The sequence below is a fragment of the Streptomyces sp. NPDC060049 genome (assembly GCF_042736715.1).
Lineage (GTDB): Bacteria > Actinomycetota > Actinomycetes > Streptomycetales > Streptomycetaceae > Streptomyces.
Window position 1 is genome coordinate 1 of sequence record NZ_JBHWVV010000027.1, and the last position, 57671, is coordinate 57671.

At 71.3% G+C, this 57671-nt stretch carries 51 protein-coding genes (1 of these 51 running past the window's edge); 34 read left to right on the forward strand and 17 right to left on the reverse strand.

All coding sequences use genetic code 11. The annotated features are described in order from the left end of the window. Nucleotides 1–62: 62 nt before the first annotated feature. Nucleotides 63–866, reverse strand: coding sequence for an IclR family transcriptional regulator (locus ACFWBY_RS34130; protein ID WP_385341880.1), 804 nt, complete (start codon nt 864–866; stop codon nt 63–65). A 336-nt stretch (nt 867–1202) separates the two neighbouring features. Between ACFWBY_RS34130 and allB the strand changes: the two genes are divergently transcribed. The 3 genes from allB to ACFWBY_RS34145 all read left to right on the forward strand — a co-directional run bounded on the left by allB (nt 1203) and on the right by ACFWBY_RS34145 (nt 4308). Next, entirely contained in the window at nt 1203–2537 is a 1335-nt protein-coding gene (gene allB / locus ACFWBY_RS34135; protein WP_385341884.1) for an allantoinase AllB, read from the forward strand. A gap of 2 nt (nt 2538–2539) precedes the next feature. Then, on the forward strand, nt 2540–3658 hold the full coding sequence (gene alc / locus ACFWBY_RS34140; protein WP_385341878.1) for an allantoicase: 1119 nt from the start codon (nt 2540–2542) through the stop codon (nt 3656–3658). 194 nt (nt 3659–3852) lie between these two features. Next, nucleotides 3853–4308: a pyridoxamine 5'-phosphate oxidase family protein gene (locus ACFWBY_RS34145; RefSeq protein ID WP_385341876.1), complete on the forward strand. Its 456-nt coding sequence runs from the start codon at nt 3853–3855 to the stop codon at nt 4306–4308. Nucleotides 4309–4353: 45 nt separating this feature from the next. On the opposite strand, the gene ACFWBY_RS34150 is transcribed toward ACFWBY_RS34145, so the two are convergent. Next, nucleotides 4354–5088, reverse strand: a complete 735-nt coding sequence (locus tag ACFWBY_RS34150) for an SDR family oxidoreductase (protein ID WP_385341874.1) — start codon at nt 5086–5088, stop codon at nt 4354–4356. Nucleotides 5089–5252: 164 nt separating this feature from the next. Between ACFWBY_RS34150 and ACFWBY_RS34155 the strand changes: the two genes are divergently transcribed. The 3 genes from ACFWBY_RS34155 to ACFWBY_RS34165 all read left to right on the forward strand — a co-directional run bounded on the left by ACFWBY_RS34155 (nt 5253) and on the right by ACFWBY_RS34165 (nt 8222). Beyond that, nucleotides 5253–5870 (forward strand): dihydrofolate reductase family protein, encoded by a 618-nt coding sequence (locus tag ACFWBY_RS34155; RefSeq protein WP_385341872.1) that lies wholly within the window; start codon nt 5253–5255, stop codon nt 5868–5870. A gap of 191 nt (nt 5871–6061) precedes the next feature. Beyond that, nucleotides 6062–6982, forward strand: a complete 921-nt coding sequence (locus ACFWBY_RS34160) for a DMT family transporter (RefSeq protein WP_385341870.1) — start codon at nt 6062–6064, stop codon at nt 6980–6982. A 55-nt stretch (nt 6983–7037) separates the two neighbouring features. Further along, entirely contained in the window at nt 7038–8222 is a 1185-nt protein-coding gene (locus ACFWBY_RS34165; protein ID WP_385341869.1) for a cytochrome P450, read from the forward strand. A gap of 40 nt (nt 8223–8262) precedes the next feature. Here the strand turns inward: ACFWBY_RS34165 and ACFWBY_RS34170 are convergent, their stop codons facing one another. After that, nucleotides 8263–9267 carry a Gfo/Idh/MocA family oxidoreductase gene (locus ACFWBY_RS34170; protein WP_385341867.1) on the reverse strand — a complete coding sequence of 335 codons (1005 nt, stop codon included), beginning with the start codon at nt 9265–9267 and terminating at the stop codon, nt 8263–8265. 229 nt (nt 9268–9496) lie between these two features. Between ACFWBY_RS34170 and ACFWBY_RS34175 the strand changes: the two genes are divergently transcribed. The 12 genes from ACFWBY_RS34175 (at nt 9497) to ACFWBY_RS34230 (ending at nt 19494) form a co-directional block, all read left to right on the forward strand. After that, the gene (locus ACFWBY_RS34175) at nt 9497–10507 is read left to right on the forward strand and encodes a sugar ABC transporter substrate-binding protein (RefSeq protein WP_385341865.1); all 1011 of its coding nucleotides are present in this window, start codon (nt 9497–9499) and stop codon (nt 10505–10507) included. Continuing rightward, nucleotides 10504–11565: an ABC transporter permease gene (locus ACFWBY_RS34180; protein ID WP_385341864.1), complete on the forward strand. Its 1062-nt coding sequence runs from the start codon at nt 10504–10506 to the stop codon at nt 11563–11565. Before ACFWBY_RS34175 ends, ACFWBY_RS34180 begins: the two co-directional genes overlap by 4 nt. Beyond that, nucleotides 11565–12431 (forward strand): ATP-binding cassette domain-containing protein, encoded by an 867-nt coding sequence (locus ACFWBY_RS34185; RefSeq protein WP_385341862.1) that lies wholly within the window; start codon nt 11565–11567, stop codon nt 12429–12431. The genes ACFWBY_RS34180 and ACFWBY_RS34185 overlap by 1 nt, the downstream gene beginning before the upstream one ends. 16 nt (nt 12432–12447) lie before the next feature. Continuing rightward, nucleotides 12448–13608, forward strand: coding sequence for an ROK family glucokinase (locus tag ACFWBY_RS34190; protein WP_385341860.1), 1161 nt, complete (start codon nt 12448–12450; stop codon nt 13606–13608). Then, on the forward strand, nt 13605–14192 hold the full coding sequence (locus ACFWBY_RS34195; RefSeq protein WP_385341859.1) for a hypothetical protein: 588 nt from the start codon (nt 13605–13607) through the stop codon (nt 14190–14192). The genes ACFWBY_RS34190 and ACFWBY_RS34195 overlap by 4 nt, the downstream gene beginning before the upstream one ends. A gap of 24 nt (nt 14193–14216) precedes the next feature. After that, nucleotides 14217–14849, forward strand: coding sequence for an MBL fold metallo-hydrolase (locus ACFWBY_RS34200; protein WP_385341858.1), 633 nt, complete (start codon nt 14217–14219; stop codon nt 14847–14849). A 30-nt stretch (nt 14850–14879) separates the two neighbouring features. Beyond that, nucleotides 14880–15659 carry an exodeoxyribonuclease III gene (locus ACFWBY_RS34205; RefSeq protein ID WP_385341857.1) on the forward strand — a complete coding sequence of 260 codons (780 nt, stop codon included), beginning with the start codon at nt 14880–14882 and terminating at the stop codon, nt 15657–15659. Between the two features lie 71 nt (nt 15660–15730). Beyond that, the gene (locus ACFWBY_RS34210) at nt 15731–16174 is read left to right on the forward strand and encodes a DUF6278 family protein (protein ID WP_385341855.1); all 444 of its coding nucleotides are present in this window, start codon (nt 15731–15733) and stop codon (nt 16172–16174) included. Nucleotides 16175–16280: 106 nt separating this feature from the next. Beyond that, nucleotides 16281–17024: an amino acid ABC transporter ATP-binding protein gene (locus tag ACFWBY_RS34215; RefSeq protein WP_385341853.1), complete on the forward strand. Its 744-nt coding sequence runs from the start codon at nt 16281–16283 to the stop codon at nt 17022–17024. A gap of 9 nt (nt 17025–17033) precedes the next feature. Continuing rightward, nucleotides 17034–17954, forward strand: a complete 921-nt coding sequence (locus ACFWBY_RS34220; protein ID WP_385341851.1) for a glutamate ABC transporter substrate-binding protein — start codon at nt 17034–17036, stop codon at nt 17952–17954. Between the two features lie 17 nt (nt 17955–17971). Continuing rightward, nucleotides 17972–18616, forward strand: a complete 645-nt coding sequence (locus tag ACFWBY_RS34225) for an amino acid ABC transporter permease (protein WP_385341849.1) — start codon at nt 17972–17974, stop codon at nt 18614–18616. Beyond that, the gene (locus ACFWBY_RS34230; RefSeq protein WP_385341847.1) at nt 18613–19494 is read left to right on the forward strand and encodes an amino acid ABC transporter permease; all 882 of its coding nucleotides are present in this window, start codon (nt 18613–18615) and stop codon (nt 19492–19494) included. Before ACFWBY_RS34225 ends, ACFWBY_RS34230 begins: the two co-directional genes overlap by 4 nt. A gap of 52 nt (nt 19495–19546) precedes the next feature. Here the strand turns inward: ACFWBY_RS34230 and ACFWBY_RS34235 are convergent, their stop codons facing one another. Beyond that, nucleotides 19547–21154 (reverse strand): CocE/NonD family hydrolase, encoded by a 1608-nt coding sequence (locus tag ACFWBY_RS34235; RefSeq protein ID WP_385341845.1) that lies wholly within the window; start codon nt 21152–21154, stop codon nt 19547–19549. Nucleotides 21155–21332: 178 nt separating this feature from the next. Continuing rightward, nucleotides 21333–22544 (reverse strand): Ig-like domain-containing protein, encoded by a 1212-nt coding sequence (locus tag ACFWBY_RS34240; protein ID WP_385341844.1) that lies wholly within the window; start codon nt 22542–22544, stop codon nt 21333–21335. 310 nt (nt 22545–22854) lie between these two features. Here ACFWBY_RS34240 and ACFWBY_RS34245 point away from each other — a divergent pair, with 310 nt between their 5' ends. From ACFWBY_RS34245 to ACFWBY_RS34270, 6 genes are all read left to right on the forward strand, one after another. Beyond that, on the forward strand, nt 22855–23955 hold the full coding sequence (locus tag ACFWBY_RS34245; protein WP_385409745.1) for a lipid II:glycine glycyltransferase FemX: 1101 nt from the start codon (nt 22855–22857) through the stop codon (nt 23953–23955). After that, entirely contained in the window at nt 23952–25718 is a 1767-nt protein-coding gene (murJ, locus tag ACFWBY_RS34250; RefSeq protein WP_385341842.1) for a murein biosynthesis integral membrane protein MurJ, read from the forward strand. Before ACFWBY_RS34245 ends, murJ begins: the two co-directional genes overlap by 4 nt. A 65-nt stretch (nt 25719–25783) precedes the next feature. Next, entirely contained in the window at nt 25784–26467 is a 684-nt protein-coding gene (locus ACFWBY_RS34255) for a response regulator (protein WP_385341840.1), read from the forward strand. Between the two features lie 9 nt (nt 26468–26476). Continuing rightward, on the forward strand, nt 26477–27922 hold the full coding sequence (locus ACFWBY_RS34260; protein ID WP_385341838.1) for an ATP-binding protein: 1446 nt from the start codon (nt 26477–26479) through the stop codon (nt 27920–27922). After that, nucleotides 27919–28443, forward strand: coding sequence for a hypothetical protein (locus tag ACFWBY_RS34265; protein WP_385341837.1), 525 nt, complete (start codon nt 27919–27921; stop codon nt 28441–28443). Before ACFWBY_RS34260 ends, ACFWBY_RS34265 begins: the two co-directional genes overlap by 4 nt. A 103-nt stretch (nt 28444–28546) precedes the next feature. Continuing rightward, the gene (locus tag ACFWBY_RS34270) at nt 28547–29836 is read left to right on the forward strand and encodes a cytochrome P450 (protein WP_385341836.1); all 1290 of its coding nucleotides are present in this window, start codon (nt 28547–28549) and stop codon (nt 29834–29836) included. Here ACFWBY_RS34270 and ACFWBY_RS34275 read toward each other — a convergent pair. After that, nucleotides 29796–30521 (reverse strand): hypothetical protein, encoded by a 726-nt coding sequence (locus tag ACFWBY_RS34275; RefSeq protein WP_385341834.1) that lies wholly within the window; start codon nt 30519–30521, stop codon nt 29796–29798. The genes ACFWBY_RS34270 and ACFWBY_RS34275 overlap by 41 nt on opposite strands. Nucleotides 30522–30634: 113 nt before the next feature. Between ACFWBY_RS34275 and ggt the strand changes: the two genes are divergently transcribed. Beyond that, entirely contained in the window at nt 30635–32443 is a 1809-nt protein-coding gene (gene ggt / locus ACFWBY_RS34280; protein WP_385341832.1) for a gamma-glutamyltransferase, read from the forward strand. A 7-nt stretch (nt 32444–32450) separates the two neighbouring features. On the opposite strand, the gene map is transcribed toward ggt, so the two are convergent. Next, the gene (gene map / locus ACFWBY_RS34285) at nt 32451–33218 is read right to left on the reverse strand and encodes a type I methionyl aminopeptidase (RefSeq protein ID WP_385341830.1); all 768 of its coding nucleotides are present in this window, start codon (nt 33216–33218) and stop codon (nt 32451–32453) included. 64 nt (nt 33219–33282) lie between these two features. Here map and ACFWBY_RS34290 point away from each other — a divergent pair, with 64 nt between their 5' ends. From ACFWBY_RS34290 to ACFWBY_RS34325, 8 genes are all read left to right on the forward strand, one after another. Further along, nucleotides 33283–33534, forward strand: a complete 252-nt coding sequence (locus ACFWBY_RS34290) for a helix-turn-helix domain-containing protein (protein WP_385341828.1) — start codon at nt 33283–33285, stop codon at nt 33532–33534. A 125-nt stretch (nt 33535–33659) separates the two neighbouring features. Continuing rightward, a complete protein-coding gene (locus ACFWBY_RS34295; RefSeq protein WP_385341827.1) occupies nt 33660–33911 on the forward strand; it encodes a hypothetical protein in 252 nt (83 codons plus the stop codon). Then, nucleotides 33908–34300, forward strand: a complete 393-nt coding sequence (locus ACFWBY_RS34300) for a PPOX class F420-dependent oxidoreductase (protein ID WP_385341825.1) — start codon at nt 33908–33910, stop codon at nt 34298–34300. The genes ACFWBY_RS34295 and ACFWBY_RS34300 overlap by 4 nt, the downstream gene beginning before the upstream one ends. 45 nt (nt 34301–34345) lie before the next feature. Next, nucleotides 34346–35803, forward strand: coding sequence for a hypothetical protein (locus ACFWBY_RS34305; RefSeq protein WP_385409746.1), 1458 nt, complete (start codon nt 34346–34348; stop codon nt 35801–35803). Nucleotides 35804–35976: 173 nt separating this feature from the next. Next, nucleotides 35977–36819, forward strand: coding sequence for a nitrilase-related carbon-nitrogen hydrolase (locus ACFWBY_RS34310; protein ID WP_385339205.1), 843 nt, complete (start codon nt 35977–35979; stop codon nt 36817–36819). Then, nucleotides 36816–38111 carry an aspartate aminotransferase family protein gene (locus ACFWBY_RS34315; protein ID WP_385339202.1) on the forward strand — a complete coding sequence of 432 codons (1296 nt, stop codon included), beginning with the start codon at nt 36816–36818 and terminating at the stop codon, nt 38109–38111. Before ACFWBY_RS34310 ends, ACFWBY_RS34315 begins: the two co-directional genes overlap by 4 nt. Before the next feature lie 17 nt (nt 38112–38128). Next, the gene (hydA, locus tag ACFWBY_RS34320) at nt 38129–39529 is read left to right on the forward strand and encodes a dihydropyrimidinase (protein ID WP_385339198.1); all 1401 of its coding nucleotides are present in this window, start codon (nt 38129–38131) and stop codon (nt 39527–39529) included. Nucleotides 39530–39556: 27 nt separating this feature from the next. After that, nucleotides 39557–40555, forward strand: coding sequence for a TIGR03842 family LLM class F420-dependent oxidoreductase (locus ACFWBY_RS34325; protein WP_385339195.1), 999 nt, complete (start codon nt 39557–39559; stop codon nt 40553–40555). Nucleotides 40556–40660: 105 nt separating this feature from the next. On the opposite strand, the gene ACFWBY_RS34330 is transcribed toward ACFWBY_RS34325, so the two are convergent. From ACFWBY_RS34330 to ACFWBY_RS34355, 6 genes are all read right to left on the reverse strand, one after another. Continuing rightward, a complete protein-coding gene (locus tag ACFWBY_RS34330) occupies nt 40661–43099 on the reverse strand; it encodes a glycoside hydrolase family 3 C-terminal domain-containing protein (RefSeq protein ID WP_385339192.1) in 2439 nt (812 codons plus the stop codon). 271 nt (nt 43100–43370) lie between these two features. Then, on the reverse strand, nt 43371–45446 hold the full coding sequence (locus ACFWBY_RS34335) for a discoidin domain-containing protein (RefSeq protein ID WP_385339189.1): 2076 nt from the start codon (nt 45444–45446) through the stop codon (nt 43371–43373). A gap of 810 nt (nt 45447–46256) precedes the next feature. Continuing rightward, nucleotides 46257–47612: a GH1 family beta-glucosidase gene (locus tag ACFWBY_RS34340; RefSeq protein ID WP_385339186.1), complete on the reverse strand. Its 1356-nt coding sequence runs from the start codon at nt 47610–47612 to the stop codon at nt 46257–46259. A gap of 33 nt (nt 47613–47645) precedes the next feature. Then, nucleotides 47646–48485 (reverse strand): carbohydrate ABC transporter permease, encoded by an 840-nt coding sequence (locus ACFWBY_RS34345; protein ID WP_385339208.1) that lies wholly within the window; start codon nt 48483–48485, stop codon nt 47646–47648. Nucleotides 48486–48516: 31 nt separating this feature from the next. Then, nucleotides 48517–49512, reverse strand: coding sequence for a carbohydrate ABC transporter permease (locus tag ACFWBY_RS34350; protein ID WP_385339183.1), 996 nt, complete (start codon nt 49510–49512; stop codon nt 48517–48519). Between the two features lie 13 nt (nt 49513–49525). Next, on the reverse strand, nt 49526–50842 hold the full coding sequence (locus ACFWBY_RS34355; RefSeq protein WP_385339180.1) for an ABC transporter substrate-binding protein: 1317 nt from the start codon (nt 50840–50842) through the stop codon (nt 49526–49528). A gap of 183 nt (nt 50843–51025) precedes the next feature. Here ACFWBY_RS34355 and ACFWBY_RS34360 point away from each other — a divergent pair, with 183 nt between their 5' ends. Further along, nucleotides 51026–52345 carry an ROK family protein gene (locus ACFWBY_RS34360; protein WP_385339177.1) on the forward strand — a complete coding sequence of 440 codons (1320 nt, stop codon included), beginning with the start codon at nt 51026–51028 and terminating at the stop codon, nt 52343–52345. Nucleotides 52346–52650: 305 nt separating this feature from the next. On the opposite strand, the gene asnB is transcribed toward ACFWBY_RS34360, so the two are convergent. The 4 genes from asnB to ACFWBY_RS34380 form a co-directional block, all read right to left on the reverse strand. Then, nucleotides 52651–54516, reverse strand: coding sequence for an asparagine synthase (glutamine-hydrolyzing) (asnB, locus tag ACFWBY_RS34365; RefSeq protein ID WP_385339174.1), 1866 nt, complete (start codon nt 54514–54516; stop codon nt 52651–52653). Between the two features lie 130 nt (nt 54517–54646). Further along, nucleotides 54647–55876 (reverse strand): cupin domain-containing protein, encoded by a 1230-nt coding sequence (locus ACFWBY_RS34370; RefSeq protein ID WP_385339171.1) that lies wholly within the window; start codon nt 55874–55876, stop codon nt 54647–54649. An 83-nt stretch (nt 55877–55959) separates the two neighbouring features. Beyond that, nucleotides 55960–57345, reverse strand: a complete 1386-nt coding sequence (locus ACFWBY_RS34375) for a hypothetical protein (RefSeq protein ID WP_385339168.1) — start codon at nt 57343–57345, stop codon at nt 55960–55962. Beyond that, nucleotides 57342–57671: the end of a hypothetical protein gene (locus ACFWBY_RS34380; protein ID WP_385409747.1), read on the reverse strand. It continues 2304 nt past the right edge of the window; only the last 330 of its 2634 coding nucleotides appear in the window; its start codon lies off the right edge, out of view — the gene reads right to left on this strand; its stop codon occupies nt 57342–57344. Before ACFWBY_RS34380 ends, ACFWBY_RS34375 begins: the two co-directional genes overlap by 4 nt.

Below are 57671 nucleotides of genomic sequence, written 5' to 3' on the forward strand. Positions count from 1 at the left end.
GCCCGGCACCCCACCCGCGGGAGGGGTGCCGGGCTCATTGCCCTGCCGTCGTGCGGCCGGACTCAGGCCGGGGTCTGACTCTGCAGGGCCACCGAGAGCTCGGCCGCGACGCCCTGCAGGATCGGCACGAAGGACTCGGCCACCGCTTCGGTCACCCGGCCGGCCGGTCCCGAGATGGAGATCGCGGCGGCGGTCGGCGAGTTCGGGACGGAGACCGCGAGGCAGCGGACTCCTATCTCCTGCTCGTTGTCGTCGACGGCGTAGCCCGCCTTGCGGACCTGCTCCAGGGCGTCCAGGAAGCCCTCGGGCGTGGTGATGGTCTTCTCGGTCGCGGCCGGCATTCCGGTGCGCGCGAGCAGGGCCCGTACCTCGTCCGCGGGCGTGTAGGCCAGGAGGGCCTTGCCCACGCCGGTGGAGTGCGGCAGCACGCGGCGGCCGACCTCGGTGAACATGCGCATGGAGTGCTTCGACGGAACCTGGGCGACGTAGACGATCTCGTCGCCGTCGAGCAGGGCCATGTTCGCGGTCTCGCCGGTCTCCTCGACGAGGCGGGCGAGGTAGGGGCGGGCCCAGGTGCCCAGCAGCCTCGAGGCGGACTCGCCGAGGCGGATCAGCCGGGGGCCGAGGGAGTACCGTCGGTTGGGCTGCTGCCGGACGTAGCCGCACGCCACGAGGGTGCGCATGAGGCGGTGGATGGTGGGCAGCGGCAGACCGCTGGCGGCGGAGAGCTCGCTGAGGCCGACTTCGCCCCCTGCGTCGGCCATACGTTCGAGCAGATCGAAGGCGCGCTCAAGGGACTGGACGCCACCGCTGGCGGCGGTGGGCTTGTTGGAGGCGTCGGTGGTGCTGGCGCTGGACGTCGGCACGGCGCGGTCCTTTCGGTGCTGGCAGGCAAGCAAGCAGCCTACCGGTCGGTCGGCGTCGGCCCTAGAGCCGGGGCAATGCCGTCCCCGCCGGTCAGAGGCGGTTTGTCCGGGTGGCGGACGTGCTCGGGAAGTTACCCGCGCAGAACCGGGCGGCGATAGCTACATTCTGCATAGTGAAATCTTAATTCCATTCTGTGGAAACATCCAATCGCGGCGTGGAAGCGTCGGTGGTCCGTCCGGGGGCTCTTGACTGGCCCCGGATCGAGGTGAAGACTCCGTCAACAGAACGTTGAATTTCGCTCTGTGGAAGTAGATGGGGAGGTTCCGGTGTCCGACCTGGCTGTGGAACTGGTACTGCGCTCGACGCGCGTCGTCACCCCCGAAGGGACGCGTGCCGCCTCGGTGGCCGTCGCCGGCGGGAAGATCGCGGCCGTGCTGCCGTACGGGGCCGGCGTACCGGCCGGAGCCCGGCTGGAGGACTTCGGCGACGACGTGCTCCTCCCCGGACTCGTCGACACCCACGTCCACGTGAACGACCCCGGGCGCACGGAGTGGGAAGGCTTCTGGACGGCCACCCGTGCCGCCGCCGCCGGGGGCATCACCACCCTCCTCGACATGCCGCTGAACTCGCTGCCGCCGACCACCACGACCGCCAACCTGGCGGTCAAGCAGGAGGTCGCCCGGACCAAGGCGCACGTCGACGTCGGCTTCTGGGGCGGCGCGCTGCCCGACAACGTCAAGGACCTGCGTCCGCTGCACGACGCCGGTGTCTTCGGCTTCAAGTGCTTCCTGTCGCCCTCCGGCGTCGAGGAGTTCCCGGAGCTCGACCAGGAACGGCTGGCCGCCTCGCTCGCCGAGATCACCGGCTTCGGCGGCCTGATGATCGTGCACGCCGAGGACCCGCACCACCTGGAGTCGGCCCCGCAGAACCCCGGCCCCAAGTACGCCGACTTCCTGGCCTCCCGCCCCAAGGACGCCGAGAACGCCGCGATCCGGAACCTGATCGACCAGGCGAAGCGCCTCGGCGCCCGCGTGCACGTCCTGCACCTGTCGTCCAGCGACGCGCTGCCGCTGATCGCCGCGGCCAAGGCCGAGGGCGTCCGGATCACCGTCGAGTCCTGCCCGCACTTCCTCACCCTCACGGCCGAGGAAGTCCCCGACGGCGCGACCGAGTTCAAGTGCTGCCCGCCCATCCGCGAGTCCGCCAACCAGGACCTGCTGTGGGACGCGCTCGCCGACGGCACCATCGACTGCGTCGTCTCCGACCACTCGCCCTCCACCGCGGACCTCAAGACCGGCGACTTCGCCACCGCGTGGGGCGGCATCTCCTCCCTCCAGCTGGGCCTCCCGGCGATCTGGACCGAGGCGAAGAAGCGCGGCCGCACCCTCGAGGACGTCGTCCGCTGGATGTCGGCCGCCCCGGCCGCCCTCGCCGGCCTGGCGCAGAAGGGCGCGATCGAGGTCGGTCGCGACGCCGACTTCGCCGTCCTGGCCCCCGAAGAGACCTTCACCGTGGACCCGGCCGAACTCCACCACCGCAACCAGGTCACGGCGTACGCGGGCAAGACCCTGCACGGCGTCGTGAAGTCAACCTGGCTGCGCGGTACGCGGATCGCCGACCACGGCACCCCGACCGAGCCCACGGGCCTCCTCCTCGAAAGGCAGAACTGACAGTGGCGATCCCCGCATTCACCGGTAACGCGAACCCGTACGGAGGCGGCGACCCGTACGCGGACTACCGCACCGCGGACTTCCCCTTCACCCAGTACGCGAACCTCGCCGCCCGTGAGCTGGGCGCCGGTGTCACCTTCGCCAACGACGAGTTCTTCGCCCAGCGCGAGAACCTGCTCATCGCCGAGGCCGCGCACTTCGACCCCGAGCACTTCGGCCACAAGGGCAAGATCATGGACGGCTGGGAAACCCGCCGCCGCCGTGGCGTCAGCGCCACCCAGCCCTGGCCGACGCCCGAGGACCACGACTACGCCCTGGTGCGCCTCGGCGCCCCCGGCGTCATCCGCGGCATCGTCGTCGACACCGCGCACTTCCGCGGCAACATGCCGCAGGCCGTCTCCGTCGAGGGCACCAACTGGGAAGGCGCCCTCGCGCCGACCCCGCAGGAACTCCTCGGCGACGACGTGAAGTGGACCGTGCTCGTCCCGCGCACCGCGGTCGGCGGCCACGCTGCCAACGGCTTCGAGGTGAACGCCGAACAGCGCTTCACGCACCTGCGCGTCAACCAGCACCCCGACGGCGGCATCGCCCGCCTGCGCGTCTACGGCGAGGTCGTCCCGGACCCGAAGTGGCTCGCCACGCTCGGCACCTTCGACGTCGTCGCGCTGGAGAACGGCGGTTCGGTCCAGGACGCGTCCAACCGCTTCTACTCCCCGCCGACCAACACCATCAACCCGGGCCGCTCACGCAAGATGGACGACGGCTGGGAGACCGCCCGCCGCCGTGACAACGGCAACGACTGGATCCGCTACCAGCTCGTCGCCGAGTCCGAGATCCGCGCCGTCGAGATCGACACCGCGTACCTCAAGGGCAACTCGGCCGGCTGGGCCTCGCTGTCCGTCAAAACGGGCGAGGAGGGCGAGTGGACGGAGTTCCTGCCGCGCACCCGCCTGCAGCCCGACACCAACCACCGCTTCGTGCTCGACGCCCCGGCGGTCGGCACGCACGTCCGCATCGACATCTTCCCGGACGGCGGCTTCTCGCGCCTGCGCCTGTACGGCGCCCTGACGGAGGCCGGCGCCGCCGCGCACGCCGCCCGTCACCAGGAGCTGGGCGGCTGAGCCACCCGCCTCCCGCCGCAGCGACCGCCCCGGGGGCCGACACCCCCGGGCGCGTTCAACAGCCCGCAGGGGCGCACCGATTGCCGGTGCGCCCCTGCGGCGTTCCCGCCCGTTTTCCTGTCCGCCGACCCGCCCGTCTGCCCGGCGGATCCGGTTAGCCTTCGGGCAACGGCATACGGCAGGGGAGGCGGACGATGACCACCGAAGCACCGCGCACGAGGGAACAGCGCCGCGAGGACGCGCTGGCCCGGTTCGAGAAGGACGTCGACGTCTGGGTGGCGACGGCGGACGCCGAGGGCGTCCCGTGCCTCGTGCCCCTGTCGTTCCGCTGGGACGGCGAGACGTTCCTGCTGTCGACCGGGCGCACGCTGCCCACCGGCCGCAACCTCGCCGCCGGCGGCCGGGTGCGCCTGGCCTTCGGCCTGACCCGCGACGTGGTCCTCGTGGAGGGCGCCGCGACCCGGCTGGAGGCCGCGGAGCTGGCGCCCGGCGAGGTCGAGGCCTTCGCCGCCCACTCCGGCTTCGACCCGAGCGCCCTCAAGACGCCCTACCCCTACTTCCGGGTCGTTCCGGTGTGGATCCAGGCCTGGCGCGAGGCCGACGAGATCGCGGGACGCGATCTGATGAAGGCCGGCCGCTGGCTCGTCTGACGCCCGTCGGGCGCGGCCGCCCCCGGCGGCTCTCGGTCCTGAGGCCTACGCGGCGTGTCCGCCGTCCACCGAGAACTCGGCGCCCGTGACGTAGGCGGCGTCCGGGCCCGCGAGGAAGGACACCATGGCGGCCACCTCCGTCGGGGCGGCGAAGCGGCCCAGGGCCGTCATGGCGGCCTGCGGCGGCGCGTACGGGCCGTCCGCCGGATTCATGTCGGTGTCCACCGGCCCCGGGTGGACGAGGTTCGCGGTGATCCCGCGGTCGCCCAACTCCCGGGCCAGGGCCTTGGTCAGGCCGATCAGAGCCGTCTTGCTCATCGCGTAGAGCGTGCCGCCCGGACCCGGGACCCGCTGGGTCATGCAGGTGCCGATGGTGATGATGCGGCCGCCCGGGCCCATCAGGCCGGCCGCCGCCTGGGAGGCCAGGAAGGCTCCGCGGACGTTGACCGCGAGGACCCGGTCCACGTCCGCGAGGGCGAGCCCGTCGAGCGGGCCGAGCACGCCGATGCCGGCGTTGTTGACCAGGACGTCGAGCCGCCCCAGTGCCCGTACGCACTCCTGAACCGCGCCGGCGGCCCGCTCCGCGTCGCCCGAGTCGGCCCGCAGCGCCAGGCCGCGCCGCCCGAGCGCCTCGATCTTGCCGACGACGACGGCCGCCGCCTCCGCGTCGTCGACGTAGGTGAGGGCGACGTCGGCGCCGTCCTGCGCCAGACGCAGGGCGGTGGCCGCGCCGATCCCCCGGCTGCCCCCGGTCACCAGTGCCACTGTGTTGCTGTCCACGGTCGTGCCTCCCGTTGTTGGTTGCGAGTTCAATGAAATCGCCGGGAGGCCGATGCCGCTGGCAGGAATCGGACGTGGCGTTTCGCGCGCGCCGCACCGATGAGTTCCGGGCGGCCGGGAAGGCTGAACCGGAGTACGGACGACCGAACAAGGAGCGCGGAGCCATGGGCAAGCTGACCCTCACCACCTTCCTCACCCTCGACGGCGTGATGCAGGCCCCCGGCGGGCCGGACGAGGACCCCAGCGGCGGGTTCGCCTACGGCGGGTGGCTCGTGCCCTTCGCCGACGAGGGGATGGGGGAGTTCATGGCCGAGGTCTTCGACCGGACCGGCGCGTTCCTGCTCGGGCGGCGGACCTACGAGATCTTTGCCTCGTACTGGCCGCACCACGACGACGCCGCCGACCCGATCGCGGGCAGGCTGAACCGGCTGCCGAAGTACGTCGCCTCGACCACCCTCAAAGAGCCGGCCTGGGGTCCGGTCACCGTGCTCGACGGGGAACACCTCCAAGCCGAGGTCGTCCGGGTCAAGGACGCGCTGGAGGGGGACAGCGAGCTACAGGTGCACGGCAGCGGGCAGCTCGCGCAGTGGCTACTGGCCAGGGACCTGGTGGACGAGCTGAACCTGCTGGTCTTCCCCGTGTTCCTGGGCGCGGGCCGCCGGCTGTTCCCGACCGGTGCGCTGCCCACGGCGTACGAGCTGCTCGGCTCCCGCACCACCGGGAGCGGCACCGCCGTCCACACCTACCGGCCGACGGGCCGCGCCGCCTTCGGCACCTTCTGAGGTCGCCTGCCCGGCCGGGCGGTGCGCGGGTGGCCGTCGCGGGTGGCGGGTGGCGGCGGACGGACGACGGCCGGCCCCGGCCCGTGCGAGAGGTGGATAACCCCTCGACCGGGCCGATCATGCTCCGGTAGCGTGAGCGGCCCCCGTGCGAGCCAGTGAAGCCTCCACCTCCTCCTGCCGCTGGAGACCCGGTGTCCACGCTCGCCGCCCCCGCATCCGTCACGGCCCCCGCGCCCCGCCGCGCCTGGCTCGCCGACCTGCCGGTCCTGCTCGTCGCCGTCGTCTGGGGCGGCAGCTACCTCGCAGCCAAGGGCATCACCACCACGCACACGGTGATCGCCGTGCTCGTCCTGCGCTTCGCCCTGGTCCTGCCCGTGCTCGTCGTCACCGGCTGGTCGCGGCTGCGCGCGCTCGGCGCCGCCCAGCTGCGCGGCGCCGGCGTGCTGGGACTCGTACTCGGCGGGATCTTCCTGCTGGAGACTTACGGGGTCGTCCACACCTCGGCCACCAACGCCGGGCTGATCATCAGCCTGACCATGATCTTCACCCCGCTGGCGGAGTCCGCCGTCCGCCGGACGGCCCCCTCTGCCGCCTTCCTCGGCGCCGCCGCCGTCTCCGTCGCCGGGGTCGTGCTCCTCACCCAGGGCGCCGGCTTCACCGCCCCCAGTACCGGCGACCTGCTCATCCTCGGCGCGGCCCTGGCCCGCACCCTGCACGTCCTGCTGATGGCCCGCATCAAGGCCGTCCAGGACGCCGACTCGCTCTCGCTGACCACCGTCCAGCTCGGCGGCGCGGTCGCCGTCTTCGCCGTCCTGGCCGCGCTGCCCGCAACGGGCGCGAGTCCCTGGGCGGCCGCGGCGGACTTCGGGCCCGCCGAGTGGGCCGGGCTCGCCTTCCTGTCCGTCTTGTGCACCCTCTTCGCCTTCTTCGTACAGATGTGGGCCGTGCGCCGCACCTCGCCCTCCCGCGTCAGCCTGCTGCTCGGCACCGAACCCCTGTGGGCGGCCGCCGCGGGCATCGCCATCGGCGGCGAGCACCTCGGCGCTGCGGGCTTCGCGGGAGCCGCCCTGGTCCTCGCGGGCACCGCTTGGGGGCGGCGCGCGGCTGGCTGAGCGATTGGCCGAAACCGGGTCAGTTCCGGGTCAACTCCCGGTCTAGGGTGACCGCATGCCAGTCCTGGACCTCAGTACGATCGCCGAAGACTTCAACGAGAACCCGTACCCCCACTACGCGCGCCTGCGCGAGGACGGGCCCGTCCACCGCGTGAAGGCGGCGGACGGCCAGGAAGTCTGGCTCATCGTCGGCCACCAGGAGGCCCGCCAGGCGCTCACCCACCCCGGGGTGTCCAAGAACTGGCTCACGTCGGGTCTCTACACGGACCGCGAGCAGACCGAGGCCAGCGCCAACATGCTGCGCGCCGACCCGCCCCACCACACCCGGCTGCGCCGACTGGTCTCCCGCTCCTTCGCCCCCGGCCGGATCGAGAGCCTGCGCCCGCGCGTCCAGGAGATCGTCGACGGCCTGCTCGACGCCATGCGGGCCCTCCCCGAGCGCCGCGCGGACCTGATCGAAGCCTTCGCCCAGCCGCTGCCCATGACCGTGATCTGCGACCTCCTCGGGGTACCCGCGGCCGACCGCGACGCCTTCCACGCATGGATCACCGGGGTCGTCTCACCCACCGGCGTCGAGTCCGAGAACGCGGCCCAGCGCGCCATGACCGCCTACATGGCCGAGCTGGTCGACGCCAAGACCGCCGAACCGGGTGACGACCTGCTCAGCGACTGGGTCACGAGCCGGGGGGAGGGCGGGGACCGGCTCTCCCGCCAGGAACTGGTCGCCATGGCCTTCCTGCTGATGGTGGGCGGGCACGAGACCACCGTGCACCTGATCTCCAACGGCATACGGGCCCTCCTGGCCCATCCCGACCAGCTCGCCGCCTTGCGCGCCGACCCGGACGCACTGATCGACGGCGCGGTGGAGGAGATCCTGCGCTACGACGGCCCCGTGGAGACGGCGACGTTCCGCTACGCCAGCACGGACCTGGAGATCGGCGGCACCTTCATCGAGGCGGGATCGCCCGTACTGGTCTCCCTCGCCGCGGCGGACCGGGACCCCGCCCGCTTCGAGAACCCCGACGCCTTCGACATCCGGCGTCCCGGCCGCGGCGGACACATCGCCTTCGGGCACGGCATCCACCACTGCATCGCCGCCCCGCTGGGCCGGCTGGAGGGCCGGATCGCGATCCGCTCCCTGCTGGAACGCTTCCCGGACCTCGCGGACGAGCCGGCCGTCCTCGCATGGGCGCCCGGGACCCTGGTCCGGGGGACGACCCGGCACCCGGTGCGCTGGTAGCGGGCGGGGCGAGGACGGGATGCCGGCAGACCCGGCGGGTTCACAGGTCGGGCAGCTCCTCCAGCCGGACCACGCGCCGCTCGCGCCGCGAGAGCTCGCAAGCCTCCGCCACGCGCAGCGCCGCGAGCGCCTCGGCCCCGTCGCAGGGGTTGGCGCCCTCGCCGCGCACCAGGCGTACGAAGGCCAGCAGCTCGGCCTCGTAGGCCGGGCCGAAGCGCTCCAGGAAACCGGACCACGGCTTGCTCGCGGGGGGCGGGCCGTGCGGCTCCGTCGAGGCGATCGGCGTACGGTCGTCCAGCCCGGTGGAGACCTGGTCCAGCTCCCCGGCCAGCTCCATCCGCACGTCGTAGCCGGCTCCGTTGCAGCGCGTACCGGTACTGGAGACCAGGGTTCCGTCGTCCAGGGTGAGGACGGCCGCGCCGGTGTCGACGTCGTGCGTCTCCCGGAACCGGGGCGGTCCCGCGTCCGAGCCGGTCGCGTACACCTCGGCCACCTCGTGCCCGGTCACCCAGCGCACCATGTCGAAATCGTGCACCAGGCAGTCCCGGAACAGACCGCCCGAGGTGGCCAGGTACGCGGCGGCCGGCGGCGCCTGATCGGCGGTCGTGGTCCGTACGGTGTGCAGCCGGCCCAGCGCCCCCGAGCGGACCAGCTCGCGCGCGGTGCCGTAGCCGGCGTCGAAGCGGCGCATGAACCCCAGCTGGAGCACTCCGCGGGCCGCCGCCACCTCGCGCAGCACCGCCAGGGTGCGGTCCAGGTCGGGGGCGACCGGCTTCTCGCAGAACACCGGCAGGCCGCCGCGGACCGCCCGTACGACGAGCTCGGCGTGGCCCTCGGTGGCGCAGGACACCACCAGCGCGTCCACCCCCCAGGTGAAGACCTGCTGGACGCTGGGCGCGGCCGTGGCGCCGAGCCGGTCGGCGAGGCGCGCCGCCCGGGCGGGGTCGGCGTCGGCGAGCAGGAGCGAGCCCGCGTCCGCCTGGCGGGCCAGTGCCGCCGCGTGGAAGGACCCGATCCGGCCCGTTCCGATGAGCCCGATGCGCATGCACTCAACCTGACCCCGTCCGGGGGACCTGTCAATCTGCCCGGCTGCGTCCCGATGGGTCCGTGATGGCCCCGATGACCTTGCATGGTGCACTGTGACGGATACTGGGCGGTTGCGGCCGCCGGCACACGACAGCCCGGGCGGGCGCGACGCGAGCGGCGCGGACGCGCCGCCGCGGCCGCGGGACGGCGCCGGGACAGTGGTGGGACGAGTGAAAGGCACGGCAGACGTGGCTAGGGTCAGGACAGGGGTACGCGTCGTGGGCGCGGTGCTCGCGGCAGTGCTGGGCGCCTCCCTCGTGGGCTGCAGCAGTACGGGCGGCAAGCGCGCCGAGGACCGGGCGAAGGCCGAGGCCGCGGGCCGGCCGGCGGTATCCACTCCGCGCTGGACCTTCGCGATGGTCACCCACGCGGGCGACGGCGACACCTTCTGGGACATCGTGCAGAAGGGTGCCAAGGAGGCCGCGGCGAAGGACAACATCAACTTCGTCTACGCCCACGACGACCAGGCGCAGCAGCAGGCGCAGTTCGTCCAGAACGCCATCGACCAGAAGGTCGACGGACTGATCGTCTCCCTCGCCAAGCCCGAGGCCCTCAAGGACGTCCTCGCCAAGGCCGCCAAGGCGGGCATCCCGGTGATCACGGTCAATTCCGGCTCGGCTCAGTCCGCCGAGTACGGGGCGCTCACCCACATCGGCCAGGACGAGGAGATCGCGGGCGAGGCGGTCGGCACCGAGCTGACCGCCCGCGGCAGGAAGAAGGCCGTCTGCGTCCTGCACGAGCAGGGCAACGTCGGCCACGAGCAGCGCTGCGCCGGGGCGAAGAAGACCTTCGGCGGCACCATGGAGAACCTGTACGTCGAGGGCACCAACATGCCCTCGGTGCAGGCCGCCCTGCAGGCCAAGCTCCAAGCGGACCCGTCCGTCGACGCCATCGTCACCCTCGGCGCGCCCTTCGCCCCCACCGCCGTCAAGGCCAAGGAAGAGGCGGGCAGCAAGGCGGAGGTCGACACCTTCGACCTGAACGCCTCAGTGGCCCGCGACCTGAAGTCCGGCGCGCTCGGCTTCGCCGTCGACCAGCAGCCCTACCTCCAGGGATACGAGGCCGTCGACCTGCTCTGGCTCTACCGCTACAACGCCAATGTGCTCGGCGGCGGCCGGCCGGTCCTCACCGGGCCGCAGATCGTCACGGCGGACCAGGCCTCCAAGCTGGAGGAGTTCATCAAGAGGGGCAGCCGATGAAGGCCCCCGCACCCGCCCCGGCCGGCCCGGCCCCGGCCCCCGCCGCCGACGAGCGGCTCGTCCACACCTCGCTGCTGCGCCGCCTGCTGGGCCGCCCCGAGCTGGGCGCGGTCGTCGGCGCGGCCGCCGTCTTCGTCTTCTTCTCCTTCGCCGCCGACAGCTTCCTGCGGGCCTCCAGCCTGAGCACGGTCCTGTACTCGGCATCCACCATCGGCATCATGGCCGTCCCGGTGGCCCTGCTTATGATCGGCGGCGAGTTCGACCTGTCCGCCGGTGTCATGGTCACCACCTCCGCGCTGATCAGCTCGATGCTCAGCTACCAGCTGACGGCCAACGTCTGGGTCGGCGTCATGGTGTCGCTGCTGGTCACCCTCGGCATCGGCTTCTTCAACGGGTTCATGCTGACCCGCACGAAACTGCCGAGCTTCATCATCACGCTCGGCACCTTCCTGATGCTGACCGGCCTGAACCTCGGCTTCACCAAGCTGATCAGCGGATCGGTCTCCACCAAGACCATCGCCGACATGGAGGGCTTCGGCTCCGCCCGCGCCCTCTTCGCCTCGCAGTGGACCTTCGGCTCGGTCACCCTGAAGGTGACCGTCCTGTGGTGGCTGGTCCTGGTCGCCGCGGCCACCTGGATCCTGCTGCGCACGCGCGCCGGCAACTGGATCTTCGCCGTCGGAGGCGGGGCCGACGCGGCCCGAGCGACCGGTGTCCCGGTCGTGAAGACCCGTATCGGCCTGTACATGGGCGTCGCCCTGTGCGCCTGGATCTCCGGACAGCACATCCTGTTCTCGTACGACGTCGTCCAGTCGGGCGAGGGAGTCGGCAACGAGTTCCTGTACATCATCGCGGCCGTCATCGGGGGCTGTCTGATGACCGGCGGCTACGGCTCGGCGATCGGCGCGGCCGTGGGCGCCTTCATCTTCGGCATGACCAGCAACGGCATCGTGTACGCCCAGTGGAACCCGGACTGGTTCAAGTTCTTCCTCGGCGCGATGCTGCTCCTGGCCACGCTGCTCAACGCATGGGTCCGCAAGCGGGCGGAGGCGAAGTGATGACCGCGACCGATACCGGGACCACCGCGGGCGCCGCCGCGCCCGCCCTGGTGAAGCTGACGGACGTCAGCAAGTACTACGGGAACATCCGCGCCCTCCAGGGCGTCTCCCTGGAGGTCTCCGCCGGCGAGATCACCTGTGTCCTCGGCGACAACGGCGCGGGCAAGTCCACCCTCATCAAGATCATCGCGGGTCTGCACCGGCACGACGCCGGCACCTTCGAGATCGAGGGCGTGGAGACCGAGCTCGCCAACCCGCGCGCCGCCCTCGACCACGGCATCGCCACCGTCTACCAGGACCTCGCCGTGGTCCCCCTCATGCCCGTCTGGCGCAACTTCTTCCTCGGCTCCGAGCCCACCAAGGGCCGCGGCCCCCTCCGCCGCCTCGACGTGGAGTTCATGCGCGCGACCACCCGGGCCGAGCTCCTGCGCATGGGCATCGACCTGCGGGACGTGGACCAGCCCATCGGCACCCTCTCCGGCGGCGAACGGCAGTGCGTGGCCATCGCCCGCGCCGTCCACTTCGGCGCGAAGGTCCTCGTACTCGACGAGCCCACCGCCGCTCTCGGCGTCAAGCAGTCCGGCGTGGTCCTCAAATACGTCGCCGCGGCCCGCGACGCGGGCCTCGGCGTGGTCCTGATCACCCACAACCCGCACCACGCCCACCTGGTCGGGGACCGGTTCGTCCTCCTCAAGCGCGGCACCATGGCGGGCAGCCACACCCGCGACTCGATCACCCTCGACGAGCTCACCCGGCAGATGGCGGGCGGCTCCGAGCTCGACGAGCTGAGCCACGAACTGGAGCGGGTGGCAGAATCAGGACCCGACAGCGCCTCCGGCACCACATCCGGCACCACCGCACCATGAGGGACGACACGACTCGATGAGCACGTACCGGGACTTCACGCTCGCCCACCGGGGGGCGGCGCGAGGCACCGTCCTGCGGACCATCGGGACCCGTGAGCGCAGGTCGCACCTGACCGCCCCGCGCGTTCCGACCGTCGGCATCGACATCGGCGGCACCAAGGTGATGGCCGGCGTCGTCGACGCCGACGGGATCATCCTGGAGAAGATCCGGACCGAGACCCCGGACAAGTCCAAGAGTCCCAAGGTCGTCGAGGACACCATCGTCGAACTGGTCCTGGACCTCTCCGACCGGCACGACGTGCACGCCGTCGGCATCGGCGCCGCCGGCTGGGTCGACGCCGACCGCTCCCGCGTGCTGTTCGCCCCGCACCTGGCCTGGCGTGACGAACCGCTGCGCGACGCGCTCCAGTCCCGGCTCGCGGTCCCGGTCATGGTCGACAACGACGCCAACACCGCCGCCTGGGCCGAATGGCGCTTCGGGGCCGGCCGCGGCGAGGACCACCTCGTCATGATCACGCTCGGGACCGGCATCGGCGGCGCCATCCTCGAAGACGGCCAGGTCAAGCGGGGCCGCTACGGGGTCGCCGGCGAGTTCGGCCACATGCAGGTCGTCCCCGGCGGCCACCGCTGCCCCTGCGGCAACCGCGGCTGCTGGGAGCAGTACAGCTCCGGCAACGCCCTGGTCCGCGAGGCACGCGAACTGGCCGCCGCCGACTCCCCGGTCGCGTACAACCTCATCGCCAGGGTCGGCGGCAACGTCCAGGAGATCACCGGGCCCCTCATCACCGAGCTGGCCCGCGAGGGCGACGCCATGTGCGTCGAGCTCCTCCAGGACATCGGCCAGTGGCTCGGCGTCGGCATCGCCAACCTCGCCGCCGCCCTGGACCCCTCCTGCTTCGTCATCGGCGGCGGCGTCAGCGCGGCCGACGACCTGCTCATCGGCCCCGCCCGCGACGCCTTCCGCCGCCACCTCACCGGCCGCGGCTACCGCCCCGAGGCCCGTATCGCCAAGGCCCAGCTCGGCCCCGATGCCGGCATGGTCGGCGCCGCCGACCTCGCCCGGCTCGTCGCCCGGCGGTTCCGCCGCGCCACGCGCCGGCGCGTCGAACGCTACGAGCGCTACGCGCAGTTCGGCCGGCGTGACGCCGCCGGCCCCGAGAACCAGGAAAAACAGTGACACCGCCCTCCCTGCCCCGCCAGGCAGCCTCCCCCGAAGAGGGGCCCGCGCCGGCCCCGGCCGAGGACCGCAAGCACGTGGTCCGGCGCCGCTGGATCACCGCGGTCATCATCATGCTGCTGGTCGGCGTACCCGCGGGCTACCTGGGCATCTCCACCCAGCAGAGCCGCGAGAGCGGTCGCGACAAGGCCGCGCGCGTCGGCGCGCACAAGGTGCGCCCGGGCTGGCCCTCCAAGGTGCAGCGCAGCATCTACGAGGTCCCGATCCCGTCGAAGGCCTGGCGGGTCGGCTTCCTGGAGACCAACAACTGGCGCACCAGCCGGCTCTACACCCAGTTCGCGGTCACGCCGCCCGAGCTGGACGCCTTCCTGGCCTCCGTGGGTACCAGCCGGCAGGAGCTGACTCCGGGGGTGTCGATCTCCGAGCACGACACCTCGGTCGCGGGATGGAAGTGGAAGGCCCAGACCGACTGGCTCGGCACCACCCTCGAAGAGGACGATCCGAGGCCCACGCGGGACATCACCGTCGACCTCACGGACCCCGAGGTCTTCAAGGTCTACGTGGTCTCCTCGGCCACCCCCTGAGGCACCGCCCGCTAGCCTCGGATCATGAAGCTCACCAAGCGGCTCCACTCCTGCGTCCAGCTGGAGAAGGACGGGCGCGTGCTCGTCATCGACCCGGGCGCCTTCAGCGAACCGGACGCCGGCCTCGGGGCGGACGCCCTGCTGGTCACCCACGAACACGCCGACCACTTCGACGAGGGGCGGCTGCGGGCCGCCCTCGACGCGAATCCGGCGGCCCGGCTGTGGACCTTGCGCGGCGTCGCGCAGAAGCTGGGCCCCGCCTATCCGGGGCGCGTCCACACCGTGGGCCACGGCGACACCTTCACCGCCGCGGGGTTCGAGGTCCAGGTGCACGGCGAACTGCACGCCGTGATCCACCCGGACATCCCGCGGATCACCAATGTCGGCTACTTGGTGGACGCTTCCCTCTTCCACCCGGGGGACGCGCTGACCGTGCCCGGGGCCCCCGTCGAGACCCTCATGCTGCCGGTGCACGCGCCCTGGAACAAGATCGCCGAAGTGATCGACTACGTCCGTGAGGTCAAGCCGCGCCAGGCCCTGGCCATCCACGACGCGGGTCTGACCGACGTGGTGCTGCCGATCTACGCCACACAGATCGGGAAGCTCGGCGGGGCCGGGTACGGCCGTCTCACCCCCGGGGACAGCGCCGACCTCTGATTGTCGGTGCCGGGCGGTAGGTTGGAAGGCATGCGTATCGCCACGTACAACGTCAACTCGATCACCGCCCGGCTGCCGCGCCTGCTGGCCTGGCTGGAGAGCTCCGGCACGGACGTCCTGTGCCTCCAGGAGACCAAGTGCTCCGCGGAGCAGTTCCCCTACGAGGAGCTGCGCGAGCTGGGCTACGAGTCGGCCGTCAACGCCACCGGCCGGTGGAACGGCGTGGCCCTGCTCTCCAAGGTGGGTCTGGAGGACGTGGTCGTCGGCCTGCCCGGCGGCCCCGACTACGAGGGTGCCCAGGAGCCCCGCGCCGTCTCCGCCACCTGCGGCGGGGTGCGCGTCTGGTCGGTGTACGTGCCCAACGGCCGCGAGGTCGAGCACGACCACTACGGCTACAAGCTGGACTGGTTCCGGGCCCTGGCCACCGCGATCGGCGAAGACGCGGCGGGGGAGCGGCCGTTCGCGGTGCTCGGCGACTTCAATGTGGCCCCGACCGACGAGGACGTCTACGACCCGGCGGTCTTCGCGGGCGCCACGCACGTCACCCCCGCCGAGCGGGCGGCCCTGGAGGCGCTGCGGGTCGCGGGCCTGTCCGACGTCATGCCCCGTGCGCTCAAGTACGACCGGCCCTACACCTTCTGGGACTACCGGATGCTCGCCTTCCCGAAGAACAGGGGCATGCGCATCGACCTGGTCTACGGGAACGGCGCCTTCGCCAAGGCGGTCACCGACTCCTTCGTCGACCGTGAGGAGCGCAAGGGCAAGGGCGCCTCGGACCACGCGCCGGTCGTCGTCGACCTGGATCTTTAGAGCGTTCGTGATCTGTCACGGTCCAGGCGCGTCCTGTCGCCCGCCGGGGATCCGGGTGTCAGTCTGGGCTTATGAACATCCCTTTCCTGGCCAGCTGGCTCAATCGGCACGAAACGGAGCGGGGTGAGGGAGGCCTCGCGGCCGCCCTCGCGGACGACCCCGAGGGCGTCAACGAGATGTTCGCGGAGTGCGAGATGCTGCGCGCCCACGCCCGGTCGGCGGGACTGGAACTCGACGAGAGCCCGCGCTCGTTGGAGGAGCTCGACCAGCTGATGCCGCGCTGGCGCCGGGATCCGGAGATCACCCCGTGGCTCGGCAGCGACGCGGGGTTCTACCTGGGGACCGTGATCATCCGGTCGGTCCAGGGCGCCGGCTGGCAGGTGTGGCCCAACGGCCAGCCGATGATCCGGCTGGCCTCGGGCCGTGAGCTGAACGTGGTCGAGTCGGGCGTGTCCTGGGCGATGACCGGTTCCCCCGAGCTCAGCCAAGCCCATGCGGAAGCCTCGGAAGGCTGACCTCGCAGGCCTTTATGTGGCTTTTAGGCGTGTCGCGGTGAAGTGCCCTCCACAGCTGGATAGTTTGCGCTGACCTCGACACACCGACAAGTGGGCAGGGCAGCGTATGGCCGTCGATCCGTTGATCGAGCTGCGTGGCGTGAACAAGCACTTCGGACAATTGCACGTCCTCCAAGACATCAACCTCACCGTCGGCCGCGGGGAGGTGGTGGTGGTCATCGGCCCCTCCGGCTCCGGCAAATCCACCCTGTGCCGGGCGATCAACCGTCTGGAGAGCGTCGAGTCGGGCACGATCACGCTCGACGGGAAGCCTCTGCCGGCCGAGGGCAAGGAGCTCGCCGCGCTCCGCGCGGACGTGGGGATGGTCTTCCAGTCCTTCAACCTCTTCGCGCACAAGACCGTCCTGGCCAACATCTCCCTCGCCCAGGTCAAGGTCCGCAAGCGCAAGAAGGAAGAGGCCGACAAGCGCTCCCGGGAACTGCTGGACCGGGTGGGCCTCGCGAACCAGGCCGACAAGTTCCCCGCCCAGCTCTCCGGAGGCCAGCAGCAGCGCGTGGCCATCGCCCGCGCACTCGCCATGAGCCCCAAGGCCCTGCTGTTCGACGAGCCGACCTCCGCGCTCGACCCGGAGATGATCAACGAGGTGCTGGAGGTCATGCAGCAGCTCGCCGCCGAGGGCATGACGATGGTCGTGGTCACCCACGAGATGGGCTTCGCCCGTTCCGCGGCCAACCGCGTCGTGTTCATGGCCGACGGGAGGATCGTCGAGGACCGGACCCCGGAGGCCTTCTTCACCGCCCCCGAGAGCGACCGGGCCAAGGACTTCCTCTCCAAGATCCTCAAGCACTGAGGGGGCCCGGTGAAACACGTGCGCACCCCGTTCCTGCCCGCCTGTGCCCTCGCCCTCCTGCTCCTGGCCGCCGCGACCGGTTGCGGCAAGTCCGGCAGCCCCCCGGTCAAGGGCCCCCAGCCCGAGGACCTGCCCGTCTACCAGGTCGCGACGGACTTCCAACTGCCCGACTCGCCCACGTGGGAGAAGGCCAAGAAGCGCGGCCACCTCGTCGTCGGCGCCAAGGAGGACCAGCCGTACATGGGGGAGAAGGACCCCGCGAGCGGACGCTACACCGGCTTCGACATCGAGATCGCCAAGATGATGGCGGCCTCGCTCGGCTTCGACCCCAAGACGACGGAGTTCAAGACGATCGCCTCGGCCAACCGCGAGACAGCCCTGCAGAACGGCCAGATCGACTACTACGTCGGCACGTACACGATCAACGAGAACCGCAAGAAGCAGGTCGGTTTCGCCGGCCCCTACTACCTCGCCGGCCAGTCGCTGCTCGTCCGCAAGGGGGAGACGCGGATCAAGGGACCCGAGGACCTCGCCGGGAAGAAGGTCTGCTCGGCCGCCGGCTCCACCCCTTACCAGCGGCTCCAGAAGGAGTTCCCCCGCGCCGTCCTCGTCGCCTACGACACGTACTCCGCCTGCGTCGACAACCTGCTGACCTACCAGGTCGACGCCGTCTCCACCGACGACTCGATCCTCCTCGGCTACGCGGCCAAGGTCCCCGAGGAGCTCAAGGTCGTCGGCAAGCCCTTCTCCGAGGAGCCCTACGGCATCGGCGTCCCGCGCTCCGACAACGCGCTGCGCTTCGCCCTCGACGACGCCCTGGAGGAGAACGAGAAGAACGGCAACTGGAGGAAGGCCTACGAGGCCACGCTCGGGCTGTCGGGCGAGCCGGCGCCGAAGCCGCCCGCCATCGACCGCTACCCGGCGAGCTGAGGGGAGAGCGCACCGCCATGGACGTACTCACCGACAACTTCTCGCTCTACGCGCAGGGCTTCTTCGGGACCGTCGAGCTCACGGTCTACGCCTCGCTCGTGGCCCTGGCCCTCGGGTTCCTGATGGCCTCCTTCCGCGTCGCCCCCGTCGGCTCCTTCCGGGTCTTCGGCACCGTCTGGGTGACCATCCTGCGCAACACGCCGCTCACCCTGCTCTTCTTCGCCGTCCTGCTCGGCCTGCCGCGCTTCGGCATCGTCCTGCCCTTCCAGCTCTTCGCCGTCCTCGCGCTGGGCTGCTACACCTCCGCCTTCATCTGCGAGGTCCTGCGCTCCGGCATCAACACCGTGCCCAAGGGGCAGGGGGAGGCGGCCCGCAGCCTCGGCATGTCCTTTTCCCAGACCCTGGGCACCGTCGTGCTCCCGCAGGCCTTCCGCTCCGTCATCCCGCCCATCGGCTCCACGCTGATCGCGCTCGCCAAGAACTCCGCGATCGCCGGGGCCTTCAGCGTCACCGAGCTGCTGGGCACGTACAAGACCCTCAACGAGCTGGGCTACAGCATCATCTGGACCTTCGTCTGGATCGCGGTGGGCTACCTGATCATCACCCTGTCCATCAGCGCGCTGTTCAACGTGCTCGAAAAGCGTTACGGAGTCGCCCGATGACCGCGAACGCGCTCCAAGGGGACCCGGGGTCCACCGCGCTCTACGACATCCCGGGCCCCCAGGCAAGGCGCCGGCACTTCCTCTACGGGGTCGCCTCGACGGTCGTCATCCTCGGGCTGCTCGGCTGGCTGCTGTACCTGCTCTTCTCCACCAACCAGTTCACCTCCGCCAAGTGGTCCCCCTTCGTGTACAAGGGCATCCAGGAGCTGCTGCTCAGGGGGCTGTCGAACACGCTCAAGGCCTTCGCCTACGCCTCGGTGCTCTCGCTCGTGCTCGGCGCGGTGCTCGCCACGGGCAGGCTCTCCGTCCACCGGCCGGTGCGCTGGCTGTCCACCCTGTGCGTGGAGTTCTTCCGGGCCATGCCGGTGCTGGTGATGATCTTCTTCATCTTCGTCGCGCTGAAGGTCCAGCCGCTGCCCGCGCTGGTCGCCGGACTGGCCCTCTACAACGGCTCGGTGCTGGCCGAGGTCTTCCGTACGGGCGTCAACGCGGTGGAGCGGGGCCAGCGCGAGGCCGCGTACGCCCTGGGCATGCGCAAGACGCAGGTGATGACGTACGTACTGGCCCCGCAGGCGGTACGGGCCATGCTGCCCACGATCATCAGCCAGCTGGTGGTCGCCCTGAAGGACACCTCGCTCGGCTTCCTGATCACCTACGAGGAGTTCCTGCACGCGGGCAAGCTGATCGCCGCCAACCTCGACTACGACCTGCCCTTCATCCCCGTCGTGATGATCATCTCGACGGTCTACATCGGCATGTGCATGCTGCTGTCCTGGTTCGCCACCTGGGTGGCGAAGCGCGAGCGGCGCAGTCCCAAGACCAAGGCGGTCGACATCGACCCGGCCGAGCCCGGCACGGCGCTGCCGGGCCGGGTCTGACCCACAGGGCGGGAGCCCCGAGAGCCACACCCGGCACGGCCGCAGCCGCGGATCACTGCTCGCGCAGGGGTACCGAGACGTACGAGGGATCGGTGCGCGGCGAGGAGAAGGTCAGCTGCGCGCCGGTCGGGTTGTGCTCGATGTACAGCGGGTCGACGGTGTCGACGACGACGGCGAGGCGGTGCCCGGCCGGGACGTCATAGGCCGTGGAGAAGAGCTCCAGGTCCACACCGAACGCCTCCCCGGCGGGCTTGCCGTGGAACGTGTACGGGGCGTTGCTGATCAGCTTGCCGATGCCGAGGGGGCCGACGTCGTAGAGGTACGCGACGAAGGTGCCGTCGGACTTGGTGGGCGTGACGGTGGTGTGCAGCTCGACCGTCCCGCGCACGCGGCGGACCCGGTCGTAGCGCGGCGACTGCCAGACGGCGGCGAAGGCGCGGGGGAGCAGCGGCACCGAGGCGGTCGGGGGAGCCTGGAAGAACTGGTCGAGGACGCTGGACAGGAGCACGATCCCGCCGTTGGCGCCGGAGTCGACATTGGCGAAGACGTGCTCGCTGTCGGTGAGCATCAGCTTCTCGGCGCCGCCGTCCCCGACCGACTTCCAGTCGGCGTAGCCCTCGTACCCGCTGTCGCTGCGCGACTTGATCTGCACCGGGGCCTCGGTGTCCACGCCGTTGCGCTCGCCCTTGAGATAGCGGTCGAACCAGCGGTGGGCGTTGGTCCAGGTGTCGTTGGGCAGGCCGAGGAGGCCGGTGCCCTCGGCCGTGGCGTGGTCGCCGGGCCGGAACTCCAGGCGCTTGGGACCGGTGAGCTTCTCGAAGAAGGCGGCGTACTGGTTGGGCGGGAAGATGGTGTCGCCCCAGGCGTTGCCGAGCATGATCGCGGCGCCGTTGGCGTTGATGCGGTCCACTTGCTCGACGGCGGAGCGCTTCTTGCCCCACTCGATCATCTGCGGCTCTCTGTCCAGCTTCGAGCCGATGAAGTCGCTCAGGATCTGCTGGAGTTCGGGACCGGGGCGGCCCGTGAGGTAGCCGGCGCCGCCGAGCAGGGCGGCGGCCTGGAGGTGCTGGGTGCGGCCCGAGTAGATCGACTCGATGAGGTCGGCCCAGCCGCTGAGCGCGACCACGGCCTTGACCCGCGGGTCGCGGGCGGAGGCGAGCAGGCTGATGCCGGCGCCGTAGGAGACCCCGCCCAGGCCGATGTGCTGGGCGTCGGCCTGGGTGTTGGCGAGGGCCCAGTCGATGACGGCGGAGACGTCGGCGGTGTCCGCGGGGCCGGCGGTCTCGATCTCGCCGCCCGAGAGCCAGAAGCCGCGGGAGGTGTAACTGACCACCACGTAGCCGGAGTCGGCGAGCTTCTTGGCCTGCGCGATGTATTCGATCTGCGGCATGGCCCAGCTGGTGGGCAGCACGATCAGGGGGTACTGCGCGCCGGGCGCGGAGCCGGCCGGGGTGAAGACGTTGCCCTTGAGGGTGATGCCGCCGGAGCCGGGGATGTCGTGGAAACGCAGTTCCGCGGAGGCGTCCGAGACGGCGGTGTTCGTGGTGGCGGGCGCCGCCTGGGCCTGATGGGGGGCCAGGCCCAGGGCGGCTGCTGCCAGTACGGCTGCCATGGCAGTCGCGGTGCTGGTGGTGCGGATGGTGTGGATGGTGCGGGCCATCAATCACTCCTCGCGTGCGCCGGGTGTCAAAGTGACCCGACGGTAACGGGAGGGGCTTACCGGAGGTAACCCATGAGTAAGTTACGTGCCGGTAACGATTGAACTTTGGTCAGTCCAGCGCCGCGCGGCCGGCGGTTCCGGCGACGCTTCGACGGATGCCTCCGTGCCTGCCGGTTGCTCAGCCGTTCTGCGGGGCTCCGGCCAGGGCGCTCTTGGCCTTCCACTGGTCCCACGCCAGGTTCCACTCGCCGTAGCCGTTGCCGAGGTCCGCGTTGCCCTTGGAGCCGTCTCCCACGACCTCGAACGGGTCGCCGGCCTGGACCTCGGCGTAGAAGGCCTTCGCATTGGCGTCGCTCATGCCCACGCAGCCGGAACTGGTGTTGGCGTTGCCGAAGTTGGCGTTGTTCCACGGCGCGGCGTGCACGTACATGCCCGACCAGGTCAGCCGCATCGAATAGTCCACCATCTTGTCGTAGGCGTCGCCCAGGCCCACCGTCTGGGAGTCCATCCGGATGGTGCCCTCCTTCGCCATCAGCACCATGATCCCGTCCCAGGAGGCCTTCATGCCGCCCGGAGTGCCGGCCGAGATCGGGATCGTCTTGACGACCTGGCCGTCCTCGGAGACCGACATCTTCTTCGTGTCCAGGTCCACCTTCATGCGGCGGTCCTTGCCGATCTTGAAAGCGGTGTCGTAGTCCCGCGCGAACAGTCCGCCGCCGGGGCCCGAGTCCACGCCGTTCAGATCCATCTGGACCTTCACGTCCGTGCCGGACTTCCAGAACTCCTTGGGACGCCAGTCCACCCGGTCCTTGCCGGAGTAGTCCTTGAACCAGCCCCAGGACCCCTCGGTGTTGTTCGAGGAGGTGACCTTCAGCTGCTTCTCGACCTCGGCCTTGTTCTTCACCGGATTGTCGAAGACGATCGAGATCGGCTGGGCCACGCCCACCGTGGAGGCCTTGCCCGGGTTGATCGTGACCTTGTTCACCTTGTCGGCGGCCGTGGTCTTGAAGGCCGTCGTGGCGCTCTGGCTGTCGGTGTTCTGCGCGTCGACCTTGTACTCGGTGCCCGCCGAGGCGTTGCGCTGCGACTTCCAGGTCAGGCCGTCGGCGGATATCTGGCCGGCCAGCTCCCCGCCCTTGGCGTCCGTCACCTTCACCAGCGCGAGCTTGCCCTCCGCGATGGTCACGACGACCGGCTCACCGGCCTTGACCTGGTCGCCGGTGAGGTTCACAGAGACCGCCATGTCCGGCTTCTTCTTCATCTCCGACGTGGCCGCGCCGTCCGCGCCACCGCCACCGCCGCAGGCGGTCAGCGCGGCGGCCAGCAGTGCGGTGCCCGCCGCCACGGCGTGGCGGCTGCGTATCCGAAAGACCCGGCGTGTGCGGCTCAACGAAAACCCCTCTGAAGTAATGATCGTCCGAAAAATGAGATGCGAACGACCCGACTCTAGGTTGCGGCGGATGAGGAAAAGTTCAGATTCCGGGTTGTGACATGCACCGCAGCGATACGGTCATCGTCCGGTCACAATCGCCGCGCACAGCGGTCATGGACAGCTGTGAGAGTTCTGTGCATCCGCCGATTCGGACGTACAGGAAGGCCGATCAGCCGTGTGCGCACTGCTCGCGACCCCCGCCCAGCAGCACCAGTTCCCGCCCCGGCGCCGGCACCCGCACGGTGGCCAGGCGCTCACGGTGCGCTCCTTGTCCGAACCGGAATACCGGGCATTCCTTTCCCGGCACGGCCGGGCCGGGTTTCTCCAGTACCCGTCCTGGGCGCGGGTAAAGGACCTCTGGCGCTCGGAAAGGGTCGGATGGCACTACCCCGGCGGTGAGATCGAGGGTGCGGCGCTGGTTCTCTACCGCCAATTCCCCGGGACCCGCAAATACTTCGCCTATCTCCCCGAGGGGCCCGTCGCCGACTGGACCGACCCGGACATCGACCGCTGGCTCACCCCCTTCACGAACCACCTGAGGTCCTCCGGCGCCTTCGCCGTCCGCATCGGACCCACACCGGCCTACCGCCGCTGGGACGCGGCCGCCGTCAAGTCCGCCTCGGGCCCCGGCCGCCAGATATCCGACGTGCTCGCCACCGAGGTCGACCCCGTCGGCTCCGCGCTCGCCGACCGGCTGCGCACCCGCGGCTGGAAGCGCTGCGGCGGCGAGGACGACGGCGACGCCCAGCCCCGCCACGTCTTCCGCGTCCCGCTCGCCGGGCGCTCCACCGACGACCTGTGGGCGGGCCTGAACCAGGAGTGGCGGCGCAATGTGCGCAAGGCCGCGAAGTGCGGGGTCGAGACGGTCATCGGCACCGCCGGCGACCTGCCCGAGTTCTACCGGCTGCTGAAGACGACCGAGGAGCGCGACGGTTTCAGGCTCGGCCGCTCCCTCGCGTACTACCAGCGGCAGTACGAGGTCCTCAACGCCGAGGAACCCGGCCGCATGCGGCTCTACCTCGGTGTCCACCAGGGAGAGATCCTCGCCGCGCACACCATGATCGTGGCCGGCAGCCGTGTCTGGTACCAGACCGGTGCCTCCGCCGACCACCGCCGTGAGGTCCGCCCCAGCAACGCCCTGCAGTGGCGCATGATGTGCGACGCACATGCCCTCGGGGCGGACGAATACGACATGCGCGGGGTACCCTCCACCCTCGACCCCGACGAACGCTCCTTCGGGCTGCTGCGCTGGAAGCTCGGCACCGGCGGGCAGGTCGTCGAAACCCTCGGCGAGTGGGAGACCTCGATGGACGGATGCGCCAACACGGCCCTCTACAAGGCCTTCCAGGCGTACATGGCCCGCCGGTGACCGTCGCAGACGCCAGAGCGGCCGACGCGCAAGCCGACGCGGAAGCCGACGCGCAAGCCGGCACCGCAGCCGGCGCGGAAGCCGCGACGGCCGCCGCGACGCACGCCGACACCGCCCGCACGGCACCCGCCAAGACCTCGGTGCTGCGCAGCGGCGCCCTCATGGCCGCCGGCTCGGTCGTCTCCCGCGCCACCGGCTTCGTCCGCTCCGCCGTGATCGTCGCCGCACTCGGCACCGAGCTGCTCGGCGACGGCTACGCCGTCGCCAACACCGTCCCGAACATCCTGTACATCCTCCTGATCGGCGGCGCCCTCAACGCGGTCTTCGTCCCCGAGCTGGTCCGCGCCGCCAAGGAGCACGAGGACGGCGGCGCCGCGTACACCGACCGGCTGATCACCGTCTGCGCGGCCGCGCTGCTGGTGATCACCGCCGCCGCCGTACTGGCCGCCCCGCTGATCGTCTCGGCGTACACCGGCTACACCGGCGGCCAGGAGTCCACCACCGTTGCCCTGGCCCGGTACTGCCTCCCGCAGATCCTCTTCTACGGGCTGTTCACCCTGCTCGGCCAGGTGCTGAACGCCCGCGGCCGGTTCGGCGCGATGATGTGGACCCCCGTCCTCAACAACCTCGTCGTCATCGCCGTCTTCGGGCTCTTCCTCTACGTCTCCCAGGTCAGTCAAGGGGGCGTGAACGGCCTGACGGCCTCCGAGACCCGGCTGCTGGGCATCGGCACCACCGCCGGCATCGTCGTGCAGGCCCTCGGCCTGATCCCCTCGCTGCGCGCCGCCCGCTTCCGCTGGCGCCCCCGCTTCGACTGGCGCGGCAGCGGCCTCGCCCGCCCGCTGCGCAACGCGGGCTGGCTCGTGCTGCTCGTCCTGACCAACCAGCTCGCCTACTGGGTCGTGACCCGGCTCTCCACCGCCACCGGGCAGCGCGCCGTCGACGCGGGCCTCGCGGGCGGCGCCGGCTACACCGCCTACAGCAACGCCTACCTGCTGTGGATGGTCCCGCAGGGCATCGTCACCGTCTCCCTCGTCACCGCCCTCATGCCCCGGATGAGCGCCGCCGCCACCGACGGCGACCTCGGCCGCGTGCGCGCGGACGTCTCCTACGCGCTGCGCTCCAGCGCCGCCCTCGTCGTCCCGGCCGCCGCGCTCTTCGCGGCCCTCGCGCCCTGGGTGATCGGCAGCGTCTTCGAGTACGGGCGCACCGGCGCCGCCGACGTCGCGGTCATGGCCGGCATGCTCGCGGCCTTCGCGCCCGGCCTGATCGCCTACTCCGCGCAGTACGTGCTCTCCCGCGGCTTCTACGCCCTGTCCGACACCCGGACCCCCTTCTTCCTGAACCTGGTCATCGCCACCCTGAACGCCGGGCTCTCGGCCGCCGCGTACCTCCTGCTGCCGCCCCGCTGGGCGGTCACGGGCATGGCGGCGGCCTGCTCGGTCGCCTTCGCAGCGGGCGCGGCCGCCACCGCGTACGTCCTCTCCCGGCGGCTCGGCCCGCGCACGGGGAGCCGTAAGCAGCGCAGGACCACCGCCGTACGCACGCACCTGCGGCTCGTGGCCGCCTGCGTTCCGGCGGCCGCCGCCGGGTACGCCGCCGCGCGCGCCGCCGACCGGTTCGGGAACTTCGCCGGCGTCGTGGCGGGAACCGCGGCGATCGTTCTCGTCGTCGTCGTCCTCGCCGGACCGCTGAGGCTGACGGAGATCACCGACCTGCTCGACTCCGCGCGCCGCAAGGCGGGCCGCCGCCCCACCTCCTAGAACCGCCCGTCGGTCGAAGGCGGGAGGAGGAAGAGGATGATCCACGACCCTGGGATACTGACCCGATGCCACGCGTACTGCTGATCGAGGACGACCCTTCCATCAGGGAAGGAGTGGGCCTCGGCCTGCGCCGCCGGGGCCACGAGGTGAGTTCCGCCGAGACCGGCGAGGCCGGACTCGACCTCATGGCGAGCTTCCACCCCGAGCTCGTCCTGCTCGACCTCATGCTGCCCGGTATGAACGGCGTCCAGGTCTGCCGCCGGATACGCGAGACCAGCCAGGTCCCGATCATCATGCTCACCGCGCGCGGAGACGACTTCGACATAGTCGTCGGCCTGGAAGCCGGAGCCGACGACTACATCGTCAAACCCGCCCGCACCGAGGTCATCGAAGCCCGCATCAAGGCGGTGCTGCGCCGCCTCAGCGAGCCCGCCGGCGGCCGCCTGGACGTGGAGTTCCACGGCGGGCTGGCCATCGACCGCTCGGGCCTCACCGTCGCCAAGAACGGCGAACGCGTCCCCCTGGCACCCAGCGAGCTCAAGCTCCTGCTCCACCTGTCGGCCTCGCCCGAGCAGGTCTTCTCCCGCCAGCAGCTCCTCGAATACGTCTGGGACCACAGCTACCACGCCGACGCCCGGCTCGTGGACGCCTGCGTACGCCGCCTGCGCACCAAGGTCGAGGACCCGGACGCCGCCCCCCGCTACATCCAGACCGTGCGCGGCTTCGGCTACCGCTTCGGCCCGCTCTAGGCGCGCCCGGTGAGACGTTTCGCACCGCTCGGCCTGCGGACCCGGCTGATCGCCGCCTTCCTGCTGGTCGCCGGCATCTGCGCGGTCACCACGGCCGCGCTCACCTACCAGCAGGCCCGCAACGCGATCCTCAAACAGAGCCAGGACACCGCCGTCAGCACGCTGCGCGACCTGGTCGAGGCCCAGACCGTCGTACTGCCCATGGACCAGCGGGAACTCCAGCGCGTCGTCGGAGAGCTGGGCAAGCGGGGCCAGCCGCACCCCTGGACCGTGTACGGGGAGTACGGAAAGCTGCGCGCCTCCACCAACCAGGGCTCTCCCACGTCCGCGGTCATCAGCGACCAGCTGCGCCGCCAGGTGACCTCCAACCCGCACGGGGCCTTCCAGCGCACGAAGGACCGCCCCGGCAACACCCACCTCGTCGTCGGCATGCCGGCCGTCTTCCAGCACATCGGGGGCCGCGAGGCCACCGGCGCCGTCTTCTACGCGGTGATGTCCCTGGACACCGAGCAGACGACCGTGGACGCCATGGTCGACGCCGCCAAGAAGGGCGCCGTCCCGGGCCTGGCGATGGCCGTCATCCCCGCCCTGCTCGCGGCGCGCAGCGTCCTGAGGCCGGTACGGGACATGCGCAAGGCCGCCCAGCGGCTGGGCCGCGGCCGGCTCGACACCCGGATCGAGGTCCGCGGCGCCGACGAACTCGCCGGACTCGCCCGCACCTTCAACGAGACGGCCCGCGCCCTAGAACAGTCGGTGAGCGAGCTGCGGGACGCGGAGGTCCGCGCCCGGCGCTTCGCCGCCGACGTCTCCCACGAGCTGCGCACCCCGCTCGCCGGGATGCTCGCCGTCACCGAGGTCCTGGACGAGGGCGCCGAGGACCTCGACGCCGACACCGCGAAGGCGCTGCGCCTCATCAGCGCCGAGACCGGAAAGCTCGCCGTGCTCGTCGAGGACCTCATGGAGATCTCCCGCTTCGACGCCCGCGCCGCCGAGCTCAACCTCGACGACGTCGACGTCGCCGAGGCCGTCACCAAGACCCTGGAACGCCGCCACTGGACCGACGGCCGGATCCGCACCGACCTGCCGCCGGACATCCGCGCCCGGCTCGACCCGCGCCGCTTCGACGTGGTCCTGGCCAACCTCGTGGGCAACGCCCTCAAGCACGGCGGCGCCCCGGTCAGCGTCCGTGTCCGCACCGCGCCGCTGCTCACGGGCGATCGGCTGCTGATCGAGGTCGCCGACAGCGGGCCCGGCATCGCCCCCGAGGTGCTGCCGCACATATTCGACCGCTTCTTCAAGGCGGACGCCGCCCGCACCCGCTCCACGGGCAGCGGCCTGGGCCTGGCCATCACCCTGGAGAACGTCCGCCTGCACGGAGGAACCCTGCACGCGGCCAACGGCCCCGCCGGCGGAGCGCTCTTCATCCTCGACATGCCGCTGGAGGTCACCGTATGAACCCGGCACGGGCGGCCGCCGCCGCTACCGCGCTGATCGGCCCGCTGCTGCTCTCCACGGGCTGCGGGTCCATCGCCACCACCGGGGTCGTCGAGAGCGGCCGCGCCGGCACCGTGAGACTGGCCGCCGGGCCGGAGACGGGCATGGTGTACTTCGTCCCGCCCGGGGGCGGGATCGCTCCGGTGATGCTCCTGTCCGGGCCCTCGCACCCCTCGCCCAACTACCTGCTGTCCAGGCTGCTGGCCGGTCCGGACACCGCCACGCAGGAGGCGGGCTTGACCACCGAACTCCCCGGGGTGGACAACAAGATGATGCTGCAGGCCGGGATCACGATCGGCGACGACGGGTCGAGCGTGAAGGTCAAGCTGCCCTTCCCGATCGGGCCGCTTTCCGCGACGGCACGCCGCCAAGTGGCGTGCACGGCCCTCGCGGGAGTGCGCGTCAGCCCGGCTCCCCAGGTCACCCTCGTCGATCCCGAGGGCAAGCAGGAGCGCGTGGAATGCGGGGCGGCCGCCGACTGACCGGCTCCGGCCGGCTTCCGGCGGCCGCCGTCCCTGTCCGGACCGCGCCCGGCGCCGCGCGGCCCCCTTGCGGTCCGGGCCCGCGCCCCGCCACCGTGTGGCCATGAACCCTCCAGGCCCGCGCCCCGCCAGCCGGGAGCACGCGGTGGACACCCCCGACGTCTTCGACCCGCGCGTCTACGCCGAAGGCGTCCCGTACGAGCGCTACCGCCTGCTGCGCGACCACCACCCGGTGGCCTGGCAGAGCGAGCCCGAGGTCCTCGGCTGGCCCGCCGGCCCCGGCTTCTGGGCCGTCGCCCGTCACGCCGACGTGGTCCGGGTCCTGCGCGACCACCGCACGTACTCCTCCCGCCTGGGCGCCACCCAGATCCGCGATCCCGACCCCGCCGACCTGCCCTTCCTGCGGCGCACCATGCTCAACCAGGATCCCCCCGAACACGGCAGGCTGCGCCGCACCGTCGCCCGCGCCTTCACCCCGGCCCGCGTCGACGCCTTCGCCGCCCGGGTCCGCGAGCGGGCCCGTACGCTGCTCGGCGCCGCACGGGACGGCGCCGAGGACCGGGCCGCCGACCTGGTGCGCACCGTCACCGACGAGTACGCGCTGCTGAACCTCACGGACCTGCTGGGCGTACCCGCCGCGGACCGGGGGCTGCTGCTGGAATGGACGGTGCGCGTCATCGGCTACCAGGACCCCGAGGACGCCCCGGCGCCCCCGCGCGGTGTGGACGGGAAGCCGCGGAACCCGCGTTCCCCGGCGCTGCTGGGGGAGATGTTCGGGTACGCCCGTGAACTGGCCGCGTACAAGCGCGCCCACCCCGGCGACGACGTGATGACCGCCCTCGCGCACGCCGGGCTGGCGGACGCGGAGCTGGAGATGTTCTTCTTCCTGCTCACCGTGGCCGGCAACGACACCGTCCGCTCCGCCGCGCCCGGCGGCCTCCTCGCCCTGGCCCGCGACCCCGGCGCGTACGCCGAACTCGCCGCAGGGCGCGTCACGGTGGACCGTGCGGTCGAGGAACTCCTGCGCGTCCACCCGCCGGTGCTGAGCTTTCGCCGCACGGCGGCCGCCGATACGGAACTGGCGGGGCAGCCGATCCGGGCCGGGGACAAGGTGGTGGTCTTCCACGCCTCCGCCAACCACGACGAGCGGGTCTTCGCGGACCCCGGCCGCCTCGACCTCGGCCGCGAGCCCAACCCGCACGTCTCCTTCGGGGACGGCCCGCACGTCTGCCTCGGCGCCCACTTCGCCCGGCTCCAGCTGCGCGTCCTCTACGAGGAGTGGCGCGCCCTCATGCCGGCGCCCGAACTCGCGGGGGAGCCGCGCCGGCTGGTCTCCAACTTCATCAACGGGATCACACGGCTGCCGCTGCGGGTGTCAGGGCCGGGCCGGTGACGTCCGCGACCAGTTCGGTCACGTCCGGTCCGTAGGCGTCCGAGTTGATCACCTTCAGCAGGAGGCAGAAGGACCTCCCGCCGTGCCGGCGGGCCAGATCCACGTGGTTGCGGGCCAGGAAGCGGGCACCCGCCTGGTTGCTGATCGCGGTCTGCCCCGAGACGAGGAACACCGGCCGGGATCCCGGCCCCGCGGTCAGCCGGGCCAGCACCACGTACTCGGCCTGGCCCCGCTGCCAGAGGTAGGACTCCCCGCCGACGGTGATGGACCCGCGCTCCGGACCCGGTTCGTTGGAGAGGTCGACCCGGACCCCCGGCAGCATGGACGCCAGGTGGGCCGCCGTACGCGCGTTGGAGACGGGACCGCCGACACAGAACTCGGCGCGCTCGCCGAAGCCCTGGCGGGCCTCGTCGTGGGTGAGGATCTGCAGGTTCGCCCCGCAGTCCTTGATCAGCGCGGATATCTCGAGGAGCGCGAACGCGTCGTTGCGGTGCACCGACCGGTCGGTGCCGCCCATCTGCCGGTTGACCACGAAGAGGCAGTCGGAGCCGGTCGGCAGCCCGAAGAACGCCTGCTTGCGGCGGAGCGTGCGGCGCCACAGGTAGGTCCGGGCGAACCAGCCGAAGCCGCCGCTGATGGCGGTGGCCGCCACCCCCAGCACGATGTTGCGCACGTCATCGTTCATGCGGCGGATGGTAGTCGTCACGAGGACGTCCTGACGCGGGGGGTGCCGTGAAGTTACAGTGCCGGCTCCAGGCCCGGTCCAGGGGTCTGACAGGCCGTCTACCGGAGGTACGGATGCGTCGTCCCGCCGCACGTCAGTTAGCCCTCGTCGCTCTCGCCGGAGCGCTCGTCTCCACCGGCGCGGCCGCGCCGCCGTCCGCGGCGGGCGCCGACGGCGCCCCGGCGAAGGTACCGGTCGCCACCGGCTACGGCGGCGCCGTGGCCAGCGTCGACGCCGATGCCAGCGCGGCCGGGATCGCGGTCCTGCGCTCGGGGGGCAACGCCGTGGACGCCGCCGTCGCGACCGCCGCCGCGCTGGGGGTGACCGAGCCGTATTCCGCCGGCATCGGCGGGGGCGGCTACTTCGTCCACTACGACGCGCGGTCGGGCCGCGTGCGGACCATCGACGGCCGTGAGACCGCGCCGGCGACCGCCACCGCCACGCTGTTCCAGGAGAACGGCGTCCCCATCCCCTTCGCAGAGGGCCAGACCAGCGGCCGGGGCGTCGGCGTCCCGGGCACCCCCGCGACCTGGCAGAGCGCGCTCGACGCCTGGGGAACCCGCCCGCTGGGGCAACTCCTGAAGCCCGCCGAGAAGCTGGCCCGCAACGGCTTCACGGTCGACGCCACCTTCCGTGCGCAGACGGAGCTCAACCAGGACCGCTTCAAGGACTTCCCGGACACGAGGAAGCTCTTCCTGCCAGGCGGCGCCCTCCCGGTGGTCGGCTCCACCTTCAAGAACCCGGACCTGGCCGACACCTACGCCGAGCTGGGCCGCAAGGGCGCGGGCGCGCTGTACCGCGGACCGCTGGCCGAGGACATCGTCCGCGCCGTCCGCACGCCCCCGGTGGACCCGTCCGCCACCCGCGTGGTCCGCCCCGGCGACCTGACCACCGGCGACCTGCGCGCGTACGCGACCAAGCGGCAGGACCCGACCCGGGTCGGCTACCGGGGCCTGGACGTCTACAGCATGGCCCCGTCCTCCTCCGGCGGCACCACGGTCGGCGAGGCGCTGAACATCCTGGAGCGCTCCGACCTCGGCCGGCTGTCCGAGGCGCAGTACCTGCACCGCTTCATCGAGGCCTCCCGGATCTCCTTCGCCGACCGGGGCCGCTGGGTCGGCGACCCGGCCGCCGAGGACGTGCCGACCCGGGAGCTGCTCTCGCAGCGGTACGCCGACACGCGCGGCTGCCTCATCGACCCCGGCAAGGCGCTGACCAGCCCGCTTGCCCCGGGGGACCCGCGCCACCCGGTCACCTGCGGCGGCGGCGGGCAGGCCGCCCCGACCACGTACGAGGGGGAGAACACCACGCACCTGACCGTCGCCGACCGCTGGGGCAACGTCGTGTCCTACACCCTGACCATCGAATCGACGGGCGGCAGCGCCATCACCGTGCCGGGCCGGGGCTTCCTGCTCAACAACGAGCTGACCGACTTCTCCTTCGCGCCGGCCGCCCCCGGCGTCCCCGACCCGAACCTGCCGGGCCCCGGCAAGCGGCCGCGTTCCTCGATGTCCCCGACCATCGTGCTGGAGGACGGGCGGCCCGTGCTGGCCGTGGGCTCCCCGGGCGGCGCGACCATCATCACCACCGTGCTGCAGACGCTGACCGGCCACCTGGACCGGGGGCTGCCGCTGGTCGACGCCATCGCCGCGCCGCGCGCCAGCCAGCGCAACCAGAGCACCACGGAGCTGGAGCCGGGCCTGTGGAACGACCCGGTCCGCGCCGAGCTGGAAGCACTGGGCCACGGCTTCCGGCAGAACCCCGAGATCGGAGCGGCCACCGGAGTCCAGCGGCTGCCCGACGGGCGGTGGCTGGCCGCCGCCGAGACCTCGCGGCGCGGCGGGGGCGCGGCGATGGTGGTGCACCCGCACGGGAAGCCGTAGGCGGGGGCTACAGGGCGGTGAGGATCCTCGGGCCGTCGGCGGTGATCGCGACCGTGTGCTCCGCGTGCGCGGCGCGGCTGCCGTCGACGGTCCGCAGGGTCCAGCCGTCCGCGTCGCAGGTGTAGTCGTCGGTGCCGCCCGCGATCAGCATCGGCTCGATCGCGATCACCATGCCGGCGCGCAGCTTCGTACCCTTCCCGGCCGGGCCCTCGTTGGGCACGCCCGGTTCCTCGTGCATGGAGCGGCCGACGCCGTGTCCGCCGAAGCCGTCCGGGATGCCGTACCCGGCGGCGCGGCAGACCGTGCCGATGGCGTGGGCGATGTCCCCGACGCGGTTGCCCGGCCGCGCGGCCGCGATGCCCGCCGCCAGGGCGGCCTCCGCGGTCCCGATGAGCCGCAGGTCGGCGGGGCGGGCCCGGCCCACGGTGAAGCTGACGGCCGCGTCGCCGACCCAGCCGCCCAGCGTCGCGCCGCAGTCGACGCTGACCAGGTCGCCGTCGCACAGCCGGTAGCCGTCGGGGATGCCGTGCACGATCGCGTCGTTGACGGAGACGCAGACGACCGCGGGGAAGGGGACCGGCGCGAAGCGCGGCCGGTAGCCCAGGAAGGGGGAGGCCGCGCCGGCTTCCCGCAGGACCCCGCGGGCCACCTGGTCAAGCTCCAGCAGGGACACTCCCACCGCCGCCCGCTCCCGGACGGCGGCGAGGGCGTGGGCGACGACGCGGCCCGCGGCACGCATCTCGTCGATCGATCGGTCTGACTTCAGTTCCATCATGCCAATAACTATACCGGTATAACTGTAACGGGATAGTTATTGGGCTCCGGGGTAGGATGGAGCCATGGTCCGAACCCCCCTCACCCCCGAAGAGCGCGAGCGCGGCGAGCGCCTGGGCGCCCTGCTGCGCACGGCCCGCGGCGCCCGGAGCATGGTCGAGGTCGCGGCCAGCGCCGGGCTCTCCGCCGAGACGCTCCGCAAGATCGAGACCGGCCGGGCCCCGACGCCGGCCTTCTTCACCGTGGCCGCCCTCGCGGAGGCCTTGGGACTCTCCCTGGACGACGTGATGAGGCGCTGCGCGCTCGTGCCCGTCTGAGGCCTCGGCCGTTCGGCCGCCGGGCCCGCCGTCCGGCGCGCCGTTCGGGCGGGCCCCGGCGGCCGAACGGCGCAATGGGCGGTGGGACGGGCCGGGCGCGGGGCAAGCGTGAAGGCGTGTCAGACATGAACGCATCCGTATCCAAGCGAATCGGTCTCGGAATCGTCGGCGCCCTCCTCGCGGGCGGCCTGCTGATCGCGGCGTGCGCCGCCCCCGAAGGCAGGGCCCACGCCAGGAGCCTGGGCGACGCGGGCTCCCGTCACCCGGGCGTCGTCGCCAGCCGCACCCCGCTCCAGCACGCGAAGCAGGTGGCCGCGGCCGGAAGGGAGTCGTGGGCCTCCGCGCGCCCGTGGCCTGCGCGTAGGGTCGGCGCATGACGGTTCAAGAGCTGGGCAGGGCGCGGTACGTCAGTCTCACCACCTTCCGCAAGGACGGCACCCCGGTGGCCACGCCGGTGTGGGCCGCGGCGGACGCGGGCGAGCTGTTCGTGTGGACGCGCAGCGATTCGTGGAAGGTGAAGCGGATCCGCAACAACGGCCGGGTCGAGGTCGCGGCGTGTGACGTACGGGGGAACGTGGCCGAGGGGGCCGTGGCCTTCGAGGGGGAGGCGCGGCTGCTGGACGAGGTGGGGCTGAAGCGCGTCCGGAAGCTGATGTCGCGCAAGTACACCTGGCAGTTCTGGGCGGTGGACGTGCCGGCCGCCGTGGCCCGGCGGGGCAAGCGGCCGCACACCGCGATCGGTGTCACGCTCGCCGTCAAGCTTTGAGACTCCCGTAGCCCGCCCGTAACACGGATGGGATCCAATGCGGGGATGGAGACCGCGGCTTCACACGTGATCGGTCAACTCGCCGGATACATGCGGGGGTTGATACAGCGGCTGGATCCGGGTGCGGGCTGGTGCGGGGAGTTCTTGCGGCGGGACCCGGAGGGCATGCGGGCCTGCCTGGACGGAGCCGCGATGCCGCCCTGGGACGTACTGGAGTCGCTGATCGGCGACTTGGCGGGATCGCAGGGCGCCGTGGCGCTCGCCCGGGAGACGGAGTACGCCGCCGCGCTGAGGGCGGCTGCCGTCGATGTCTGGGACCGGCTGCCGGGCGGCGAGGAGGAACTGCGCACCCTGCTGGCCGCGGCCGCGACGCAGTGGACGCAGGCGCAGGCGGCGCTGCGCTCGCTGTCGGCGCGGCACGCGGAGACGGCGGACCCCGCCGCGGCCGATGCCCTGGCCCTTGAACTCTCCTGGGCCCACGACGACGCGACCCGCGCGGCCGCCCGGCGGTCGGACCTGACGGCCCGCCTCGCGGCGGCGGTGGCGCGGGAGCCGGTCGGGCGGGCCGAGGGGCGGTGGTTGCGCGGCGCGGCACGGACGGGCGGAGCCCGGTACGCGGGCGCGCCGGTGCCCGGAGCCCAGGCCTTCACCCTGCCTCCCGGCCACCCGTCGGGCGACACGCCGTCCCCCGCCCACCCGTCGGGCGACACCCCGCCGCGCGGCGCCCGCTTCGGCCGCCCCGCGCGCCGGAGCCCCGCGCGGGACGAGGACCGGCCGGTGCCCGCCGGGCCCGCGGCCCGGGCCACGGGCCCGGCGGGCGGGGCTTCGCCGTCCGGCGAGGACGGGCTCGGGCACGGGCATGGGCTCGGGCACGGCAGCGCCTCGTGGGACGCCGGGGCCGACCCCGGGTACCGGTCCGGGTCGGCGGGCGGCGACCGGTGGGCGCCGGGGGAGCCCGACGCGGGCGGTGGGCCGGCGCGGGCCGGGCGGGGCGATCCCGTGGACGGGCTCGTGGGTGCGCTCATCGGGCTGCGGGCGCGGGGCCGCAGCGGGGAGGCGCACGCGTTGCTGTGCGAGGCGGCCGCCTGGCCCGCGCAGTGGCTGCCCGGGCTGGGGGAGGCGCTGGGGCGGGCCGGACTGGCCGCCGACTGGGCCACGCTGCTCTGGGAGGCGGCCTCGCTGCCGCCCGCCCGCTTCGCCGCGGCCGCCGCCGCGCTGGGTCCGGCCGACTGCGACGCCCTGCTGCGTCAGGGCGCGGCCAGGCCCGCCGCGGAGCTCGCCGAGGCCGCCCTCGCGCTCGGCGCCGCCGGCCGTACCCGTGAGGCGGACGCCCTGCTCGGAGCCTTCGTCAGAGTCCGTACCGCGGAGGAGTCCGCCCGCCTGGCCCGGCGGGATCCGGGGTGGTTCGCGCCCCGGCTGCTCAGGGCGGCCGAAGCCCTCTCGGGGACGCATCACCGGGACCTGTTACACGCTCTTCGAGTCGCTAATCTGCCCGTCTCCTGACCGGAATCGACCATGTGGTGACGTAACTCCTGTGTTTGCTGATCCACTACTCCAACCGCGCAAGGCGGTCTTGCCCCGCGCCTGACCGAGGCCTACCTTCAACTCCCTACGCGCAGCCGTCGTACACCCTCTACGTGCGTAGAAGCCGGCGTACCCGTCGCGAGGAGCAGCTCATGGCCCAAGTCGTCCGCGCCGCACTGGTCCAGGCCACCTGGACCGGAGACACCGAGTCGATGATCGCCAAACACGAGGAGCACGCCCGCCGGGCCGCCGCCCAGGGTGCGCGGATCATCGGCTTCCAGGAGGTCTTCAACGCCCCCTACTTCTGCCAGGTCCAGGAACCCGAGCACTACCGCTGGGCCGAGGCCGTCCCCGACGGCCCGACGGTACGCCGGATGCAGGACCTGGCCCGCGAGACCGGCATGGTGATCGTCGTACCGGTCTTCGAGCTGGAGTCCGAGGGCTTCTACTACAACACCGCGGCCGTCATCGACGCCGACGGCAGCTACCTGGGCAAGTACCGCAAGCACCACATCCCGCAGGTCAAGGGCTTCTGGGAGAAGTACTACTTCCGCCCGGGCAACCTCGGCTGGCCAATCTTCGACACCGCGGTGGGCCGGATCGGCGTGTACATCTGCTACGACCGCCACTTCCCGGAGGGCTGGCGCCAACTAGGTCTCGGCGGAGCACAGTTGGTGTACAACCCGTCCGCCACCCACCGGGGTCTCTCCGCCTACCTCTGGCAGCTGGAGCAGCCCGCCGCGGCCGTCGCCAACGAGTACTTCATCGCGGCCATCAACCGCATCGGCCAGGAGGAGTACGGCGACAACGACTTCTACGGCACCAGCTACTTCGTCGACCCCCGCGGCCGCTTCGTCGGCGAGGTCGCCAGCGACAAGGAGGAGGAACTCCTCGTCCGGGACCTCGACTTCGACCTGATCAAGGAGGTCCGCGACCAGTGGGCCTTCTACCGCGACCGCCGCCCCGACGCCTACGGAGGACTCGTACAGCCGTGACCAACCCGATCCCCCTGCACAACCGGCACCGCAGCGTCCTGCCCGACTGGCTCGCGCTCTACTACGACCGCCCCATCGAGCTCACCCACGGCGAGGGCCGCCACGTCTGGGACGCGGACGGCAACCGCTACCTCGACTTCTTCGGCGGCATCCTCACCACGATGACCGCGCACGCCCTGCCCGAGGTCACCAAGGCCGTCTCCGAACAGGCCGGACGGATCATCCACTCCTCCACCCTGTACCTGAACCGGCCCATGGTCGAACTGGCCGAGCGGATCGCCGCACTGTCCGCCATCCCCGACGCCCGGGTCTTCTTCACCACCTCAGGCACCGAGGCCAACGACACCGCCCTGCTGCTCGCGACGACGTACCGCCGTTCCAACCAGATCCTGGCGATGCGCAACAGCTACCACGGCCGGTCCTTCTCCACGGTCTCGGTCACCGGCAACCGCGGCTGGTCCCCGACCAGCCTCTCGCCGCTCCAGACCTACTACGTACACGGCGCGGTCCGCACCCGCGGCCCCTTCGCCCACCTGAACGACGCCGACTTCACGGCGGCCGCCGTCGCCGACCTCGAAGACGTCCTCGGCCAGGCCCGCGGCGGCCTCGCCGCGCTCATCGCCGAACCGATCCAGGGAGTCGGCGGGTTCACCTCCCCGCCCGACGGGCTCTACGGCGCCTTCCGCGAGGTCCTCGACCGGCACGGCATCCTCTGGATCAGCGACGAGGTGCAGACCGGCTGGGGCCGCACCGGAGACCACTTCTGGGGCTGGCAGGCCCACGCCCAGAACGGCCCCCCGGACATCCTCACCTTCGCCAAGGGCATCGGCAACGGCATGTCCATCGGCGGGGTCGTCGCCCGCGCCGAGGTGATGAACTGCCTCGACTCCAACTCCATCTCCACCTTCGGCGGTTCACCCGTCACCATGGCCGCCGGCGTCGCGAACCTCGGCTACCTGCTGGAGCACGACCTGCAGGGCAACGCCCGCCGCGTCGGAGGCCTGCTGCTGGAGCGGCTGCGGGCCGTCGCCGCGACCGTACCCGCCGTACGGGAGGTGCGCGGCCGGGGCCTGATGGCCGGGCTGGAGCTCACGAAGCCCGGCACCGACCAGGCCGATCCGGACGCCGCCGCCGCCGTACTGGAGGCAGCCCGCGCCGGCGGCCTGCTGCTCGGCAAGGGCGGCGGCCACAACACCAGCGTGCTGCGCATCGCGCCGCCGCTCTCCCTCACCGTCGCCGAGGCGGGAGAGGGCGCCGACATCCTCGCCGAGGCCCTCCACAGCCTCGACTGACCACGGGGGACACGTACATGAGCACCCGCACCCTGATCCGCGGCGGCCTCGTCATCACGGCCGCCGACGAGCTCTACGCCGACGTGCTGATCGAGGACGGCCGTGTCGCCGCGCTCGCGGCGCACGGCACGGCGGCCGCCGGGGCGTGGACGGCCGACCGGACGATCGACGCGAGCGGGAAGTACGTCATCCCCGGCGGGGTCGACGCCCACACCCACATGGAGCTGCCCTTCGGCGGCACCTCCGCGTCGGACACGTTCGAGACCGGGACGAGGGCCGCCGCGTGGGGCGGGACGACGACGATCGTCGATTTCGCCGTGCAGTCACAAGGGCAGTCGCTCCGGGCCGGCTTGGACGCCTGGTACGCCAAGGCCGACGGCAACTGCGCGATCGACTACGCCTTCCACATGATCGTGTCGGACGTCAACGAGCACACCCTCAAGGAGATGGACCTCCTCGTCGAAGAAGGCGTGAGCTCGTTCAAACTGTTCATGGCCTACCCCGGGGTCTTCTACTCGGACGACGGCCGGATCCTGCGCGCGATGCAGAGGGCCTCCGGCAACGGCGGGCTCATCATGATGCACGCGGAGAACGGGCTGGCGATCGACGTGCTCGTCGAGCAGGCCCTGGCGCGCGGTGAGACCGATCCCCGCCACCACGGCGAAGTCCGCAAGGTGTTGCTGGAGGCGGAAGCCACCCACCGGGCGATCCAGCTCGCACGGGTGGCGGGCGCCCCGCTCTACGTCGTCCACGTCTCGGCGCAGGAGGCGTTGGCCGAGCTGGCGGCCGCCCGGGACAAGGGGCTGCCCGTCTTCGGGGAGACCTGTCCGCAATACCTGTTCCTGTCCACCGACAACCTGGCGGAGCCCGACTTCCAGGGCGCCAAGTACGTCTGCTCCACCCCGCTGCGGCCCCGCGAGCACCAGGCGGCACTGTGGCGGGGTCTGCGGACCAACGACCTCCAGGTGGTCTCGACCGACCACTGCCCCTTCTGCTTCCGCGGCCAGAAGGAGCTGGGCCGCGGGGACTTCTCGAAGATCCCCAACGGGCTCCCCGGGGTGGAGAACCGGATGGACCTCCTCCACCAGGCCGTTCTCGACGGGCACATCAGCCGCCGGCGCTGGATCGAGATCGCGTGCGCGACCCCGGCCCGGATGTTCGGCCTCTACCCCCAGAAGGGCAGCATCGCGCCGGGCTCCGACGCCGACATCGTCCTCTACGATCCGCACGCCGAGCAGGTCATCTCCGCCGAGACGCACCACATGAACGTGGACTACTCGGCGTACGAGGGCAAGCGGATCACCGGACGCGTCGACAGCGTGCTCTCGCGCGGTGAACTCGTCATCGACCGACGGGAGTTCACGGGCCGCGCCGGCCACGGGGCCTTCGTCCACCGCTCCACCTGCCAGTACCTGTAAGCCAGCACGCAGCAGCAAGGAGCAGCCATGGACTTCGGCCTCGTCCTGCAGACCGACCCGCCCGCCTCCGCGGTGATCAGCCTCATGAAGCGCGCCGAGCGCAACGGGTTCCGCTACGGCTGGACCTTCGACTCCGCCGTGCTGTGGCAGGAGCCGTTCGTCATCTACAGCCAGATCCTGGCCAACACGCAGAAGCTGCACGTAGGGCCGATGGTCACCAACCCGGGCACCCGCACCTGGGAGGTGACCGCCTCCACCTTCGCGACGCTCAACGACATGTACGGCAATCGCACGGTGTGCGGGATCGGGCGCGGGGACTCCGCGATGCGGGTCGCGGGCCGCGCGCCGAACACCCTGGCCCGGCTCGGCGAGGCCATCGAGGTGATCAGGGATCTGGCGGAGGGCCGGGAGGCGGTCGTGGACGGCAATCCGATCCGGATCCCCTGGATCACGGACGGGAAGCTCCCGGTGTGGATGGCCGCATACGGGCCCAAGGCCCTCGCGCTCGCCGGGCAGAAGGCCGACGGCTTCATCCTCCAGCTCGCGGACCTCTACCTCACCGAGTGGATGATCAAGGCGGTCCGCCAGGCCGCCGTGGAGGCCGGCCGCGACCCGGACTCCATCAGCATCTGTGTGGCGGCCCCCGCGTACGTGAGCGGGGATGTGGCCCACGCCCGCGACCAGTGCCGCTGGTTCGGTGGCATGGTCGGCAACCACGTCGCCGACCTGGTGTCCCGCTACGGCGAGCACTCCTCGATGGTCCCGGACGAGCTCACCGAGTACGTCAAGTCCCGGCAGGGCTACGACTACAGCCACCACGGCCGGGCGGGGAACCCGTCGGCGGACTTCGTCCCGGACGAGATCGTCGACCGCTTCTGCCTCCTGGGTCCGGCCGAGGCCCACATCGAGAAGCTTCGGGCACTGCGGGACCTCGGCGTCGACCAATTCGCCCTATACAACATGCACGACGCCCGGGAAGCGACCATCGACGCGTACGGCTCCGACGTCATCCCGTCGTTCGGCTGAGTCTGGCGAGTGGCGCGGGGTCGACCAAGAGGTCGGCCCCGCAGCAGGTTGCCGACGGCTCTCGTGCGCAGGAGGTCTGCCGGCCCACTACTCGCCTCTCGACTCTCACCCCGCCCGGTCCTCCAGGGGTAGCACCCCGCGCCACGCCAGGTTGCCGGCCGAGCGGCCCACCATGATGCGGTAGGTCCCGGGCTCCGTGCGCCAGGCCTTCTCGGCTTCGGACCAGTGCCGCAGCGCGTGCGCCGGGACCTCCACGACGGCGATCACCGAAGCGCCGGGCTCCGCATGGACCGCGGTGTAGCCGGCGAACCATCGGACGGGCCGCTCGACGGTGGATTCCGGACGGGCGAGGTACACCTGCACGACCTCACGGCCGGGCCGGCTGCCCGTGTTGCGCACCTGCACGCGGACCGTGAACGAGGATCCTGCCACCGCTTCGGCCGGGACTTGGACCGTCTCGTACTCCCATGCGGTGTAGCCGAGGCCGTGGCCGAACCAGTAGGCGGGTTCCCTTCCGGTGAGGAGCCAGGCCCGGTGCCCGACGTGCACGCCGTCGTCGTAGGTGAGCCGGCCGTCGACCGGCTGTGCGTGGGTGACGGGTGCGTCGGTCAGTGACGCGGCCCAGGTGGTGGGAAGCCGGCCGCCCGGCTCGGCGTCACCGAAGAGGACGTCGGCGAGCCCGGCCCCGGCCTCCTGCCCGGAGAACCAGGTGAGCAGCACCGCGCCCGCCTCGTCGCGCCAGGGCAGCTCGACCGGGCCACCGGAGTTGACCACGGCGACGGTGCGCCGGTTGACGGCTGCCACGGCGCGGACCAGCGCGTCCTGGTGGCCGCCCAAGGACAGGTCGGCTCGGTCGCGGCCCTCGGTCTCGGTGTGTTCGGTGGTGCCGACGACCACGATCACCGCGTCCGCTCCGCGGGCCGCCTGAACCGCTTCCGCGAGCGCGGCCGCGGCCTCGGGCTCCGGCGGCGCCGCCGCGACGATCGTGGCTCGCCCGGCTCCGGGAACCAGTTCACGCCGGGCCGTCAGAAGAACGGGTTCCGTCGTGTCCACGAACGCCCGCACCGTGTGGAGGGGCGGGTTCACATGGACGATGGCCGGGTCGTCGGTGGTGCACGGGAATACGCCGTCCAGAACGATCCGGCCGCCGAGGGTGAGGTTCATGCGGCCGAAGCCGGCGATGCCGAAGGTCCATTCCCCCGTCGCCCGCGGCCGGATGAGCGCGCTGATCTCCACCGTCCGTGCGGCGGGAACCACGGGCGGCTCCAGCTGTGCCCCGGACAGCCGGTGCTCCGCGTGGAGCTCATGGCCCGCCTCGTCCAGGAGGCGCAGCAGCACGCCGGGCTCCCCTGATCGCGGGTCGCTGCACCAGCCGGTGCCGAGGGGCCCTGGGGGAACGCCCAGTCCCGGACCCGGTACGTGCACGACCTGGGCCAGGCCGTCCAGCCGTGCGCGAATCCCGTCGAGGGGAGTGACCACGCGCGAGGGGAAGACTCCCGCGCTGCCTCCGCCCTGCACCCGCGGGGAGGCTGCGTGCACGCCGATGACGGCGATCTTCGACAAGGAGCCGGGGTCGAGCGGGAGCACCTCCCGGTTGGTCAGCAGCACGGATCCCGCGGCCACCGTACGGCGCAGCAGCGTCCGGGTCTCGTCCGACCCGAACGCCGGGGTCCGTGGGCGCCCGTTCGATTCGAGGGCCCCCACGCGCCGGGCCAGCCGCAGCAGGCGCCGCACCTTCTCGTCGACGGCTTCCTCGGGGACGTGGCCGTCCTTCACGGCCTGGGCGAGGGACGCCTCCCACGGGCCCTGCGGTCCCGGCATCGCCAAATCGAGGGCGGCGAGCGCCGGTTCCCAGGTCGAACGCAGGGCGCCCCAGTCGGAGACCACCACCCCGTCGAAGCCCCAGTCACCCTTGAGGGGTTCGGCGAGCAGCGGATTGGCGGTCATGGTCGCGCCGTTCACGCCGTTGTAGCCGGCCATCACCAGCCACACGCCCGCCTCGACAGCAGCCTCGAACGGAGCCAGGTACACCTCTCGCAGCACCCGCTCGGAAGCTCGTACGTCCACGTGCATCCGCCCCGTCTCGGAGTCGTTGGCGACGTAGTGTTTGGCCGTGGCCGCGACCCTCGCAGCCTGGATGCCCCGGATGAGCGCCGCGCCCGTGCGGCCCGTCAGTACGGGATCCTCCGAGAAGCACTCGAAGTGCCGGCCTCCCAGCGGAGTGCGATGCAGATTGAGCGTCGGAGCCAGCACGACGTCCGCACCCTTGCGGACCGCTTCCGAAGCGAGCAGGCCTCCCAGCTGCTCGGTCAGGCCCTCGTCCCACAGTGCGCCGATCGCGGAGGCCGAGGGAAGCAGCGCCGAGGTGAGCCGCTCGTCCCAGGCTTCTCCCCGCACCCCGGCGGGGCCGTCGGAGGTGACCATCTCGCGCAAGCCGATGGCCTGCTCGCCTGCCGTCCGCCACGTCGTGGCCCCGGACAGCAGCCGCACCTTCTGCGCGAGATCGAGCTTCTCCAGCAGTCGATCGAACATGTCCTCGCTCATCCCCACCCCCTTCACGTCATCCGCTTCTCGCATTGGAGAGCGCTCTCCCAACTGGAGTGCGTGCCCCGCGCACCGTCAAGTCCCCTTCGAGCCGGCATCTCTGACGAAGGAGAAGACCCGGCCCGTCCGTCGCGGAGACGGAGCGAGCCGGGCCCGTACGGAGGGCCGACCGGGTCAGGGCAGCCGGTACTCCGCGTTCGGCACCGCGCCGCGGCCGGTGGCGGCAGACCCTCAATGACGGGCGGACCGGTCAAGGCGCGCCGTCACCGGGTCAGCTGTAGACGCCGAACTCGTGGAGGGAGTAGCCCCAGCCGGTGCCGCGTGCGGTCAGGTTCAGGCGCACGTGGCGGGCGTTCGCCGACACGTTGATCGTGTCGATGTCACCGTTGCCGGTCGTGGTGGAGTGGACGGTGCGCCAGTTGACGCCGTCGTCGGAGAGCTGCACCTCGTAGGACTTGGCGTAGGCGGGGTCCCAGACCAGCTGCAGGGTACGGATCGCGGTGGAGGCTCCGAGGTCCACCCGGATCCACTGCGGATCGCTCCAGTCGCTGGCCCAGCGGGTGCCGGCTTTGCCGTCGGTCGCGTTGGCCGGCGTGCAGGGGCAGTCGCCGTACTGAGCCTGGAAGGAGGAGGCGCTCGTCGGCTTGTTCAGTGCCACGTTCGTGCCGCTCACGGGCGGGGAGACCACCTTGACGGACTTGGTCTCGATGCCCGCGTTGCCGTGGCCGTCCTCGGCCTGGATGTAGACCTTCCAGACGCCGAGCTTCTCGGGAGCGGTGACGGCGAAGGTCCCGTTGCCCGTCGAGCGCCACTGCGCCTCGACCAGGCGCTTGTCGCCGTTCGCGTAGTTGCCGCTGAGGAAGACCTTGTACGTCAGCGGGTCGTTCTGCGGATCCCTGACGTCGGCGCGGACGGTGAACTCGCCGCCGGCCGGCGCCTGCGAGGCCTGGTTGACGACCATGTTGCCGATGACGGGCGGTGTGTTGTCGCCCGCGGTCGACCCGGTGTACGCCTTCTTCACCGCGTAGTACGACAGTCGCTTGAGCCCGTCGGGCAACAGGTTGAACCAGATGCCCCCGAAGTCGTGCTCGAGGCCGTAGTGGAACATCGTGGCGCCCAGGGCCACGCCGTGGTGACCGGTGATGCAGTTCCAGGCGGTGGTGTATCCCTCGGCGGTCTGGACGTCGGTCTTCTGCTCGGGGATGCCGTTCGCGTCGTTCGGCACCTCCCACTCGCCGGCCGGCCCCGTCTCGGTGATGATGTAGGGCTTGTTGTAGCCGCCCTCCACCCAGTCCTGCCGCACCCCGCAGATGTCGCCGTACGAGTTCATCGAGTACAGGTCGAGGTCCGGGGCGTTGCGCTTGTAGTACGGCCACGCGCCCGTCCAGGCGTCGGTCGAGGTGACCGGGTGGTCCGGGTCGATGGTGTGGATCTTCTTGGCGACGTCGTTCACGAACGTGGTGTAGGCGTTGCGCTGCGCCTCCAGTTCGGTGCCGCCGTAGCAGTTCTGCAGGCCGAGGACGGATTCGTTGCCGACGTTCCACATGAGCGTGGCCGGGTGCGACTTGTAGGTGTCGACCCACCTCGCGAACTCGGTGAGCATGTTGCTCTTGTATGCGGCGTCGGTCACGTAGTTGACGCAGCCGCCGGAGCCGGGGCCGCCGCCGGGCTGCAGCCAGAATCCGTTGACGACCCGGATGCCGTTCGCCGCGGCGGTGTCGAGCAAGGGCTTGCTCGACGCGTCCGTACCCCAGGTGCGGATGGTGTTGACGCCCATGGACTTCACGTCGGGCATGTACTTCGGGGCGTCGGCGAAGGAGGGGCCCCAGGTGAGGCCCTTGACGGTGTACGGCTGTCCGCCGACGGTCAGCTGCCAGTTGCCCTGGGAGCCGGCCACGCGCACCGCGCCCTGGACCGGGGGCTCCTCCGAGGGGGTGCCGTAGACCTGGAACTCCCAGAGGGAGTAGCCGTAGCCGCCGGAGCGGACCAGGCCGTTCATGCGCACGTAGCGGCCCCTGCCGGAGATGGCGATCTCGTCGGTGCCGCCGTCGCTGCCGGTGACGGATGTGGCGGTGCGCCAGTTCGTACCGTCGTCCGAGACCTGGATCTCGTAGTTCTTGCCGAACGCGCCCTCCCAGGTGAGGACGACGCGGCTGAGGTTGCGGCTCGCGCCGAGGTCGACCTGGATCCATTCGGCGTCGCGCCACTGGCTGGCCCAGCGGGTGCCGGTGAGGTTCCCGTCGAACGCGGCGGACGCGGAATAGGCCTCGCCCTCGCTCGAAGAGGCGGTGGCGGTCTTGCCCTGGGAGAGCAGGGAGTCCGCCGCGACCGCGGCGGGGGCCGTCATCAGGGTGAGCGAAGACTCCGCCTTGCCCTGAGAGACCGGCGCAGGCTCGGCCGAGGCGGCGGGGGAGGACGGCGCCAGCGCGAGCAGGCTACCGAAGAGCGCGGTCGTGACCGCCCCGGCGATTCCCCTCCGCGTGGAAATGGGACGTCGTCTGCGTGGCAACGCATCGACGGGTATGCCAGTTGGCATCGGTGCTCCTTCAACGAACCTGAATGGGAGAGCGCTCTCCAGACCTTGCCCGTACGCCATTGGCCGGTCAAGAAGCGTGACCACTTTTCTTTTGTCTTTCATTAAGCTGCCCACGGTGGGTCACCCACGTTGCGCCGAAGGGCGGTTGGGCCGATTGGCCGGGCAAAGACCACCGGTCGGGGCGCCCCGGCGGGGTGATCCTGAGGCCGCAGGGAGGCCGCACCTTGGGGTTCTGGGTATGAACAGACGGCGCCCGACGCTCTTCGACGATCCGGGTGTGCTGCGACGTGCCGACCTGCGTTGACCACGGTCCGCCGGCCGTGGAGAAGACGGCCGCGCAGAGGGCACGCCCGTGGGCGGAACACATCCAGGGCGCGCCGATGCTCGGCGTGGCCAACGGCATGTCCGGCGCGGTCGACCGCCTGCGGCGGGCCGGGCCGCCTCGGCCGGTGTCACGCCCGCCTCCTCGACCATCGGCAAGGTGACAACGGGGTCGGCCCGCAGCGCCCGGGAGCAGCCAGACGCTCGGCCGGGTAGCCCAGCCGAGCGTTCTGCGTGGGTGAGGACGGCCAAGCGTGCCGACGGGAAACGAAAGCCGTCAGGACCGGGCCGGCCGCCGGATTACGCGTGGAGCCGGCCGTGGCTGCGGACGATGTCCGCGTAGCGGCGGCCGCTGGTCTTCACGGTGCGCTTCTGGGTCGTGTAGTCGACGTGGACGAGGCCGAAGCGCTTGTCGTAGCCGTAGGCCCACTCGAAGTTGTCCAGGAGGGACCAGGCGTAGTAACCGGCCAGCGGAGCGCCCTGGCGGACGGCGCGGGCGCAGGCGGCCAGGTGCTGCTCGAGGTAGGCGGTGCGCTCGGGGTCGTCGACCGCACCGTCGGGGCCGACGGTGTCGGGGAACGCGGAGCCGTTCTCGGTGACGTAGAGCTTGCGCACGCCGTAGTCGTTGGTGAGGCGCAGCAGCAGGGATTCGATGCCGTTGGCGTCGATCTGCCAGTCCAAGCCGGTGCGCGGTACGTCCGGGAGGCGGACTTCGCGGGCGAAGGGGACCGGGCCGGGGGCGTCGTGGGTGACGGTGGCGGGGAAGTAGTAGTTGAGGCCGTGCCAGTCGAGGGGCGCGGCGATGGTCTCCAGGTCGCCGGGGTGCTCGGGCAGCTCCACGCCGTACAGCGCCCGCATGTCGGCGGGGAAGCCGCGTCCGTAGACGGGGTCGAGCCACCAGCGGTTGGTGTGTCCGTCCATGCGGACGGCGGCGGCGAGGTCCTCGGGGTGGTTCGTGGCGGGTACCACCGTGGAGTGGTTGGTGACGATGCCGATCTGCGCGCCGGGTGCTGCGGCACGGATGGCCTGGGTGGCCAGGCCGTGGCCGAGCAGGAGGTGGTAGGAGGCGCGGACGGCGGCGGTCAGGTCGGTCAGGCCGGGGGCCATGCGGCCTTCCAGGTGGCCGATCCAGCCCGAGCAGAGCGGTTCGTTGAGGGTGGCCCACTGGGTGACCCGGTCGCCCAGACGCTCCGCGACCGCGGAGGTGTAGGTGGCCAGGTGTTCTGCGGTCTCGCGGACGGTCCAGCCGCCGCGGTCCTGCAGGGCCTGGGGGAGGTCCCAGTGGTAGAGGGTCACCGAGGGGGTGATGCCGGCTTCCAGGAGCCCGTCGATCACCTTGTCGTAGAAGTCGAGGCCCCGGGCGTTGACCGGTCCCGAGCCGTCGGGGACGATGCGCGGCCAGGCGATCGACATGCGGTAGGCGTTGGTGCCCAACTGCTTCATGAGGGAGATGTCCTGCGGCCAGCGGTGGTAGTGGTCGCAGGTCTCGTCACCGGTGTCGCCGTTGTCGACCTTGCCGGGGGTATGGGAGAACGTGTCCCAGATGGACGGCCCGCGGCCGTCCTCCTTGACGGCTCCCTCTATCTGGTAGGCGGACGTGGCCGTACCCCAGGCGAAGTCCTGAGGGAAGGCGCCGAGGTCGATGGAATCGGACACAGCAGACCTTTCGAAGATCAATGGGAGGAGGGGCTACTTGACCGCGCCGGCGGTCAGCCCGGTGACGAGGTAGCGCTGGAGGAGGAGGAAGCCGCCGACGACGGGCAGGCTCACGACGAGCGAGGCGGCCATGACCTGGTTCCAGTACACGTCGTTCTGGGTCGAGTAGCCCTGCAGGCCCACCGCGAGGGTGCGGGTCGTGTCGTTGGTCATCACCGAGGCGAACAGCACCTCGCCCCAGGCCGTCATGAAGGCGTAGACGCCGACGGCGACGATGCCGGGGATCGCGGCGGGCACGATGACGCGGAAGAGCGCGCCCAGCGGGCCGCAGCCGTCGACCTTGGCGGCCTCGTCGAGGTCCCTGGGAACCGAGTCGAAGTAGCCGATCAGCATCCAGATCGAGAACGGCAGCGAGAACGTCAGGTAGGTGAGGATCAGCCCGACACGGGAGCCGAACAGCGCGATCCCGGTGGCGTTGCCGATGTTGACGTAGATGAGGAACAGCGGCAGCAGGAACAGGATGCCGGGGAACATCTGCGTCGACAGCACCGTGACGGTGAAGACCCGCTTGCCCCGGAAGGAGTAGCGGCTGACGGCGTAGGCCGCGAAGATCGCGATGACGACGGAGAAGACGGTCGCCGAACCGGCCACGATCAGCGAGTTCATGAAGTAGTCGCCGAGGGGGACGGTCTTCCAGATGTCGAAGTACGGCTGGACGGTCAGGCCCGAGGGCATCCACTGGAACTTCCCCGAGACGTCCTGCAGCGGCTTCAGCGAGCTGGAGACCATGACGTACACCGGCAGCAGGACGAACGCCGTGAGCAGGGTCAGGAACACCAGCCGACTGACGAGGAACGACTTGGGGGGCGCCATGGGCGACCGGGACGGGATCGCCCGAGTGTGCTTAGGCATCGGTGGCGCTCCTTCCTCGTGAGGTGAACAGGAGGTAGAGGCCGGTCACCACGAGCAGGAACAGCAGCAGCAGGACGGACATCGCGGAACCGGTTCCGAAATTCCAGGTCTGGAACGAGGACTGGTAGATGTGGATCGAGATGAGGTCGGCTGCCGCCGGCGCCGATTTGCCGAACAGGACGAACGGCGTGTTGAAGTCGTTGAACGTCCACAGGAACAGCACCAGGATCAGGACCTGGTTGACCGGGCGCAGCGAGGGGAGCGTGATGCGGCGGATCTGCTGCCAGACGCCCGCCCCGTCCAGGGCGGCGGCCTCGTAGATCTCGCGGGGGATGTTCTGCAGGCCGGCCATCATGATGAGGAAGGCGAAGGGCCAGCCCTTCCAGACCGAGACGACCAGCAGGGTGACGAAGGTGTTGTCGCCGATGAGCCAGAACGGCGGGCTGTCGGTGAGCCCGAGCTGGTCGTGGATGACGTGGTTCACCAGGCCGTTGTCGCGCTGGAACATGAAGGCCCAGGTGATGACGGCGGCGTAGACGGGCAGCGCGTACGGCACCAGGAAGATGGTGCGCAGGACGCCCCGGCCCTTGAACGTCTCCTGCATGAAGACCGCGGCCGCTGTGCCGATCAGCCAGCACAGGCCCACGGAGAAGAAGGTGAACAGGCACGTGGTGAAGAAGGAACTCAGCAGTGCCTCGCCGACCGGTGCGTCGAAGTCGACGGTCAGGGAGTAGTTGTCCAGGCCGGCCCAGGGCGCGTTGCCCCAGTCGCGGAGGTAGAACTGGGTGAGCTCCTTGAAGCTGACGACGATGCCGATGAGCATCGGGATCAGGTGGACCAGGAGCTCGAGGACGAGTGCGGGGAGCAGGAGCAGGTACGGCAGGGAGATGCGGCGCAGCCGCCCGGAGCGGCGTGTGCGGGGCGCCGCTCCGGGGTGGTTCCTCCGTGCCGTCCGCTTGCCCGTACGAGGGGGGGCGGTGGTGGTCATGAGGTATCCGCGCCTACTTCTTGGGCATCTGCTGCTGGGCCTTCTCGAGCTTGGCCTTCACCGACTCCGATGTCACCGGACGGCCGGCCGCCGCGTCGGCGAAGAGCTCCTTGACCGCGGTGCCCACCACCGTCTCGAACTGCGACTCCTTGGGGACCTGCGGGAGGGCGGCGGCGCTCTTGGAGAGGGTGTCGCGCAGGACGGCCAGACCGGGGGTGTTGAACGCGGGGTCCGCCTGCGCGGACTTCACCGGCGGGATGGAGCCGTAAGCCTTGTTGAGGATCTTCTGCTCCTCGTCACCGGTCATGAAGTCCACGAACTTCGTTGCGCCGTCTATGTTCTTGGTGTTCTTGAAGACGGCCATGTTGATGCCGGCGACCATGGAGTTGGTGGACGTGCCCTGCCCCGGCGCGCCGGACTGCACGGGCGCGGGGACCACGCCCCACTCGTCCTCCTTCATGCCCTGCGCGGCGAAGGTGGCCGACGCGGTCTGCCACAGCACCATGGCGGTCTTGCCCTTGGCGAAGTCGCTCAGTGACTGGTTCTGGGCGTACTCGGCGTTGCCCTTGGCGACGATCTGCGCGTCGGCCATCAGGTCGACGTACTGCTTCACGGCCTTGACCGCGCCGTCGGAGGTGAAGTCGGCCTTGCCGTCCGCGGTGAAGAAGTCCGCGCCGTGCTGCTTGCCGAGGACGAAGACCTGGTGGATGTTGTTCGACAGGTTGGAGCCCTCGACACCGAAGCCGGCCTTGCCGTCCTTGGTCAGCTGCTTGCCGGTGGCGATCAGCTCGTCCCAGGTGGTCGGCGGCTTGGTGACGCCCGCGTCGGCGAACGCCTTCTTGTTGTAGTAGAGCGCGTAGGACATGGAGTACAGCGGGACGGCCGCCGGGTCCTGGCCCTGGACGCCGGTGGAGCCCAGCGCCGACTCCACGAACCGGTCCTTGCCGCCGATCTTCTCGAAGTTCTTGCCGTCCCAGGGCAGCAGCGCGCCACTGGCCTGCAGCGAGGCGCTCCAGGTGTTGCCGATGTTCAGGACGTCGGGGCCCTGACCGGAGGTGGTCGCGGTCAGGATGCGCGTGAGGAGGTCGCCCCACGGCACGACCTCGAGCTTGACCTTGATGCCCGTCTGCTTCTCGAACTTGTCGAGCTCCGGCTGGAGGACCTGCTTGTCGACCTCCAGGCTCGATCCCTGGTTGGAGGCCCAGTAGGTCAGCGTCTTCGGCTGCTCGTTGGACCCGCTCCCGCCGGTGGAGCCGCCGCCACAGGCGGCCGCCCCGAGGACGAGGGAGAGGGTGACGGCGCCGACCGCTGCGACTCTGATTCTGCGCATGGCTCCATGGGCCTTTCAGGAGGGAACGGGATGCCGACTGCGGGTGGGGGTGGACGTTCCGCGGGTTCGCCCCCAAAACCACATGGCTTAATTTAGGATGTGAGTTAAACCTCAAGCGAAGGACTCGTCAAGGGCGTTCACGCAGGTATCTTGCAGTTATGGGCATCGAAGACAGGGGACAGAGTGCGAGTACGTAGCGGCCGGACAGTGCGTGACCTGCGGCGGGAGAACCGAACCGCTGTTCTGCAACGGTTGTACTTCGACGGCCCCCTGAGCCGCTTCTCGCTGGGCCCCGCCACGGGGCTGAGCTCCGGATCGATCAGCAACGTGGTCGCGGAGCTGGTCGGCGACGGCCTGGTGGAGGAAGCCGGGAGCGTCGAGTCCGCCGGCGGGCGCCCCCGGACCCTGCTCCGCGTCAGCCCGGCCAGCGGCTACATGATCGGCGTGGACGTCGGTGAGACCCGTATCCGCATCGAGCTCTTCGACCTGACCCTGACCGAGCTCGCGCGCGTGGAGCGTCCCCTGGAGGCGGCGGGGCCCCGCCGCATCGACCGCTACGACGTCGCCGTCGTCGTGCGACACCTCCGCGAGGGCATCGCCGAGGTCCTGCACAAGGCCGACATCGCCCCCGAGCGGCTCCTCGGCGTGGGCATCGGTGTTCCCGGCATAGTCGCCAGGACCGCGGACGGCGCCGTCGTCCACGGCCAGACCATCGGCTGGGACGCCGTTCCCCTGGAGCGGATGCTGCGCGACTCCCACCTGCTGCCCGAGACCGTCCCGTACTACATCGACAACGGGGCCAAGACCCTCGGCCAGGCCGAAATGTGGTTCGGCGCCGGCCGCGGGGCGCGCAACGCCGTCGTCGTGCTGTTCGGCTCCGGTGTCGGCGCCTGCGTGGTCAGCGACGACACCCGAACGGGCCGTGCCATCGAGTGGGGCCATCTGACCGTGCGTGTCCGCGGGCGCCGCTGCCGCTGCGGCGCCCAGGGCTGCCTGGAGGCGTACGCGGGGGCCGAGGCTCTCCTGGAACGCTGGGTCGAGGCCGGCGGGCGCCCGCCGACCGACGCCGACGAGGAGACCGCGCTGACCGCGATGCTCGCCGCCGCCTACCCGACACCGGGCCCCGACGGCGCCGCTCTCCAGGCCGACACGACCGCCCTGGCCGTCCTGGAAGAGACCGCCGAGTACCTGGGCGCGGGATTCTCCGACCTGATCAACCTCTTCCAGCCCGAACGCATCCTCGTCGGCGGCTGGGCCGGCCTGCAGCTCGGCACCCGCTTCCTGGACTCCGTACGGTCCTACGCCACCTCTTACGCCCTTTCCTACCCGGCCGCCAACGTCCGCATCGACCTCGGAACCTTCGGCCCCGACGCCGTCACCGTCGGCGCGGGCATCCTGCCGCTCGCCGACTTCTTCGCCCGCGGCGGACACCGCACGGAACCCGAACGCGAAGAGCCGCTTCCGGCCTGGCGCACCACGCTGCAGGAGCGAGCGGCACACTGAACCCCGGCCCACCCCGCAGCCGGCGAGGTGGGCCGACCGGCACCAGGGCACTACCTCTCCAGTGGCGCGAGGCCGTCCCCGGCCATGGTGCGGCGGGTTCGGTGTCCGCCCGGCGGGCGACGGGTTGGCCCGACTCCCGGGCAGGGCAACTCACCGCCACTGCCTCGCCGCTGCAATGGTGCGGGCAAGGGCCGCGGGCGGACCCACCCGAGTCCTCGTGTCGATGACCCGCTGCCGCTCGGCGGCGGAAGGGGCGGCGCACGCCCCCGCGCTCGCCGGACAGGAGGCGTTCACGATCTCGCCCCTCAGAAGGCCAGTTCGGTTCCGTAGTGCCGCAGCCAGATGTCGAGGGCGAGGACGAGCTCGATGCGCCGCCGGAAGGTCTTCCCCGTTTCGTTCGCCGCCGCCTCGGCGGCGGTCAGGTCGAGGAGGGGACGCACCGGGGATCCGGCGTCGGCGAGGACCGCGCGCAGTCCGGCGCGCAGGGACTCCACGTAACGCGGGTCCTGGGTGCTCGGGTACGGGCTCTTCACGCGCTGGGCGACCGTCCCGGGCAGCACGTCGAGGGCGGCGGCGCGCAGCAAGGACTTCTCCCGGCCGTCGAAGGTCTTCATCGGCCACGGCGTGTTGAACACGTACTCGACCAGCCGGTGGTCGCAGAACGGCACCCGTACTTCCAGGCCGGTCGCCATGCTCATGCGGTCCTTCCGGTCGAGGAGCGTGCGCATGTAGCGGGTGAGGTGCAGGTGGCAGAGCTCGCGCATCCGCCGTTCGGGGCCGCTCTCGCCTTCCATGCGGGGCACCTCGGCCAGCGCCTCGTGATAGCGGGTACTGCGGTATCCGTCGAGGTCGATCTTGGCGAGCAGCCCCGGATCCAGGAGCGATTCCCGGCCGCCCCGCTGGGCGGGGAAGTCCCTGCCGATCGCGGCGCGCATCGCGGCGAGCCAGGGGAAGGTGTCGGTCTTGACGATGTCGGCGTCGTGGAACCACCGGTAGCCGCCGAAGACCTCGTCCGCCGCCTCGCCGGACAGTGCGACCGCTGACTGCTCGCGTATCGCCTTGAACAGGAGGTAGAGGGAGGTGTCGCTCTCGCCGAGCCCGAAGGGCAGGTCGTGGGCGATGTGTACCGCGGTGCGGTGGGCGGGGTCCATGAGGTCGCCCGTGTCCAGGACGATGTCCGTGTGATCCGCCCCTACGTACGCGGCGAGCGCACGCGCGTACGGCCCGTCCGGGGTGCCGCGGAATGAGTCGGCCCGGAATCCCTCGGTGTGGCCGGCGAAGTCCACGGAGAACGACCGCACCGGGCCGCGGCCCTCCCCCTCCAGCCGACGCGCTGCGAGGGCCGTGATGACGGAGGAGTCGAGGCCGCCGGACAGCAGCGTGCACAGCGGTACGTCGGCCACGAGCTGCCGTTCCACGATGTCGTCGAGGAGTTCGCGCACGCGGGCGACGGTGGCCGGGAGGCCGTCGGTGTGGGGGCGGGCCTCCAGTGCCCAGTACGGGAGCTCGCCGATCCCCTCGCGCCGTACCCGGAGGATGTGGCCGGGCCGCACCTCGCGGATGCCTCGGTAGACGGCGTGACCGGGGGTCTTGGCGAGGGAGAGCAGCTCGGCGAACCCCTCCGCGTCGACGACCGGACGTACGGCGGGGTGGGCGAGGACCGCTTTGTGCTCGGAGCCGAAGACGACTCCGTCCGGGGTGGGGTGGAAGTAGAGCGGTTTGATGCCGAGCCGGTCGCGAACCAGGATCAGTTCCCGCTGGACCGGGTCCCAGAGGGCGAAGGCGAACATGCCGTTGAGGCGGGTGGCGAAGTCGTGGCCCCACTCCAGGTACGCGCGCAGCACGACCTCGGTATCACCGCGGGTGCGGAAGGTGTGGCCCCGCGCGGTCAGCTCGGTCCGCAGCTCGCGGTAGTTGTAGATCTCGCCGCTGTAGGTGGTGACGAGGACCGTGCGGCCGTCGTGTTCCACCGACATCGGTTGGCGACCGCCTTCGATGTCGACCACGGCGAGGCGGCGGTGGCCGAGGGCGACGGGCCCGTCGAGCAGGACTCCACCCCCGTCGGGACCGCGGGGGACCATGGTCGCGGTCATCGCCTCGATGGTGGCCCGGGCGTCCGGGTCGTGCGTCAGGTCACGGTCGTATGCGACCCATCCGGTGATGCCGCACACGGCGGATCACTCCTTTCGGTCGTTGGTCTTCCCCTGGCGCCGGTACGGGGACGGGCCGGTCCGGGGACGAGGGGTGGGGGTACGGGCGGCGTCGTCCCGCCCGTACCCCCACCGCGGAAGGCAGGAGGCGTTACAGGTCCCGGTCCGCGGCCAACTCCAGCGCACCCATCCGGGCGAGGAGCTGGGCCCGCTCCGTGGCCTCCGCTTCGGGCAGCGCGGGGGAGAGCCCTGCCGGGGTGGTGACCTCGCCCGGGCCGAGCCGCCGGAGCGACTCGGCCGTCACGGACGGGATGCTCAGGGTGCGGTCTTCGACCGTGACCCGCGTGAGCGCCGGCTCCGCCCCGCCGTCCGGCGCGCCCGCCTCGGCGTCGTACCGCACCGCCGCCGCCGTACGGACGAGTTCGGTATCGGGCCGCAGGCCGTCGATCCCGGCGAGCCTCTGCAGTGCGCGCGAAGCGGAGCTGCCCTCCACACCGGCGCGCCCGGTGCGGACGAGCCGGTCTATCTCGGCCTGCGGGTCGAGGGCGCTCAGCTTGTCCTGGAGCAGGCTCAGCATCTCCTTGAGTTCGCCGACCGGCGCGCCGGTGCCGGGCGCCGCCAGGTACGGGAATCCCGAGAAGGCCGTGTCGTCGAGGACCTCGCCGACCGTGGCCTTCAGCAGGTCCTCCCACAGGCGGGGCCGGATCGTGAAGACGACGTGCAGGGACATCTGGTCCTTGGCCTCCGCCGCGTGCGGGGTGTTGAACGGCAGGTAGAGGATGTCTCCCGGCTCGAGCAGCACGTCCATCGTCGGCTCGCCGAGTTCCTCGATGGTGTCGTAGATGCGCCGCCTGGTCGTGCGCTCGGCCGGCGGCTCCCACAGGGTCCAGCGCTTGGTGCCCTCCAGCTGCACCACGAAGACGTCCGGCGCATCGTGGTGCGGGGCGCGTCCCCTGCGCCCGGCCGGGGTCATGAAGGCGCTGATGTCGGTCTGCGCCGCGAACTTCTCCGTGAAGATCCTGGTCAGTTGCCGGAGCGGCGGGATCACGTTGTTGAGCGTGCCGAGCGCCACGGTCGCACCCGACCGGAAGAGTTCGTACACCCGCTCGGGCACGATGACGTCGGGAACCGCGATGCGCTGGACCACGGTGTTACGGGTGTAGTCGGTCTGCGAGACCGCCCGCGGCCCCTGGGTGATCCGGATGTACGGCGGGCGGAAGGCCTCCAGGTTGAGCAGGTCGTCGACCTTCTGGAAGGACAGGATGTCCCTGGGGTCGCCCTTGAAGGCGTTCTTGCGCAGGAGCGGCTTCTTGTTGAAGTACTCCGAGAAGAACGTTTCCTCGTCCCCCGCGAAGTCCGCGAAGGTGTAATTTTCGAACAACGTCGTTCTCCTTCGATTCCTCGTGCCTTGGTGTCTTCGGATCTCTGGTGCGGTGAGTGGCGAGCGGTGAGAGGCGAGCGGGATCAGCGGGCGGCGAAGGCGACCGACGGGACCGCACCGTGGCCGTTGATGCTCACGACGCCCTGCGGGCCGGGCGGGAGGAACCGGACCCGGCACCCGGCAGGGCGGCCCCCGAACAGGTACGGCCCGAACACCGGGAACACGTCCCCGTCGTAGAGCTGCTCCGCCGCGTCGTCCCAGAAGGTCATGCGGTACGGCACGCTCTGCACGTACTCCTGGACGATGTGGTCCTCCGCCGCCAGGGCGCCCTCGACCGCGACCCGCCAGCGTTCCGGTGCGCAGTCGCGCCCGACGAGGATGTTCTTGGACTTCATGCCGACCGCCGGCTTCATCACGAAGTTCTCCTGCTCCTTCAGGAGCAGGTGGGGAAGCGACCAGTCGCCGCCCCGCCACTCGGTGCGGGAGTCACCGACCACCCGGGTCCACGGCAGGTAGCGGGCAACCGTCCTGCGGTCACGGTCCGTCATCCACGGGCGGCCTTCCGAAACCCAGGCCATCACCTTCTTGTTGGCGATCAGGTAGGCCGTCTGCGTGGACAGCATCAGACAGCCGGCGTCCAGGGCCGCCCGCACGGGAGCGAGGTCGATGCCGAGCTCCCGCCACTCCAGCACGGTGAAGTGACGCAGACCCACCGGGAAGCGCAGGTCGCCCGGCCGCCCCACGGCGTCCGCGAGTTCCTCCGGCTCGAAGAACTCCGCCTGGAGTCCGTGGTCCCTCAGGGAGTCGATCTGCAGGTCGTAGTAGCGGGGTGTCGCCCTGCCGCCCAGGTCACGGACCGAGCCCACGACGGCGACGGCGGGCCTGACCCCGAGCCTCCGGATGAGCTCCGCGAACATCCGGTCCCGCACCACGAGCGGGTCGTGGCCACGGAAGGGGGCGTTCGTGCCTCCGTAGGCGGACGTCCAGGCCCGGGAGATCAGGGCGGTGTCGATGACCCCGCCGATGCCGCCCCCGATGTTGAACTCCAGGAACTTGGGGCCGGTCGCGTCGATGACGACGTCGGGACGTGTCATGCACGTCGCGTAGCGTTCCTCGGCCGGGCCCGGGACGAAGAGCGGGTACAGCTCCTCCTCGGCCCCGAGGGCGGCCACCCTGCCGGGCCCGTCGGGCGCCCGCTCCAGGAGCGCCGACCGGAGCAGGGCCATGATGTGCCGGGTGGCCTCGTACATCTCGGCGTAGAGGTCCGCCGGCAGGACGACGGGAAGCGCAGAGGCGGGCTCCATGGGGAAGTCGAGGTCGGCCACCGCCGATTTCAGACCGGCGAGCAGCTCGGGGACCGGCCTCCCGGGGGCCTGCGGGGTGTGGTGCTCGCGAAACCACGGGGTGAACGGGGTGCCGGTGGCCCGTGCCTTCGTCGTCCCGGTGCTGGGCTGCGCCGCGTCGTTCACTGTGTGCCCGTCCCTTCGGGTCGCAGCCCGGACGAGAAGGCCGCGTATCTGAGTTCGCTCGTGTACTGGCCCTGCTCGTCGCCGGCCCACAGGTGGCCGGGGCCGGGGAACATCTCCGAAATCTCGATCGCCGCTGCCGCGCGGGCGGCGAACCGGGTCAGCTGGCGGACCAGCAGGGGGCTGTCGAGATCGCAGCAGATGGGCTTGGTCTCGCCGGGAATGCGCGCGTACAGGTGGCGCGGCAGGCGGAGCCGGGAGCGCAGCGCCTGCACCTTGAGGAAGGCGTCCTGACGGCTGGTGGCGGCCAGTTCCCGCGGGGCCACCCT

Coding starts and splice junctions, on each gene's coding strand:
- ACFWBY_RS34145 (WP_385341876.1), top strand. CDS start 3,853: ATGACCACCGAAGCACCGCGCACGAGGGAACAGCGCCGCGAGGACGCG.
- ACFWBY_RS34155 (WP_385341872.1), top strand. CDS start 5,253: ATGGGCAAGCTGACCCTCACCACCTTCCTCACCCTCGACGGCGTGATG.
- ACFWBY_RS34165 (WP_385341869.1), top strand. CDS start 7,038: ATGCCAGTCCTGGACCTCAGTACGATCGCCGAAGACTTCAACGAGAAC.
- ACFWBY_RS34170 (WP_385341867.1), bottom strand. CDS start 9,267: ATGCGCATCGGGCTCATCGGAACGGGCCGGATCGGGTCCTTCCACGCG.
- ACFWBY_RS34180 (WP_385341864.1), top strand. CDS start 10,504: ATGAAGGCCCCCGCACCCGCCCCGGCCGGCCCGGCCCCGGCCCCCGCC.
- ACFWBY_RS34185 (WP_385341862.1), top strand. CDS start 11,565: ATGACCGCGACCGATACCGGGACCACCGCGGGCGCCGCCGCGCCCGCC.
- ACFWBY_RS34190 (WP_385341860.1), top strand. CDS start 12,448: ATGAGCACGTACCGGGACTTCACGCTCGCCCACCGGGGGGCGGCGCGA.
- ACFWBY_RS34200 (WP_385341858.1), top strand. CDS start 14,217: ATGAAGCTCACCAAGCGGCTCCACTCCTGCGTCCAGCTGGAGAAGGAC.
- ACFWBY_RS34205 (WP_385341857.1), top strand. CDS start 14,880: ATGCGTATCGCCACGTACAACGTCAACTCGATCACCGCCCGGCTGCCG.
- ACFWBY_RS34210 (WP_385341855.1), top strand. CDS start 15,731: ATGAACATCCCTTTCCTGGCCAGCTGGCTCAATCGGCACGAAACGGAG.
- ACFWBY_RS34215 (WP_385341853.1), top strand. CDS start 16,281: ATGGCCGTCGATCCGTTGATCGAGCTGCGTGGCGTGAACAAGCACTTC.
- ACFWBY_RS34225 (WP_385341849.1), top strand. CDS start 17,972: ATGGACGTACTCACCGACAACTTCTCGCTCTACGCGCAGGGCTTCTTC.
- ACFWBY_RS34230 (WP_385341847.1), top strand. CDS start 18,613: ATGACCGCGAACGCGCTCCAAGGGGACCCGGGGTCCACCGCGCTCTAC.
- ACFWBY_RS34235 (WP_385341845.1), bottom strand. CDS start 21,154: ATGGCCCGCACCATCCACACCATCCGCACCACCAGCACCGCGACTGCC.
- ACFWBY_RS34255 (WP_385341840.1), top strand. CDS start 25,784: ATGCCACGCGTACTGCTGATCGAGGACGACCCTTCCATCAGGGAAGGA.
- ACFWBY_RS34265 (WP_385341837.1), top strand. CDS start 27,919: ATGAACCCGGCACGGGCGGCCGCCGCCGCTACCGCGCTGATCGGCCCG.
- ACFWBY_RS34270 (WP_385341836.1), top strand. CDS start 28,547: ATGAACCCTCCAGGCCCGCGCCCCGCCAGCCGGGAGCACGCGGTGGAC.
- ACFWBY_RS34275 (WP_385341834.1), bottom strand. CDS start 30,521: ATGAACGATGACGTGCGCAACATCGTGCTGGGGGTGGCGGCCACCGCC.
- ggt (WP_385341832.1), top strand. CDS start 30,635: ATGCGTCGTCCCGCCGCACGTCAGTTAGCCCTCGTCGCTCTCGCCGGA.
- map (WP_385341830.1), bottom strand. CDS start 33,218: ATGATGGAACTGAAGTCAGACCGATCGATCGACGAGATGCGTGCCGCG.
- ACFWBY_RS34290 (WP_385341828.1), top strand. CDS start 33,283: ATGGTCCGAACCCCCCTCACCCCCGAAGAGCGCGAGCGCGGCGAGCGC.
- ACFWBY_RS34295 (WP_385341827.1), top strand. CDS start 33,660: ATGAACGCATCCGTATCCAAGCGAATCGGTCTCGGAATCGTCGGCGCC.
- ACFWBY_RS34300 (WP_385341825.1), top strand. CDS start 33,908: ATGACGGTTCAAGAGCTGGGCAGGGCGCGGTACGTCAGTCTCACCACC.
- ACFWBY_RS34305 (WP_385409746.1), top strand. CDS start 34,346: ATGGAGACCGCGGCTTCACACGTGATCGGTCAACTCGCCGGATACATG.
- ACFWBY_RS34310 (WP_385339205.1), top strand. CDS start 35,977: ATGGCCCAAGTCGTCCGCGCCGCACTGGTCCAGGCCACCTGGACCGGA.
- hydA (WP_385339198.1), top strand. CDS start 38,129: ATGAGCACCCGCACCCTGATCCGCGGCGGCCTCGTCATCACGGCCGCC.
- ACFWBY_RS34325 (WP_385339195.1), top strand. CDS start 39,557: ATGGACTTCGGCCTCGTCCTGCAGACCGACCCGCCCGCCTCCGCGGTG.
- ACFWBY_RS34330 (WP_385339192.1), bottom strand. CDS start 43,099: ATGAGCGAGGACATGTTCGATCGACTGCTGGAGAAGCTCGATCTCGCG.
- ACFWBY_RS34335 (WP_385339189.1), bottom strand. CDS start 45,446: ATGACGGCCCCCGCCGCGGTCGCGGCGGACTCCCTGCTCTCCCAGGGC.
- ACFWBY_RS34345 (WP_385339208.1), bottom strand. CDS start 48,485: ATGGCGCCCCCCAAGTCGTTCCTCGTCAGTCGGCTGGTGTTCCTGACC.
- ACFWBY_RS34350 (WP_385339183.1), bottom strand. CDS start 49,512: ATGACCACCACCGCCCCCCCTCGTACGGGCAAGCGGACGGCACGGAGG.
- ACFWBY_RS34355 (WP_385339180.1), bottom strand. CDS start 50,842: ATGCGCAGAATCAGAGTCGCAGCGGTCGGCGCCGTCACCCTCTCCCTC.